This is a genomic window from Clostridium sp. Marseille-P2415, from assembly GCF_900155545.1.
GTDB lineage: Bacteria > Bacillota > Clostridia > Lachnospirales > Lachnospiraceae > Lacrimispora.
In genome coordinates this window covers 1,242,359-1,300,029 of record NZ_LT732526.1, presented here as the reverse complement: position 1 = coordinate 1,300,029, position 57,671 = coordinate 1,242,359, and the positions used below count along the sequence as shown (strand labels likewise).

General features: G+C 43.2%; 48 protein-coding genes and 1 pseudogene (2 of these 49 running past the window's edge). 41 read left to right on the top strand and 8 right to left on the bottom strand.

Features of this window, described 5'->3' with window-relative positions:
- Positions 1-3,217, bottom strand: the 5' portion of a protein-coding gene (locus BQ9856_RS10950; RefSeq protein WP_077611065.1) for a DUF5695 domain-containing protein. It extends 671 nt beyond the left edge of the window; the window shows 3,217 of its 3,888 coding nt (coding positions 1-3,217); the start codon lies at positions 3,215-3,217; its stop codon lies off the left edge, out of view.
- 589 nt (positions 3,218-3,806) lie between these two features.
- On the opposite strand from BQ9856_RS10950, the gene BQ9856_RS10945 reads away from it, so the two are divergent.
- A complete protein-coding gene (locus tag BQ9856_RS10945) occupies positions 3,807-5,291 on the top strand; it encodes an NADP-dependent glyceraldehyde-3-phosphate dehydrogenase (RefSeq protein WP_442855585.1) in 1,485 nt (494 codons plus the stop codon).
- Between the two features lie 12 nt (positions 5,292-5,303).
- On the opposite strand, the gene proB is transcribed toward BQ9856_RS10945, so the two are convergent.
- On the bottom strand, positions 5,304-6,101 hold the full coding sequence (gene proB / locus BQ9856_RS10940) for a glutamate 5-kinase (protein WP_077611063.1): 798 nt from the start codon (positions 6,099-6,101) through the stop codon (positions 5,304-5,306).
- 128 nt (positions 6,102-6,229) lie between these two features.
- Here proB and BQ9856_RS10935 point away from each other — a divergent pair, with 128 nt between their 5' ends.
- Positions 6,230-7,102, top strand: a complete 873-nt coding sequence (locus BQ9856_RS10935) for a LysR family transcriptional regulator (RefSeq protein WP_077611062.1) — start codon at positions 6,230-6,232, stop codon at positions 7,100-7,102.
- 166 nt (positions 7,103-7,268) lie between these two features.
- Here the strand turns inward: BQ9856_RS10935 and BQ9856_RS10930 are convergent, their stop codons facing one another.
- Entirely contained in the window at positions 7,269-7,655 is a 387-nt protein-coding gene (locus BQ9856_RS10930) for a pyridoxamine 5'-phosphate oxidase family protein (protein WP_077611061.1), read from the bottom strand.
- A gap of 324 nt (positions 7,656-7,979) precedes the next feature.
- Between BQ9856_RS10930 and BQ9856_RS10925 the strand changes: the two genes are divergently transcribed.
- The 3 genes and pseudogenes from BQ9856_RS10925 (at position 7,980) to BQ9856_RS10915 (ending at position 9,578) form a co-directional block, all read left to right on the top strand.
- Entirely contained in the window at positions 7,980-8,270 is a 291-nt protein-coding gene (locus BQ9856_RS10925; RefSeq protein WP_077611060.1) for a hypothetical protein, read from the top strand.
- 126 nt (positions 8,271-8,396) lie between these two features.
- Positions 8,397-9,311: an EamA family transporter gene (locus BQ9856_RS10920; protein WP_077611059.1), complete on the top strand. Its 915-nt coding sequence runs from the start codon at positions 8,397-8,399 to the stop codon at positions 9,309-9,311.
- Positions 9,293-9,578 (top strand): annotated as a pseudogene (locus BQ9856_RS10915) (winged helix-turn-helix transcriptional regulator). The gene BQ9856_RS10920 and the pseudogene BQ9856_RS10915 overlap by 19 nt, the downstream one beginning before the upstream one ends.
- 122 nt (positions 9,579-9,700) lie before the next feature.
- Here BQ9856_RS10915 and BQ9856_RS10910 read toward each other — a convergent pair.
- Positions 9,701-10,348: a helix-turn-helix domain-containing protein gene (locus tag BQ9856_RS10910; protein ID WP_235839190.1), complete on the bottom strand. Its 648-nt coding sequence runs from the start codon at positions 10,346-10,348 to the stop codon at positions 9,701-9,703.
- A 291-nt stretch (positions 10,349-10,639) separates the two neighbouring features.
- Between BQ9856_RS10910 and BQ9856_RS10905 the strand changes: the two genes are divergently transcribed.
- The 17 genes from BQ9856_RS10905 (at position 10,640) to BQ9856_RS10825 (ending at position 28,133) form a co-directional block, all read left to right on the top strand.
- A complete protein-coding gene (locus BQ9856_RS10905; protein ID WP_077611057.1) occupies positions 10,640-11,860 on the top strand; it encodes a MalY/PatB family protein in 1,221 nt (406 codons plus the stop codon).
- Between the two features lie 25 nt (positions 11,861-11,885).
- A complete protein-coding gene (locus BQ9856_RS10900) occupies positions 11,886-13,232 on the top strand; it encodes a Na+/H+ antiporter NhaC family protein (RefSeq protein ID WP_077611056.1) in 1,347 nt (448 codons plus the stop codon).
- Between the two features lie 41 nt (positions 13,233-13,273).
- Positions 13,274-13,645 carry a Rid family detoxifying hydrolase gene (locus tag BQ9856_RS10895; RefSeq protein ID WP_077611055.1) on the top strand — a complete coding sequence of 124 codons (372 nt, stop codon included), beginning with the start codon at positions 13,274-13,276 and terminating at the stop codon, positions 13,643-13,645.
- Between the two features lie 23 nt (positions 13,646-13,668).
- Positions 13,669-13,926 carry a glutaredoxin gene (locus BQ9856_RS10890; protein WP_077611054.1) on the top strand — a complete coding sequence of 86 codons (258 nt, stop codon included), beginning with the start codon at positions 13,669-13,671 and terminating at the stop codon, positions 13,924-13,926.
- 21 nt (positions 13,927-13,947) lie between these two features.
- The gene (locus BQ9856_RS10885) at positions 13,948-15,132 is read left to right on the top strand and encodes a MalY/PatB family protein (protein ID WP_077611053.1); all 1,185 of its coding nucleotides are present in this window, start codon (positions 13,948-13,950) and stop codon (positions 15,130-15,132) included.
- 77 nt (positions 15,133-15,209) lie between these two features.
- Complete coding sequence (locus BQ9856_RS10880; RefSeq protein ID WP_077611052.1) at positions 15,210-16,235, top strand: branched-chain amino acid aminotransferase; 1,026 nt, start codon at positions 15,210-15,212, stop codon at positions 16,233-16,235.
- Between the two features lie 160 nt (positions 16,236-16,395).
- On the top strand, positions 16,396-16,758 hold the full coding sequence (locus tag BQ9856_RS10875; protein WP_077611051.1) for a DUF134 domain-containing protein: 363 nt from the start codon (positions 16,396-16,398) through the stop codon (positions 16,756-16,758).
- Positions 16,751-17,581 (top strand): Mrp/NBP35 family ATP-binding protein, encoded by an 831-nt coding sequence (locus BQ9856_RS10870; RefSeq protein ID WP_077611050.1) that lies wholly within the window; start codon positions 16,751-16,753, stop codon positions 17,579-17,581. Before BQ9856_RS10875 ends, BQ9856_RS10870 begins: the two co-directional genes overlap by 8 nt.
- A gap of 6 nt (positions 17,582-17,587) precedes the next feature.
- Positions 17,588-17,977 carry a NifB/NifX family molybdenum-iron cluster-binding protein gene (locus BQ9856_RS10865; protein WP_077611049.1) on the top strand — a complete coding sequence of 130 codons (390 nt, stop codon included), beginning with the start codon at positions 17,588-17,590 and terminating at the stop codon, positions 17,975-17,977.
- A 78-nt stretch (positions 17,978-18,055) separates the two neighbouring features.
- On the top strand, positions 18,056-18,772 hold the full coding sequence (locus BQ9856_RS10860; protein ID WP_077611048.1) for a MurR/RpiR family transcriptional regulator: 717 nt from the start codon (positions 18,056-18,058) through the stop codon (positions 18,770-18,772).
- 166 nt (positions 18,773-18,938) lie between these two features.
- Entirely contained in the window at positions 18,939-20,495 is a 1,557-nt protein-coding gene (locus tag BQ9856_RS10855) for a PTS transporter subunit EIIC (protein WP_077611047.1), read from the top strand.
- A gap of 21 nt (positions 20,496-20,516) precedes the next feature.
- Positions 20,517-21,854 (top strand): 6-phospho-alpha-glucosidase, encoded by a 1,338-nt coding sequence (locus BQ9856_RS10850; RefSeq protein WP_077611046.1) that lies wholly within the window; start codon positions 20,517-20,519, stop codon positions 21,852-21,854.
- Between the two features lie 82 nt (positions 21,855-21,936).
- Positions 21,937-22,944: a LacI family DNA-binding transcriptional regulator gene (locus BQ9856_RS10845; RefSeq protein WP_159441981.1), complete on the top strand. Its 1,008-nt coding sequence runs from the start codon at positions 21,937-21,939 to the stop codon at positions 22,942-22,944.
- Positions 22,945-23,100: 156 nt separating this feature from the next.
- Entirely contained in the window at positions 23,101-24,354 is a 1,254-nt protein-coding gene (locus tag BQ9856_RS10840; protein ID WP_077611044.1) for an ABC transporter substrate-binding protein, read from the top strand.
- Between the two features lie 67 nt (positions 24,355-24,421).
- Positions 24,422-25,246, top strand: a complete 825-nt coding sequence (locus BQ9856_RS10835) for a carbohydrate ABC transporter permease (protein ID WP_442855584.1) — start codon at positions 24,422-24,424, stop codon at positions 25,244-25,246.
- Positions 25,243-26,064 (top strand): carbohydrate ABC transporter permease, encoded by an 822-nt coding sequence (locus BQ9856_RS10830; RefSeq protein ID WP_077611042.1) that lies wholly within the window; start codon positions 25,243-25,245, stop codon positions 26,062-26,064. The genes BQ9856_RS10835 and BQ9856_RS10830 overlap by 4 nt, the downstream gene beginning before the upstream one ends.
- 74 nt (positions 26,065-26,138) lie before the next feature.
- Positions 26,139-28,133 (top strand): glycoside hydrolase family 31 protein, encoded by a 1,995-nt coding sequence (locus tag BQ9856_RS10825; RefSeq protein WP_077611041.1) that lies wholly within the window; start codon positions 26,139-26,141, stop codon positions 28,131-28,133.
- 129 nt (positions 28,134-28,262) lie between these two features.
- Here BQ9856_RS10825 and BQ9856_RS10820 read toward each other — a convergent pair whose 3' ends face one another.
- A complete protein-coding gene (locus tag BQ9856_RS10820) occupies positions 28,263-30,314 on the bottom strand; it encodes an endo-1,4-beta-xylanase (protein WP_077611040.1) in 2,052 nt (683 codons plus the stop codon).
- A 683-nt stretch (positions 30,315-30,997) separates the two neighbouring features.
- On the opposite strand from BQ9856_RS10820, the gene BQ9856_RS10815 reads away from it, so the two are divergent.
- The 14 genes from BQ9856_RS10815 (at position 30,998) to BQ9856_RS10750 (ending at position 49,026) form a co-directional block, all read left to right on the top strand.
- Positions 30,998-32,353 (top strand): ABC transporter substrate-binding protein, encoded by a 1,356-nt coding sequence (locus BQ9856_RS10815; protein WP_077611039.1) that lies wholly within the window; start codon positions 30,998-31,000, stop codon positions 32,351-32,353.
- Positions 32,354-32,426: 73 nt separating this feature from the next.
- Positions 32,427-33,323, top strand: coding sequence for a carbohydrate ABC transporter permease (locus tag BQ9856_RS10810; RefSeq protein ID WP_077611038.1), 897 nt, complete (start codon positions 32,427-32,429; stop codon positions 33,321-33,323).
- A 2-nt stretch (positions 33,324-33,325) separates the two neighbouring features.
- Positions 33,326-34,171, top strand: a complete 846-nt coding sequence (locus BQ9856_RS10805) for a carbohydrate ABC transporter permease (RefSeq protein ID WP_077611037.1) — start codon at positions 33,326-33,328, stop codon at positions 34,169-34,171.
- Positions 34,172-34,480: 309 nt separating this feature from the next.
- Positions 34,481-35,419, top strand: a complete 939-nt coding sequence (locus tag BQ9856_RS10800) for an ArsR/SmtB family transcription factor (RefSeq protein ID WP_077611036.1) — start codon at positions 34,481-34,483, stop codon at positions 35,417-35,419.
- 112 nt (positions 35,420-35,531) lie between these two features.
- Positions 35,532-37,034, top strand: coding sequence for an alpha-N-arabinofuranosidase (locus BQ9856_RS10795; protein WP_077613343.1), 1,503 nt, complete (start codon positions 35,532-35,534; stop codon positions 37,032-37,034).
- A gap of 9 nt (positions 37,035-37,043) precedes the next feature.
- Positions 37,044-37,295 carry a DUF6171 family protein gene (locus tag BQ9856_RS10790; protein WP_077611035.1) on the top strand — a complete coding sequence of 84 codons (252 nt, stop codon included), beginning with the start codon at positions 37,044-37,046 and terminating at the stop codon, positions 37,293-37,295.
- Between the two features lie 99 nt (positions 37,296-37,394).
- A complete protein-coding gene (locus BQ9856_RS25185; protein ID WP_235839189.1) occupies positions 37,395-39,371 on the top strand; it encodes a PQQ-dependent sugar dehydrogenase in 1,977 nt (658 codons plus the stop codon).
- Between the two features lie 9 nt (positions 39,372-39,380).
- Complete coding sequence (locus tag BQ9856_RS10780; RefSeq protein ID WP_077611035.1) at positions 39,381-39,632, top strand: DUF6171 family protein; 252 nt, start codon at positions 39,381-39,383, stop codon at positions 39,630-39,632.
- Between the two features lie 99 nt (positions 39,633-39,731).
- Positions 39,732-40,865 carry a PQQ-dependent sugar dehydrogenase gene (locus BQ9856_RS10775; RefSeq protein WP_235839188.1) on the top strand — a complete coding sequence of 378 codons (1,134 nt, stop codon included), beginning with the start codon at positions 39,732-39,734 and terminating at the stop codon, positions 40,863-40,865.
- A gap of 500 nt (positions 40,866-41,365) precedes the next feature.
- The gene (locus BQ9856_RS10770) at positions 41,366-42,901 is read left to right on the top strand and encodes an ABC-F family ATP-binding cassette domain-containing protein (RefSeq protein ID WP_077611034.1); all 1,536 of its coding nucleotides are present in this window, start codon (positions 41,366-41,368) and stop codon (positions 42,899-42,901) included.
- A gap of 692 nt (positions 42,902-43,593) precedes the next feature.
- Positions 43,594-45,510: a beta-glucoside-specific PTS transporter subunit IIABC gene (locus tag BQ9856_RS10765; protein WP_077611033.1), complete on the top strand. Its 1,917-nt coding sequence runs from the start codon at positions 43,594-43,596 to the stop codon at positions 45,508-45,510.
- 13 nt (positions 45,511-45,523) lie between these two features.
- Positions 45,524-46,948, top strand: a complete 1,425-nt coding sequence (locus tag BQ9856_RS10760) for a glycoside hydrolase family 1 protein (protein ID WP_077611032.1) — start codon at positions 45,524-45,526, stop codon at positions 46,946-46,948.
- 22 nt (positions 46,949-46,970) lie between these two features.
- The gene (locus BQ9856_RS10755) at positions 46,971-47,828 is read left to right on the top strand and encodes a PRD domain-containing protein (RefSeq protein ID WP_077611031.1); all 858 of its coding nucleotides are present in this window, start codon (positions 46,971-46,973) and stop codon (positions 47,826-47,828) included.
- Positions 47,829-47,844: 16 nt separating this feature from the next.
- The gene (locus BQ9856_RS10750) at positions 47,845-49,026 is read left to right on the top strand and encodes an MFS transporter (RefSeq protein ID WP_200801289.1); all 1,182 of its coding nucleotides are present in this window, start codon (positions 47,845-47,847) and stop codon (positions 49,024-49,026) included.
- Between the two features lie 68 nt (positions 49,027-49,094).
- Here BQ9856_RS10750 and BQ9856_RS10745 read toward each other — a convergent pair whose 3' ends face one another.
- Positions 49,095-50,768 carry a S8 family peptidase gene (locus BQ9856_RS10745; RefSeq protein WP_077611029.1) on the bottom strand — a complete coding sequence of 558 codons (1,674 nt, stop codon included), beginning with the start codon at positions 50,766-50,768 and terminating at the stop codon, positions 49,095-49,097.
- Between the two features lie 182 nt (positions 50,769-50,950).
- Here BQ9856_RS10745 and BQ9856_RS10740 point away from each other — a divergent pair, with 182 nt between their 5' ends.
- Genes BQ9856_RS10740 through BQ9856_RS10730 form a run of 3 tightly spaced genes read left to right on the top strand, consistent with a single transcriptional unit; the run spans position 50,951 to position 52,145 of the window.
- The gene (locus BQ9856_RS10740) at positions 50,951-51,532 is read left to right on the top strand and encodes a TetR/AcrR family transcriptional regulator (protein ID WP_077611028.1); all 582 of its coding nucleotides are present in this window, start codon (positions 50,951-50,953) and stop codon (positions 51,530-51,532) included.
- A gap of 12 nt (positions 51,533-51,544) precedes the next feature.
- Complete coding sequence (locus tag BQ9856_RS10735) at positions 51,545-51,805, top strand: zinc ribbon domain-containing protein (protein ID WP_077611027.1); 261 nt, start codon at positions 51,545-51,547, stop codon at positions 51,803-51,805.
- A gap of 25 nt (positions 51,806-51,830) precedes the next feature.
- Positions 51,831-52,145 carry a carboxymuconolactone decarboxylase family protein gene (locus tag BQ9856_RS10730; RefSeq protein ID WP_077611026.1) on the top strand — a complete coding sequence of 105 codons (315 nt, stop codon included), beginning with the start codon at positions 51,831-51,833 and terminating at the stop codon, positions 52,143-52,145.
- Positions 52,146-52,233: 88 nt separating this feature from the next.
- Here the strand turns inward: BQ9856_RS10730 and BQ9856_RS10725 are convergent, their stop codons facing one another.
- Both BQ9856_RS10725 and BQ9856_RS10720 read right to left on the bottom strand, forming a co-directional pair.
- Complete coding sequence (locus BQ9856_RS10725) at positions 52,234-52,785, bottom strand: nitroreductase family protein (protein WP_077611025.1); 552 nt, start codon at positions 52,783-52,785, stop codon at positions 52,234-52,236.
- Between the two features lie 169 nt (positions 52,786-52,954).
- A complete protein-coding gene (locus tag BQ9856_RS10720) occupies positions 52,955-55,390 on the bottom strand; it encodes a GH36-type glycosyl hydrolase domain-containing protein (RefSeq protein WP_077611024.1) in 2,436 nt (811 codons plus the stop codon).
- A gap of 292 nt (positions 55,391-55,682) precedes the next feature.
- Here BQ9856_RS10720 and BQ9856_RS10715 point away from each other — a divergent pair, with 292 nt between their 5' ends.
- On the top strand, positions 55,683-56,702 hold the full coding sequence (locus BQ9856_RS10715; RefSeq protein WP_077611023.1) for a LacI family DNA-binding transcriptional regulator: 1,020 nt from the start codon (positions 55,683-55,685) through the stop codon (positions 56,700-56,702).
- A gap of 29 nt (positions 56,703-56,731) precedes the next feature.
- Positions 56,732-57,671 carry the 5' portion of an ABC transporter substrate-binding protein gene (locus tag BQ9856_RS10710; protein ID WP_077611022.1) on the top strand. The gene runs 467 nt beyond the window's last position, so only the first 940 of its 1,407 coding nucleotides appear in the window; the start codon lies at positions 56,732-56,734; its stop codon lies off the right edge, out of view.

Sequence of the window (57,671 nt, the reverse complement as noted above, 5' to 3'; positions counted from 1 at the left end):
GGATCCAGCTTGGAGGCGCTGCCACCTCCGGTTTGGAATTGTTCCCATAGAGTGAACGAATTTCCGAAGGACTTAATGCTCTGCTGTAGATCCGGAAGTCATCAACCGAACCGTTCAGATAGGGGTCGGACCATTGGGATTTTCCGATATAATTCTGGTTCGTGCTGCCAAGGCTTGATGGTGTTAAAGTCATATTTGCATTGCTTGCTGCCGCGGACCCGTCAATATACAGTGTACCGGTAGTGCCTGAGAGTGTTACAGCTGCATGATGCCATGTTCCTGTCGGAAAGGCAGAGGTTCCGTCTATGGTCAGTTCTAAACCATTTCCGCCTGTAGTGATGGCAAATCTTGGATATGAGCCGGCGTTAAGTGTCAGGAACATATATTTATCCGTTCCGGTACCGAAATCGAAGACTCTTGTCCAGGTGTCTGTTTTACGGGCACTTACCCAGGCGGAAATTGTGAAATCGTTCAAATTGCTTACGATGCCTTCAGGCAGGCTTACATATCCGCCTGAGCCGTCAAGCATCAGTGCCTGACCTGACATTCCTTTCGCATAGGAGGCAGACCCATTTAACATTGCCGTCTTGTTATTTCCGGATGAATCTTCGGCTGTGTTGTCGAAGGTATACTTTGCTACAACCTCCGGAAGGGCACTTCCCTTTGTTATCCTGATATTGTAGGTTTCATGAGTGCCGATGTCCAGATTGATTGCCGTTTTTGAGTTCGCAACGGCTGTGAAACCGGATACCACTGTTTTATCGACAAGTACATCATAGCTTCCCGGCGCAAGACCGTATATAGAAAGAGTTGTTGTGTGTGCAGCTGCTGTATACTGGTTTTTCAGTGTCAGTTCTATATAATTTTTGGCGGCCGCCACAGTTGCTGAAGTATATTGATCTCTGTCCAATTCCATATAAAGCTTTTCCGTGATCAGATTAAGCTTCTTGTTGATGCCGTCTTTCGGGGTGATAACATAGCTTTCGCCATTTTTATCAGCGTTGCAGCCATATCCGTAAAGCCCGAAGATCGGGTCGACGGATACATCCGCGCTGAGGATCCGTATTGCACCCCATAATCCCAGATCAGCTTCTCCGGACATCTGTCTCCAGCCGTTATGGAGTTTTCCGCTTTCCGCAGATCCTTCATAGTAATTGCCCCTGGAAGCCTGGTAGGTCCATGCGACTGTTCCGATATTTGCCGGGTCGGAATCAATTTGCCCGGAGTTGATGCAGTTGAGATTTGCTATCTTTGCGGCATAGGCCATCCGCTCATCCTCTTCCGGAACCGATGAATAGTATCTGGTCCAGTCATCCATACAATAGCCGATCAGAGCAGCGGAATATTGGAACTGCCACCAGCCGGAGCCGCATATGGATGTCGGATCGGCGTAGTAGTACCATAGAGGCTGGCTTCCGCGGCTTGCCCTTGTTTTCTCATTAATTTTACTCATCATGGTTTTGTTATTGTTCATTTTTGCAACCATATATCCGGATTCTTCCCCGGTATTATCGTAAATGTATTCGGAACCATATGGATAGGCCTGACTTCTGTAGTCGTTATACTTATTGGAACAATCATTGACCAGCGTATTGGCTTCGGTATGATAGCCTTCCTTTTTTAGAGCTGAGATGATCTCCGGAACGGAAGATTCGCCCATGAGTCCTGTTCCCGTGCTCATTGCCATACCATTATGCATGACGTGATATGCCCTGAGCAAATATGTAGTTGCCGGATTTTTATAAGATATGAAAGAAGGATAAAAACGTACGATCTTATACATGCCATAATAGGTATTTGCTACATGGGGATAAGCAAAGGCACGGTAAAGGTCATCGGTATAATGAGGGGTATTCAGCCAGTCATGGACCTGATAGGTAGACTGAACCATTACATTGTTCCATACACAGTATTCAAGATAATTATCCAGTGCAGTGATCTCCGCTGCGACGGGAGACTGGGCATTCTTTTCAGCCAGGAACTGGGCATGGGTCAACCCCCAGTCATCTCCCCAGCCCATATAGCCGCTAAAGTTATTTCTTTTGGATTTTGTATCCATCATCCAATCGTCGAATACATATGCACGGATATCTCCGGTCGCACCCCACTGGGTATTGTTTACCATGAAGGTTGCATGTCTTTGAAGCGCGGAATCAATCGGTTCAATGGCATAGAACTGCAGTACCGTTTTTTCACCGGAGCCGTAATTGATTGTAATATTGTTTTGACCGAGATGGTTCATTTTCAGGGAGTAAATCTTGTGATCTGTATTTACCGTTCCCAGTGAGGTTATGGTTGTTTCCCCGGAGTACTGGGCTGTAACGGAGTTTATTTTTTGGGATGTATGAAGGTCAAATTTCGCATTTTGATTTGTTGGCACGATCATGCCAGGTACAACATTGACATCAATGTGCCCTTCGGCATAAAGCTTTTCCTTCATGGCTTTCTGATCAGCGGCTTTAAAGAGCTTAAAGGTGTAGGTTTTTGATTGGCCCGGTGCAAGAATCAGGCTGGTATTCGACAGGTAGCCGCGGTTCGTGCTTTTGATTACATTTGAATGGATATAGTATACCTGCAATCCATCCGGCCAGTTGTCATTTGATGCCCAGGAACTCCCATTATGCTCTGATTTCACCCATCTGTCCCTGTACTCCCAGCCTGCTCCGGTTGATGCATCGGGAATCATCAGGAGAAGAGGGCCTACTCCGCTGGGTCTTGTTACATATACATAAGAATTACTGTCTGCAATATTCGCATGATACAGAACTCTTTCTTCATATACGGTTCCGCCCGGCCATATTTCATTAAACGGCAGAGGCATTCCCAGATCTCCGATTTCAAGTGTTTGAGAGCTTGTATTGGTTAATTGGATCGACCATTGCAGGGAATCATCAACCAGGGAATAGGTTTCAATGACCTTGAAATTTTTTATGCCTTTTGTATCTGATGAGTTCTGATAAGTTACGGTTACTGAGTTTTTATTATTGCTCTGCGTCCTGACGTCGCCCGAAGATTGTGTAAGTGCGGTCTGCCAGGAACCTGATGAAAGCCTGTACTTGAACATGAGCTCTCCGAACCATTGGTGATCGCTGGTGTTAAGGTTTGGAGCATTGGATGAATTCAGAACATAATTCGTTGGATAAGTATCTCCCGTTAATTTCAGGGTTGAGATTTCACCGTTTGAGCCGACCTGTACATTAAAATAATCGTTATACATAAATACGCTCCTTTCTAAACTTTGATTAACATTAACATGACGATTTTAATTTCACCACCTTTCTTCTCTTTTCAAAATCTGCTTAGACGATATCACCCTCCTTTCATTGGGGTTAAGAATTATCAATAAGCCGCTGCCAGGTTCTTTTGTATATGTGGTATTTCATTGCATACAAATAAGACCTGTTTATGATCGTTGATATATAAGCTTGGCAGGACTTACGGCTGAAAACTGCGGTATAATATAATCTGTGGATTTATCTGATGTGTTTTCCTGATGAATTTGCCGATAGGATATTCCGGAACATGGAATTTATTATGCGGTTTTGCTTGCGGTCCGGACTGTATGATACTATATATATCATACATCTATATAAAAGTTTTACCAGTTAATACTTAAAATTCATGAAATATTTTGAATCCATAATTCCCTCTAAACCGATAAATCGATTGTTTAAATGCCATAAATATCTAAAAAATTACAATTTTAAGAGAACTGCAGGAAATCTTCTGAATGGAGCTGACAGATTATATTGCAATAATATTGGTATTTGATTCTTATATCTATGGTATATTATAAGCATATGAAAATTATGAAGGCATTGAAAGGAGAGAATAATATGTCTGGATTATGCAATAAAAAGCTTATTTATAGAAATTTAATCAATGGACAGTGGGTGGAATCAGCATCGGGGAATGTCATTACCATAACATCCCCTGTAGACGGTTCTCTTGTCGGTGAGATACAGGCAATCAGCAAAGAAGAGGTCAATGAAGTTGTCCGTTATTCTAAAGAAAGTCTCTCCTTGTGGACCGGTGTTCCGATATTTGAAAGGGCCAGAATATTATACAAAGCGGCAGAGCTTTTGGAGGAAAGAGCAGAAGAAATATCGGATATCCTGATGATGGAGATTGCAAAAGATAAGAAATCTTCCGTATCAGAAGTGAAGAGAACCGCAGATTTTCTACGGTTTACCGCAGATGTAGGAAAAAGTCTGGAAGGAATAGCAGTGAGCGGGGAGAATTTCCCAGGCGGTTCCCGCAATAAGATATCCTATGTAAAAAGAATTCCCCTTGGTACCGTATTAGCCATATCACCCTTTAATTACCCAATTAATTTATCAGCTTCCAAGATAGCACCGGCGCTGATCGGGGGCAATACGGTAATATTAAAACCGGCGACACAGGGGGCTGTCAGCGCCCTTCATCTTGTAAATGCATTACAGGATGCCGGATTGCCGGGGGGAGTGCTGCAGTCCGTTACCGGGAAAGGCAGTGAGATCGGAGACTATATTGTAACACATGAAAGCATTGACTTTATTAATTTTACAGGAAGTACGGAGGTAGGCAGGCATTTATCCCAGATATCCTGTATGACCCCTCTGTTACTGGAACTTGGCGGTAAGGATGCGGCTCTTGTACTGGAAGATGCCGATCTGGAATATGCGGCAAACAATATTGTTGAAGGTGCATTTTCTTATTCCGGCCAGCGTTGTACGGCGGTGAAGCGTATTATTACCACAGATAAAGTAGCGGACCGGTTAGTGGATATGCTGAAAACTGGAATTGAAAAGTTAGCGGTAGGAGATCCCAGAGATAATGTAGTTATTACTCCTTTGATCGATCGGAAAGCTGCTGATTTTGCCGAGTTTTTAATTCAGGATGCTATTGCTAAAGGTGCAGAACTTATTGTTGGAAATAAGAGAGAAGGAAATTTAGTCTATCCTACTTTGCTGGATAAAGTAACAGTGGATATGGAGATTGCATGGAAAGAACCGTTTTCACCAATTCTTCCAATTATTCGGGTAAAAAATATGGAGGAAGCGGTAGAGATAGCTAACCGCTCAGAATATGGCTTACAATCTTCCGTATTTACCAAAGATATCAATAAAGCTTTTCGCATTGCTGAAAAATTAGAAGTAGGAACCGTACAGATTAATAACAAAACAGAAAGAGGTCCGGACCATTTTCCGTTTTTGGGAGTAAAAGCCTCCGGTATGGGTACCCAGGGTGTAAAGTACTCCATAGAAGCAATGACAAGACCAAAAGCAATCACCATAAATTTAACAGAATAAATGGGAATGAATTTATTTCTTTCCAGAGAAAAGTGTACCGATACTGTGTCCCTTTATGATGTCATAGAGTGCATCCGGATTTTTTCCGTTTGTAATAATGGCATCAATACCCTGAGCAGTTACCAGTTCTGCTGCGTTCAGTTTGGTTTTCATTCCGCCGGTTCCGCGCCGGGACCCGGCGCCGCCGGCGAGCTTATGGACACTATGGTCAATACAGTCGATTTTGCTTATTAACATGGCATCCGGATAGAGCCGTGGGTCGTGATCATAGAATCCGTCAATATCTGAGAAAATCACCAGTTTGCTCGCCCGGCAAAGAATGGCAACAACAGCAGAAAGCATGTCATTATCGCTGAATAGCCGGTCTTCTGATTCTATTTCTGTATAGCTGACAGAGTCATTTTCATTTACGATGGGAATGACGCCAAGATCCAGCAGAGTATCAAAAGTATTTGTTAAATTTTCTTTCTTTTCTTCGTTTTCTATATCATCTGTGTTCAGAAGAATTTGAGCGATCGTTTTATCATAATCGCTGAAGAATTTATCATACAGGAACATTATGCTGCATTGTCCCACGGCTGCGGCTGCCTGCTTAAGGCGCATGCTGGAAGGGCGGTTTTTCATCTGCAGCTTGTTTGTGCCCACAGCAATTGCACCTGACGATACAAGTATAATTTCATAACCCATATTATGTATGTCGGAAAGGACACATGCCAGGCGGTCAAAAGAGTGCAAATTGTTCTTTCCTATTTCATTTGTTAATGTAGATGTCCCCACTTTTATTATCATTCGGTTTTGATAAAGGCTCATAATAACTCCAATCTGTATATATATTATTTCTTGTGTTAATTTCTGATTTAGTGTATCATAATTACAATTATCACAAAAGCAAATGTTTATCATGGTTTGCATGAGGAAATCAGATGGAAGGGTGAAAAATGGATACGAATTTACAGAAGTATTTAGCATTTATTAAGACAGTAGAATATGGGAGTTTTACGAAGACAGCGGAAATCCTTAATTATTCGCAATCAGGTATTAGTAGGATGATCCATGATCTTGAGAAAGAGTGGAAAGTAATATTGCTGGAACGGGGGAAAGCCGGAGTCCGGCTGACTTCCGACGGGTTAAAGCTTTTTCCCTTTGCACAAAGTGTTTGTTGTGAATATGAAAAACTTCTCACAAAAGTTGATGAGATAAATGGGCTGGAATCAGGCCTGATTCGAATTGGTACCATCACCAGTGTTGCAACTCACTGGCTCCCCAATATTATACGGGAATTTAAAAATAACTATCCGAATATTGATTATGAACTGTTGATGGGAAATTATTCAGAGGTTGAACAGTGGATTTTGGAAGGCAGGGTGGATTTTGGTTTCCTCCGCATGCCAGCCAATCATGAACTGGATACCGTTTTTCTGGAGCAGGATCCCCTGCTTGTGGTTATTCCTGATGATCACCCCTTGGCCGGGTGCGATCGTTTTCCGGTTAGCGCCTTATGCGATTTCCCTTTTCTTCTTTTGGGCGAAGGGATCAATGCAGATATTGCAGAAATCCTTCAGCAATGGGATATAAAACCGGATGTCAGACTGACGACTTGGGATGACTATGCAATCCTGGCGATGGTGGAAAGCGGATTGGGAATTAGTATTTTGCCAAAGCTTATCCTGCAGCGTAATTCATATCGGGTTACGGCTAAGCAGTTGGATGTACCGGCTTACAGGAAGATTTGCTTGGCTATGAGAGGAAAAAAGACAGCCTCTCTTGCTGTTAAGCGTTTTCTGGAATTTCTGCCATATAGAAACAGATAGCAGACCACGGAAAAGAAATTTACCTTCCAATTTGGAATGAAAAAATGTAACCAGTGTTGAAATGTCTTTTATAAGAAAGAAATGGCGGCTCTGGTTTTTCAAAGCCGCCGCTCGCATGGAGGGATAATCTTGTTAGAACGCAGCGATTTTACCCTGAAGAGATGATTTAAAGTTCCTTTTTATTATCTGAACCGGGAGTTGTAACAATGACCTTTTCCGGTGTGATAATTAATGCGCCCTTTGCAGTGACAGCCCCATTGAACATATCAGAAACCAGCTTCTTGAATGTGTCAACAATCGGTCCTTCCGTAATGTACTGTGCGGTACCCTTGATTTGGTAACCCTCCATTGTGGATGCATCGCTGGCAGAGACGGCAATTTTTCCATTTACCTTGATGTTGTTCAGGGTTGTTTCCAAGAATACATCACCCACCACCAACTTACCGTCATCAGTAACGTCTTTGAACGCTACAGGAACAGCATTTGGTTCTGTAGAATAAGTTGCCAGATACCACATTTGCTCTTTAAAAATCTTTTTTACATTTTCATTCATTTTGTTATCCTCCTATTGATATTTTTGATTGTTTTGTTGAGTTACGTTCTTGATTATAATGAAGAAACCTAATGATATAAATATATTTGCAAAATTATTAGTCACTAATAAATTTCATAGTTGTTTGTTTCATAATTTGTGTACAGCCGTCAAACGTTTCATGAACCGATTGGCGGTGAAACGCAGCTCAGTTGAAACATATACTTACATAATTATGAGTGACTCATAAATTTATAAGTATATGTTATTTTTAAAGATCTTTTCTTATAATTGATACAAGCTCAAAAAAATGAGCAATATATGAATGTTTAGGAGGAACAAACAGTGAAAGTAAAAGCATATCTTGAAATTACAATGAAAATTGAAAATGCCAATCGTCCGGCAGCAGCAAAGATTTATACAGATTATCGTGATCCTTTCCTTAACACAATTGAAGGCGCCCTGACAAAAGACCTGCTGATCCGCGATGAGGATGTTCAGGTTTTGCACGGATTCGACAGCATAGAGCACGCACAGGCATATCTGACAAGCGATTTATTCAAAAACGATGTATTTGTCGGCTTAAAGCCGCTATGGAGCGCGGATCCTGAGGTTAAGATTTACGGTTTAGCCTGAATCTGTTGCCTAAATTATGAAAAATTCTGTGCGGTTGGCAGCTGAGCAGAATTTTTTTGTATCTGCAATAGGATGGTTATGAAGCAAATGATGTGGATTGTTCATGGAGGAATAAAGATATAATTTATGAAAATATGGGATAGAATACTTGCTGTATTTGTTATAGTGCTGTGGGGCATCAATTTTACAGTAATTAAATTTGGAGTAAATGAAATGTCACCAATGTTATTGGTGGCATTCAGGTACGTATTTGCTGCACTGCCTGCGATCTTTTTTGTAAAACGGCCGGATACCAGTTGGAAATATATTGTCGCTTATGGAATGACCGTCGGAGTAGGACAATTTTCATGCCTTTTTTATGCAGAAAATATCGGGATGCCTGCCGGGATTGCATCGGTGGTATTGCAGTCACAGGCATTTTTTACGATTCTACTTGCAGGTGCGCTGTTTCAGGAAAAAATCAGAGCGGGTCAAATAGCAGGTCTTATCGTGGCTGGAGCAGGTCTTTTTTTCATAAGCGGCAATATTGGAACCCATGGCAGCGCGGCTATACCGGGAGTGGCATTTTTCCTGACGGTAATCGCCGCTCTTTTCTGGGGAATTTCCAATATTATCGTAAGGTATGCATCAAGAGAGGCAGAAGCACAGGGAAAGAATTTAAATATGTTCAGTATGGTTATATGGTCCAGCCTGGTTCCGCCGTTTCCGATGCTGGCAGCGGCTGTAATCATTGGTAAGCCTGTACTGGTTTGGCAACAGCTAAGTCATATCAACGCATCAGCCGCCTTTTCCATTTTATATCTGGCACTGCTTGCAACGCTGATTGGGTATGGTCTATGGAGTACATTGCTTGCAAAATACCCTGCGGGAAAAGTTGCTCCGCTGTCACTTCTTGTTCCGGTGGTTGGTCTTATTACAGCTCAGATAGTACTGAAAGAAAAACTTACTACAATACAATGGGTTGGAGGGCTTATCATTATTTTGGGTCTGTTGATATCGAATTTTTCGCACCGGTTACGAAAATGTATCAACCAAAGTTAGAAAAAGATATTCGTTGCCCTCTGGAATATGGATTGATAATATTCGGAGGGAAATGGAAATCACGAATTAATTGCCGATCAAATTGTTCAGAAGCAATCTTACGATGAAATTCCTCCAAAAGTGGAATATAGTCTTACGAATAAAGGAAAGTCTGTTGTCCCCATCTTACAAAGTATTTGTAAATGGGCTGGTGCATATCACAAAGAAGATGGTGAACATATTATTTCACAATGTCAAAGATGTGATTATAATTTTACAATCAGATGATCATTCGGAAATAGCTGAAAATAAAAATTATTAACAAAAAGGCCAGGATAAAACAAGAGCTTTCCTGTTTAAATAACGGTAAGCATTTCTTTCATATCCTGGCCTTCCGCCTCCTTGTTATTTTAGGTAGCAGATAACATATTATAAAGCTTTAGAAGACGTATATCTTCTCTTGAAATTTTCAACTGTTTTATAAGAGCTTCATCTTCTTTTAACGGTCTCTTTGAAAATAGCATTTTAACAGATATTGGCATCATTGGACGGGACGATATACCAAAGAAGAGCCCCCACTTTGTATCCGAATCGAGAAAGGAAGCCAGGATACTTGCTGTGACATGTTCCATTGGGGTGTCCTGATTTCTCATAAGTATGTTTGTAAGTGCATCATAGTGTTCAATGTAGCCCCAGTAAGTATTTTCGCAATTTTGGTAATTTTTATAATCTTTAAAATTCATATACATCATAATTTTATATTTGGAATCTTCTGATTCTGATAATACATCAAAAACACAGCGTATGATTTGATTCAGCCGGCCATCAAACAGGTAGGAGTAGAATTGAGAAACTCCATTAAAAAATGCCGGCTTTTTTCCATTGGTGGAAATAATAGTCCGTTCCGTGCCACTAGGCAACAATTGTTCCACATGAATTTTCAGTGCTTCTGCGATATCATATAAAGTCACGATGTCCAGTATGATATCACCTCTTTCATATTTCGATACACTTGCTTTGCTTTTGCATATAATCCCAGCCAGTTCTTCTATGGACATGTTTCTCATCCGGCGAAAAGTCCGTATTCGTTTTCCCATTTCGGTTGCTATTTCTGACATATTCCCTCCAAAAGTTTCTTTAAAATAGATTATTAGTCGAAAACTAAAGGTTTTGAGCTTTCTTGCATAAATTGTATCATATTAAGAACAAAAAATCTATTTAAAATAGAATTTAAGAACAAAAAATCTATTTATATGAAACTATAGATGCTTTGACTTAACAGAAAATTATTAGTAGAATTTACTTGCAACGTATAGTATGTACAAAAAAAGAGAGGAAGTAAAGAAAAAATGTACGATTTTGACGAAGTGATTGATAGAGTGAACACAAATGCCATGAACACAGATGGCTTTCGTGATTATATCTTTCATGCTGATGAAACGATGACTTTTCCCTATAAAGATGAAGAGTTTATCCGAATGTGGGTTGCTGATATGGAGTTTGCAACACCAGATGTTGTAATTGATGGAATCAGAGAGCGTCTGGACAAACGTATTTTTGGCTACACAAGAGTATTCTCAAGCGATTATTATCAGGCATTTTCTGCTTGGTGTAAGAAACGGTATGAATGGACTTTTGATAAGAAAGACCTGGTTATGTCAAATGGTATTATCCCTGCTTTATATGAGTTGGTTGAATATATATGTAAACCAGACGAAAAAGTCCTGTTTTTAACGCCATCCTATGCTTATTTTAAGTATGCAGCTGATTTTAATCATCGGGAAAGTGTTTGTTCCAATCTGACAAATCAGGATGGGTATTATACAATTGATTTCGAGGATTTTGAGAAGAAAGCGTCTGACGAAAAGACAACGTTATTTATCCTCTGCAATCCTCACAATCCTACCGGCCGTGTCTGGAAAGAGGCAGAATTAAAGAAAATGGCAGACATCATTGATAAATATAAACTTTGGGTTATTTCTGATGAAATCCATTGTGACTTGATTCGAATCGGGCAGAAGCATATTCCGCTTGGTAAAATTATGCCAGAGTATAAAAGATTGATTACCTGTATGGCGCCAAGTAAGACCTTCAACCTTGCCGGTCTCATGATATCCAATATCATCATACGCAATGATAAACTAAAGGATATTTGGTATAGCAGACATTATAATTTTGATAATCCATTAAGCATTGCTGCGGCTCAGGCGGCCTATGAAAGGGGAGAACACTGGCTTAATGAATTGCAAGTATACCTTGACAGGAATTTTAAAATAACAAAGGAATATTTTGCAGAACATTTGCCAAAGGCAAAATTTAGAATTTCTGAAGCAACTTATCTTGCATGGGTTGATTTAAGCGCCTATTTTGAAAAAGATGAAAATCTGCCTCTGTTTTTCGCATATAAAGCAGGAGTATTGTTGGAAGGAGGTAATATGTTTGTTCAAAACTCGGATTGTTTTATTCGACTGAATCTGGCTTGTCCTAAGGCAACATTAGAAAAAGGCTTGAACAGAATTAACGAAGCTGTTAACAAGAAGCATAATGAGAAATATATAACTGCTTCTTAAAATAAGAGAAACGGAGAGGTTTTATATGGATGAGACGAGGAGTAAGAGAAACTATAAGGGGTTAGCGTTTTTACCTATGCTTATTTTTCTGATTCTATATGTTGGGTGCGGTGTGTTTTTTACCATAAATGGAACAGAAGATCCCTTTGGGCAAATGCCAAGGTATGTAGCGGTTGTTATAGCAATTTGTGTTGCTTTTGTTTTTTTTGATAGTAAAACTTCATTTGATACAAAGGTCGGTGTTTATACAAAAGGTGCCGGCAGACACGGAGTGATGTTGTTAGGGCTGGTTGTTTTGCTGGCGGGTGGGTTTCAATCCGCAGCATCAGCAATTGGAGCAGAAAGTTCAGTTGTTAATATGGGAATTGATTTAATTCCGATAAATTTTCTTGTACCCGGAGTATTTATTATCTCCTGTATCATATCAACAAGTACAGGAACTTCAATGGGAACTCAAGTAGCCATTATTCCAGTTGCTGTTGCATTAGCGCGGGGAGCAGAGATAAATATTGCCATGGCTGGAGCCGCAGCAATTGCAGGAGCATATTTTGGTGATGCGATTTCCTTTATCTCAAGTACATTAATTTGTGCTGCGAATGGTGTTGATGCAAAAATAAAGGATATAGCCAAACTCAATATCTTAATTGCGCTTCCCGCTGTGATAATCACTATAGTACTTTATGCAGTGTTGAGTCGAGGTGCTGGTGATTCTGAAAAAATAATGACTGACAGTTACAATATTATCAATATTTTACCTTATGCAGTGGTTATCGCTGCTTCAATAAAAGGAATAAAAGTAATAATCACATTAATGCTTGGAATTTTGACCACGGGTATAATCGGAATATCCATGGGGACAGTATCTTTCTTTGAATGGACAAAAGCCATTGGTGCCGGAATGGAAAAAATGTTCTTTTTAGTGGTATTTTCCAGCTTAGTTTCTGGTTTAATACAACTAATTGAATATTATGGAGGAATTGACTGGCTGTTAGAAGCTCTGACGAATAAGATCAAAGGAGCGAAAGGCTGCGAATATTTAATTTCATTGGTCACAGGAGCTATATCTGGTGTAACATTAAACAATACGGTTGCAGTCATAATTACATCACCTATTGCAAAAGAGCTGGGCAAAAAATATAATATTTCAACGAAAAAAATTGCCAGCCTCATGACCGTTTTTTCCAGCGCAATACTGTCTTTAATTCCCTATGATAGCAGTATTTTACTAGCTCAGCAATATGGTAATGTGAGTTATTTGGAATTGATGAGGTATTCATATTATCCGATTATTGTCATGATAGTTGCTGTGCTGGTAATTCAACTAGGTCTTTTTAAGACGAAAGCGGTTGAAGTGAATCAGTTAGAATCCTAAATTTAGTTACAATATTATAACAAGGTACAGGAGGACTTATAATGAAAAGAATAAATACAACAAATGCTCCGGCTGCAATCGGTCCCTATTCCCAGGCTTATGTTCATGCCGGAGTGGTATATATATCGGGACAATTACCGGTAGATGTGAGAGACGGAAGCGTAAAAAGCACGCTGAAAGAACAGGCAAAGCAAAGCTGTGAAAATGTAGGGGCAATTCTTGAAGCAGCAGGGTCAAGCTATGAAAAAGTATTTAAGACTACTTGCTTCCTTGCAGATATGGGAGATTTTACTGCTTTTAATGAGGTATATGCAAGTTACTTTATTTCAAATCCGGCCAGGAGTTGTGTAGCAGTAAAAGCTCTTCCCAAGGGTGTTCTTTGCGAGATAGAAGCTGTTGCAGTTGTAGAATAAAGAGAGCTTATAGGAGACTGGAAATGAAAGTTAATGTAATTGGAAGCCATTTGTGTCCGGATACCATATATGCAATTTGCAAATTAAAAGAAAAAAAGGCTGAGATTGTTTTTTCAGATCTTTCTGCCAGTTTTCCTGCATTGCGGGATTATTTAGAGATTAGGGAGCATGATTCACTTTTTGAAAATGTGAAAAGAAATGGTGGTTTCGGAATTCCATTTTTTATACTTGAAGATGGTATGAGAACATTAAATTTAGATGAAGTGTTAAATAAACTATAAAGGTGAAGGAGAGGGGTTATCATGAATAAGCAGGAGTTTTTAAAAAATTACATCATTGATAGGCGCAATACAAATAGTTTGAAATGGGATGAACTGGATTCTCGTTTTGGTGATCCGGATTTAATATCCATGTGGATCGCAGACATGGAATTTAAAACTTGTGATGAAGTAATTGATGCCATGATTACCAGAATAAAGCATGGTGTATTTGGATATTCTTCTGTACCCGATGAATATTATAAAACATTTTCAAATTGGATGGAGCAGAGATATCATTTCCCGGTAAAGAAGGAGTGGGTCCGTTTTTCCACTGGTTGTGTAACGGCGATCGCATGGATGATACATGCATTTACAAAGCCATCGGATTCCTGCTTGATTCTAACGCCTGTTTATTATCCATTTCATAACGTAGTTACATATAACGGAAGAAATTTGGTAACGGTAGACTTGGATTATAATGATGGATACTTTACTATGAATTACGACGCAATTGAAAGGGCAATCGTAGACAATCAGGTAAAAATGTTTATACAATGTTCTCCGCATAATCCGGTCGGGAGAGTCTGGACGGAGCAGGAATTGGAGCGAATTTTGGCAATCTGCAGGAAGCATCATGTGTTAGTAGTAAGTGATGAAATTCATCAGGATATCACGTTGGGAGATAAAAAGTTTATACCATCTGCAGTAGTTGCCAATGGTGAATACCGGGATATGGTGATTACATTGTCATCACCATCAAAGACATTTAATCTGGCATCTTTGCTGCATTCTCATATTGTTATTACAGATGATAAATTGATGGAGACTTATGACGAGTTTGCTAAGGGCGTAAATCGCACAGAAATGAATGTTATGGGCCTTACAGCAACACAGGCGGCTTATTCTTGCAGAAGTGAATGGGTGGACAATGTTCTGGAAGTAATTCGGGATAATTACACCTATTTGAAGAAAGAACTCAACGAAAAGGTGCCAGAGATTACCGTTTGTTCTCTTGAAGGGACTTACCTTCTTTTCCTGGATATGCGAGGGTGTGTAAAGCCGGAAATGCTAAAAGAATTCATTCAGGAGAAATGTCACCTGGCAGCCGATTATGGAGACTGCTTTGGTAAAAATTTTGATGGCTTTGTCCGGTTGAATCTGGCAACAGATCCGAAATATGTTAGAGAAGCTGTGCAGAATATAATTGCTCAGGTTGAAAAACTATAGAATGACTCAGTGAAAACACAAAAGCATTGCAGCTGGATGTTGCAATGCTTTTGTAAACAATCGGAGGTTTCATGCGTATGGAAAAGAAGAATATTGATTGGAAGGATATCGGGTTTTCTTATATACAGACCGATAAGCGATATGTTTCAAATTATATAAATGGGGAATGGGATCAGGGAGAGCTTATATCAGACCCCAATGTGGTCATCAATGAGTGCGCCGGAATCCTGCAATATTGTCAGGAGGTCTTTGAAGGGTTAAAGGCATATACAACGGTAAATGGAGATATTGTTACATTTCGCCCGGATATGAATGCGGAACGTATGATGAATTCGGCAAAAGGGTTGGAAATGCCCCCATTTCCCCAAGAACGGTTTCTGGACGCGCTTGACCTGGTAGTGAAAGCAAACTCATCGTGGGTTCCTCCCTATGGAACGGGTGCAACACTTTATTTAAGGCCATATATGTTTGCATCCGGACCGGTAATAGGCGTAAAGCCATCCGATCAATACCAATTCCGGGTGCTTTGTACTCCGGTTGGTCCCTATTTTAAAGGCGGAGCAAAGCCGCTTACGCTATGCGTCAGTGAGTTTGACCGTGCGGCGCCCCACGGAACCGGACACTTGAAAGCGGGCTTAAACTATGCCATGAGCATTCATGCGTATGTAACCGCTCATCAGGCCGGATTTGATGAAAACATGTTTTTAGATTCCAAAACAAGAACATATGTGGAGGAAACCGGAGGTGCAAACTTTCTGTTTGTTACAAAGGATAATGAAATTGTAACACCTGAATCAGATTCCATACTGCCGTCCATTACCAGGCGTTCCATGTTACATGTTGCGGAACATTATCTTGGTTTGAAGGTGATTGAGAGGCCGGTGGCGATATCTGAACTGTCGGAATTTGCAGAATGCGGATTATGCGGAACAGCAGCAGTGATTTCTCCGGTAGGTAAAGTAGTCAATCAGGGGAAAGAGATTTGTTTTCCCTCTGGTATGGAGAAAATGGGTCCGGTCACTCAAAAGCTTTTCGACACACTGACCGGAATTCAACTCGGAACTGTTCAAGCTCCGGAAGGCTGGATTCGTAAAATGTGTTAAGTTAAGAATTCAGTAATGCAGAACTGTTTCATAAAAAGATAAACGCTGTCGTTTCCTGATTAAAAAGAATAAAAAGATTATTGACATATGCCAATAACCGTGCTATTCTTACTGAGTAAATGGCATATGCCAGTTACTTAACAAGAAAGGACGGTGAAAAATGCCCAGACCGAAAAAGTGGAGACGTGTCTGCTGCATGCCGGATAATCAGAGCTTTGGACCGTTGGACAATGAATCAAATGAGCGCAAAATTATCGTAATGACGGTAGATGAGTTTGAAGCAATAAGGCTGATTGATTTAGAAGGTCTTACGCAAGAGGAATGTGCAATTCGTATGGAAGTTGCCAGAACGACCGCTCAGGCAATTTATAACAGTGCCCGCGTTAAACTAGCCGAATGTCTCGTGAAAGGCATGGAGCTATCCATCAGCGGCGGCGATTATGTTCTCTGTAACGAAGGTCCATGCGGCTGCAGGCACTGTCATAAAAGAAGATATTATTCAGGAGATGAGAAAAATGAGTGAAAATTGTGATAACAATTGTTCCTCGTGTTCGAGTGATTGTTCTGAAAGAACACAGAAACAGACCAGCTTCATCGAGAAACCTAATGAACTTAGCCAGATAAAAAAAGTTATCGGTGTAGTAAGCGGAAAGGGTGGTGTAGGAAAATCACTGGTCACTTCCCTGCTGGCTGTTTTAGCCCAAAGGGATGGTTATAAAACAGCGATACTTGACGCCGATATTACCGGACCGTCTATTCCAAAACTATTCGGCCTTCATGAACGGGCTTCCGGCAACGAACTGGGATTATATCCAGTCAAAACCAAAACGGGAATATCGGTTATGTCGCTTAATCTGCTTATGGAAAATGAGACTGATCCGGTCGTGTGGCGTGGACCGGTTATTTCCGGAACAGTAAAACAGTTCTGGAAAGATGTCATCTGGGGGGATGTTGATTTTATGTTTATTGACATGCCGCCTGGGACAGGGGATGTACCATTAACTGTATTCCAGTCTATCCCGTTAGACGGAATTATGATCGTAACCTCACCACAGGAGCTTGTTGGCATGATTGTTGAGAAGGCCGTCAATATGGCTCGAAGAATGAACATTCCGGTACTTGGCTTAGTTGAAAATATGAGTTACATAGTTTGCCCGAACTGCGGAGAAAAACACCAAGTTTTTGGCGAAGGACATGCGGATACAATCGCTGAGAAATATCACATCAACACAGTATCGAAACTGCCAATCGATCCAAAGCTTGCAGCGGCATGTGACTCCGGGATGATTGAAATGTTTGAAGGAGATTGGCTTGATCATATGATACATATAATTGAAGGGAGGTAAAATGATATGAGAGTTGCAGTAACATACAATAATGGACTGGTGTTCCAGCATTATGGGAAGACAGAACGTTTCAAGGTTTATGACATTGAAGACAATAAGATTGTGACGGCCGCTGTGGTCAATACCGATGGAAGCGGCCACGGAGCGCTTGCCGGCATATTAAAGAAGATTAGCGTTGACACACTAATCTGCGGTGGAATTGGAGCTGGTGCGAAAGAATCATTGAACGAAGCCGATATCAAGTTATATGGTGGAGTTTCCGGAGATGCGGATGAAGCTGTAAAGGCATTGCTTTCCGGAACACTTCAGTACGATCAGAATGTCACATGTACCCATGAACATCATAACGACCATAATGGTCATCATGATTGCGGAGAGCAGAATCATCATTGTTAGGGTCAATTATGCGGGTTTCGTTGAAACTGTTTAAGGTAATATTAAAATCTGTTATAATAGACTTCTGGAGGAATGCATATGGAGGGAAGTATCTATTTAACAGATTTGGAAAAAAACGTAGTAAACAGAATCCACGCCCATATTCTGGAAGGAGAAAAAGTAAGCATTGACGTGATCGCGAAAGAATGCTTTGTGTCCAAAGCATTAGTTGTAAAACTGGCTAAAAAGTTAGGATACAGCGGTTACAGTGAGATGTATTATGTTCTGATGTCTTCAAACAGAAATCAGAAGTCGGCCGATTTCTCGCATATGGTTCACCAGAATGAAACGAATACTGCCAGAGAAGGAATTACGCTGCTGACTGACTTGCTGAATGAATATCGTGGGGCGAAAATTCACCTTGACTCAATCGGCTTATGCGATGCGGCCAGGGATTATTATCTGCAGAAGCTTCTGATGTTTGGGTTTGATGCGGTAAGCAGTTATCATTTTGCTGCATTTCATAAGGATTCTGCGGGGCTCTTTATTTTTATGTCTTTTTCAGGAAGCAGGTTTGAGATTTTTGACAGGGTCCATGCCGCTGCGGATAATGGATTTAAAGTTTTGGCTTTAACTGCGAGAAAGGATTCTCCCCTTGGGACCATGGCGGATTATACAATTGAAATATCCGGAGAACGGACAGAAGAGAATTATTACAGACCTGATTTTTTTACAGCCAATCTTATCATTCTTCTGGAGATGGCGTTGTGCGAATACTCTCAAAAATATATAAATCAAGAAAACAGAACAAAATAACAGAAAACAGTGCGCAGGGTTAAAAACCTTGTTTGCACTGTTTTTTATTTATAAAAAGGTAAACTTTTTTACTTTCTTGCGATAAGTTCACAAATCTTCCGAATCTATTGAAATTAGTAACCCGTCAGATATAATAAAAACATCATAAATATCGGAGGGGATAAGCATGAAGAAAAAGTTAATGGAGATGAGCCAGAACTTCTCCAGGGCTGCGATACAGCCTGTCATGTTTCTGGCGATTATGGGGTTGGTGCTTGCAGCGGCTGTAATTATGCAGTTGGATTTCATGCCGTCTGTTGTGGTGTTTGCAGGAACACTTCTTAAGACGATGATGGATACAATGCTTAATAATTTATCCGTTATATTCTGCGTAGGGCTTGCAACGGCGTTTGCAAAGAAAAAGAAAGTTGACGCGGCGGTTATCAGTCTCATTGCCTATTTGATTTTCCTTGGAGCCAATAACGCGTGGCTGTCTTCCCGGGGAATGCTGGCGGAAGCCGGACCGATGGGATTGTTCGGAACGGGACAGAACATGGTCCTGGGATTTCAGGTCATCGATATGAATGTATTTTTGGGGCTGGTTCTGGGCTGTATCACCGGATATATACACAACAAATTTTGTGAAAAGAAATTTCCGGAGATGTTCAGTATCTATGGCGGATCGAGATTTGTATTCTTAATCATGATTCCGATTACCCTGGTGCTTGCGATTGTACTTTCCTATATATGGCCTGTCGTGAATACGGGAATCTCCCTTATGGCCCGGTTTATGAAAAATGCGGGAGCAGCCGGTGTGTTTCTCTATTCCTTTGGAAACAGATTCTTAATCCCGACAGGGCTTCATCATCTGCTGTGGATGCCGTTCTGTTTTACAGGGCTTGGGGGTACTTTGAATATCGACGGCTCGGTGGTACAGGGGGCTGCCAATATCTTCTATGCAGAGATGGGGAATACGGCCTCCCTTACTGCGATTGACAGTTCCATACGTTTTGCCACTTTTGGATTTGCCAAGATATTCGGAAGCATTGGAATCGGACTGGCATTCATTCGCTGTGCGAAGCCGGAATATAAAAAAGCCGTAAAAGGCATGATTTTTCCGTCGGTATTCGTAGCGGCGGTAGCCGGAATTACGGAGCCGCTTGACTTTGCATTCCTCTTTATTTCACCGCTTTTGTGGCTGGTACATGGCTTAATTACGGGTATATCGGAAACCCTTCTCTGGATTCTGGGCTCCAGGACGTATGCTCTTTACGGCCTGTTAGATACCATCGTATGCAACTCTGTCATCAGTCCGAAGCTCACAAAGATTTATATATTTTTTATCGTGGGTATTCTTATGACGGTGGTATGGTACCTGGTATTTACCTTTCTGATTAAGAAATTAGATATAAAAACACCGGGACGCGATCATGCTTTTGCGGAAGAAGCAAATGAGAATAGGAAAACAGAGGGTGCATCCGCCCCGAAGGGTTACAGTTCCGAAGATGCCAAACGGATTATCGAAGGACTTGGAGGAGCCGCCAATATCGAAGCCGTCAATAACTGCTTTACAAGATTACGCTGTGATGTGAGAGATGTATCTAAGGTAGACGAAAACATGATAAAAAAAGCAGAACAGAAAGGCGTTATCGTCAATGGTAACAATGTACAGATTATTATCGGCCTGACCGTTGAGAATGCAAAGGACGCGGTAAAGGACCAGTTAAAAACAGAAAATGAATAATTGAAAAAGGAGATATTTTATATGACGAAGTATTCCATTTGTATCATAGGCGGAGCAAGCCGTTATACCCCGGACATGTTAGCCATGCTGTGCAACCAGAAGGAAAGATTTCCGCTTAAGAGAATTGTCCTGTATGACATTGAGGAAGAAAGACAGGTGATCGTTGGGAAGTATGCAGAAATCTTATTCCGTGAGTATTATCCGGAATTGGAAGAAATTGTGTACACCACGGATAAGGAAACCGCGTTTCAGGATATCGATTTTGCATTGATGCAGATCCGTGCAGGACGCCTTAAAATGCGGGAACAGGATGAGAAGATTTCTATCCGACATGGTTGTTTAGGCCAGGAGACATGCGGCGCAGGTGGATTTGCCTATGGTCTCAGAAGCATTCCTGCCATCATCGAACTGGTCAATGATATCCGCAAATATTCACCGGAATGCTGGATTCTCAACTATTCCAATCCGGCGGCTATCGTTGCCGAGGCGACAAAACGCGTATTCCCGGACGACTACCGCATTATCAATATCTGTGATATGCCGATTGCCATCATGGATATGTATGCGGCCGTTCTTGGTAAGAAGAGAAAAGACTTAGATCCAAAATATTTTGGACTTAATCATTTCGGCTGGTTTACCCATATTTATGACAAGGAGACCGGAGAAGATTATCTGCCGAAACTGAAGGAGATTTTGAAGACACCGGTCGATGTGCAGACGGAACCGCTGTTCCAGGAGCCATCGTGGAAAGCTACGTTCCATTTCATGAGCCAGATGATTAGCGACTTTGACGAGTACCTTCCGAATACTTATCTGCAGTATTATCTATACCCTCATAAAATGTATGCCAAAGAAAACCCGGAATATACGAGAGCCAATGAGGTGATGGATGGGAACGAGAAAGAAACTTATGAATGCCTGAAAAAAATCATTGCTCTCGGAAAAATCCGTGGCACGGAATATGAACTGACAGCGGATGTAGGATGCCATGCGGAATATATCGTGGACCTTGCTGCAGCACTCGCCAATAACACAAAGGAAATATTCCTGATCATCACGGAAAACAGGGGAATCATCGAAAACGTGGATGACGGCATGATGGTGGAAGTTCCCTGCCGCGTCGGCAGGAATGGGGTGGAGCCTCTGGCAGCCGGCCCGATTCCAACCTTTTATAAGGGAATGATGGAGAACCAGCATGCATACGAAAAACTGGCGGTAGATGCCTGCCTGGAGGGAAATAAGAAGAAGGCGCTTCAGGCACTGGTCTTAAACCGTACCGTTGTAAACGCGGATACCGCCATTGCGCTGCTCGACGATTTAATAGAAGCGAATAAGGGATACTGGAATGAAATGAAATAAGAATCCATGGAATCATTCTGCATGGAATTGACAATCACAAGCAATCTGGACTATAATGAGCCTGAGAAATGGAGAAATCATTATGGTAAGAATAAAGGATATTGCTGAATATGTGGGAGTCAGTACTACTACCGTATCCAATGTGATTCATGGAAAAGAGCAGCGGGTTTCCGGCGAGACCAGAAAGAGAATCGAAGAGGCCGTTCGGGAGATGGGCTATGTGCCGAGTATGAGTGCGCTGATGCTGGCACAGGAACGATCCGGCATTTTTGGTGTGATCCTGCAGAACAAAGAGGAGGATAACAAGCCTGCGCTGGCAGATCCTTATTATAGTGCTCTGGTAGGATACCTGGATCAATACATTAAACAGAATCATCATTATATGCTGATGATAACCGTTCCGGATGAACAGGAGATCATCCGGCAGACCATTGCATGGAATCTGGATGGCCTGATTGCCTGCAACCTTAATGAGGATTTTCTGCTGAGTCTTCATGAACACTGTAATAAGCCGATTGTTTCCGTAGATACCTATATCAATAAAAAATATAATTACACCACTGTCATGACCGATGACTTTAGCGGAGGTTATCAAATGGGAAAATATCTTACCTCCATGGGACATCGGAAGATTCTGTTGCTGGCGGATAATGACCGGGGAGTTGACCATTACCGGTGGCTGGGATTTAAAAAAGCATTGCAGGAAAGCGGGATTGAGGTCACCAAAGAGCAGCATGTAATCATATCCCCTGTCTATCAGGAGCGGATGGAACAGATCGAGAAGATGCAAGCTATGCTTCATCAGCAGACCGCACTGTTTTTTGCCTCTGATTTTTATGCTCTGGAGGCCTGCTCGGTTCTTCGGGATATGGGGTTTCGGATTCCGGAAGACATTTCGGTCACCGGTTTTGATGATCTGCTGTATGCCCGGTTATCGAAGCCCAGGCTTACCACTATGCGTCAGAGTATAGAGAAAAAAGGGGAGATGGCAGTGAAGGCGCTGCTGAACCTGATTAATCATGAACAAAAACAGGATTGGCTGCTTCCTGTTCAGCTGATTGAGCGTGAATCTGTAAAACGCATAGAATAGATCATTGTGCAATATTGCTAAAATATAATAAATATAGTACTGCAAATTACTGGTTATGCGCAAAACCATTTGACACAGGCGGCAGCCTGTGTTATTTTTTTATTGTTAGTTATGCGCATAACCTAAGTGATTAACAATGATAGGAGGGAATTAGATATGAAACGGAAAATGGTTGCTATGTGGGCTTTGGCAGCTCTGGCTTTGACAACTATGACACTTGCAGGCTGCGGGAAGAAAGAAAAAGAGATCGAATTTTTTTCTTCCAAGTCAGAAAATGCAGCAATCCTGCAATCCTTAGTGGATGCGTTCAATCAGGCTCATACAGAAAGCGGAGTGACTATCGTGTTAAATACACCTGCAGATCCAGGAACAGTATTAAAGACCAGGCTGGCGAAAAATGATGTTCCGGATATCATGGCTTTGGGCGGTGATAATAATTATAAGGAAGTGCAGGAGACGGGCGTGCTGGCAGATTTAAGTAAAGAAAGCTACATGGATTCCATTCAGGAGTCCTACTTACAGATGGTATATGATGTGCAGAAGGGAAAAGAAGCAATCCCGTATGCAGTTCCTTATGCTGCCAATGCATCCGGTGTTTTATATAACGTAGATAAGTTTAACGAGCTGAACCTTAAGATACCAAAAACCTGGGATGAATTTATAGAAGTGATCCACAAGATTGAACAGGCAGGAGAGGAACCGTTCGTCTTTACGTTTAAAGATGCCTGGACCGGACTCTGCCCATGGAACAGCATGGCCCCTGACCTGCAGCCGGAAGGATTTGCCGAAGACCGCCGTACAGGAACAACTACCTTTGCGGCTACCCATCAGGAGATTGCTGAAAAATATCTGGAACTGTTAAAGCATGCACAGAATGATTTTATGGGGACGACCTATGATGATGGCAACAAGGCGTTTGCAAATGGAAAAGGCGTTATGATGATCAATGGAAATTGGGCAATCAATCAGTTTACCAATGCAAACCCGGATTTTCACGTAGATATGTTTGCGCTTCCTTCCTCAAACGATGAATCAAAAAATTATGTGACTTCAGGAGTGGATATGCTGCTATGCGCCAATAAGGATTCGAAAAACCTTGCTATCGCAAAAGAATTTCTGGCCTTTTTATTGGAACAGAAAAATGCAAAGGCCTATATCGATGATCAGTTCGCATTTTCAGCAGTAAAAGGAGTTGAGCAGAAGGATGCCAGGGTAGCCGGTGTGAAAGAGGATATCGGAAAAGGAAAGGTTGCGAACTTTCCGGATCATGATTACCCCTCTGCGTTTAATCTGTCCGCTCTTTTATCAGAATACTCTTTGAACCACGTAAACGGAATGGGTGATGCGGAAAATATAGCAGCATTTCTTGCTGATTGTGATAAAAAATATGACGCAGCCAATGTAGAATAGCAGATGAGGAATCACGATGAAAAAGAAAAACAAATCGGTAGATCCAATATATTTTTTAAGCGTCGGCATGATGGCAGGATTATTTTTTCTGTTCCATACCGTATCATTTCTGAAGGGCGTTTTTTACAGCTTTACTGACTGGAAAGGATACGGAACCTGGAATTTTGTCGGACTGAGGAATTATATGCAGATCTTCAGGGACGGGGATACGATCCATGCTTATATATTCACCTTTCGTTTTGCCATTATCTGTACGGTGCTGGTAAATCTCATCAGTCTGATCCTGGCCTGTGCCTTAAATGCAGATATCCGGTATAAGAACTTCTTAAAGGGAGTTTACTTTCTTCCCTATATGCTTGGGAGTGTGATTGTAGGGTTTATCTTTAACTTCATTTTTGCCAATCTGATTCCGGTGTTTGGTCAGCTGCTTGGCATCAAAGGGCTGAGTGTCAACATTCTCGGAACGACCCGTGCCATCTGGGGAATTATAGTTGTGACCATATGGAGCGGGTGTGCATTTCATACGCTGATTTACATATCCGGCCTGCAGTCTGTGGATACGAACGTGTATGAAGCTGCAGCTTTAGACGGAGCTACAGGTCTACGGAGATTTTTTCATATCACATTCCCGTTGCTGGCACCATCCTTTACCATCAATATGGTGCTTGCGGCCAGAGGTTATCTCATGATATACGATCAAATCATGGCAATGACGGATGGAGGACCTGGAATTACGACTACCTCTATTGCAGTATTAATATATAAAAAGGGATTTGGTGCCGGTCAGTTTTCCTACCAGATGGCAAATGCTGTTGTATTATTTATTGTTGTGGTGACGGTATCAATATTACAGCTTAAAATTCTGGAGAAGCGGGAGGAAAAAATCGGATGAAACATAAATCAAATATCCTTGTGACCGCAATGCTGTTTGCTGGTGCCGGGTTCGTCATTTTACTCCCCCTTTATATGACAGTTATGATAGCCATTAAGGATCCGTCTGATATGAATCAGGTGTTAGCATTGCCGAAGAAAATCAGGCTGCTGAATTTTGTGGATGCATGGAAACTGACAGAATTCCCCCGCAAATTTTTAAACACCACATGTATCACATTGGTGAACCTCGCTGCCACACTGATCACCAATTCTTTTGTGGCATATGCCATTACCCGCAACAGAAAGAAGCATGTGTTTTTCCGCATGATGTATTACTATTTTGTCAGCGCCATGTTCATTCCATTCTGTGTAATCATGCTTCCGCTGGTGGTGCAGGCAAACTTCTTTCATCTGGCAAATATCTTTGGCATTACATTTTTATATATCGTATTTGGTTTGCCAATGAATACGTTTATTTATTGCGGGGCGGTAAAAAGCATCCCTTCTGCGCTGGATGAAGCAGCTGAAATGGATGGGGCAAATCCGTTTCAGATATTTTACCATGTGATTTTTCCTGTACTGAAGCCTGCTACGGCAACGGTTGCCATTCTTTCCTTTATGTGGACCTGGAATGATTTTACCATGCCGTTAGTATTGTTAAGTGATCAGGATCAGCAGACCTTACAACTGGCTCAGTACGTATTTAAGAGTCAGTTTTCTGTAAATTATAATCTGGCATTTGCTTCTTACCTTATGGTAATCCTGCCCATTCTGATCGTGTATCTGTTCTGCCAGAAATGGATCATGAACGGCGTTGTGGCGGGGGCAGTAAAATAAGCACAATTTCTGTCAGGCAGAGTATTTCATAACTTGAATGCGCCTTGAGGGAAGGGAAAGGAACGATAAAAAACATGATAAAAAAATATACTTACGGGACACCTGTCCAGACAGATGCCGTTGTAAAAAATATAGTACCGGAAACAGATAAATGCCCTTATGAACAGAATCATGATCCGCTTATTTTCCGGCTTCTTATGGAAGAAGATGATATCGTCTACGGGCTTGGAGAGCAGGTACGCGGTATTAATAAACGGGGCTGGAGATATGTCAGTTATTGCAGCGATGAGCCGCACCATCAGGAGGATAAACAAAGTCTTTATGGTGCGCATAACTTTTTCGTATTAAAAGGAAGATTAAACGCAGGTATCTTTGTGGATTTTCCTGGAAAGATAACCTTTGACATAGGTTTTAAAAAGCTGGAGGAAATACAGATCATACCGGAAGGAACCGATCTTGATATCTATATAATAGAAGGGGGAACCGTTCCCGCCATCATTAAGGAATTTCGGGAGCTGATCGGTCCGAGTTATATTCCTCCGCTGTGGGCATTCGGATATGGCCAGAGCCGTTGGGGATATAAATCGGCGGATGATATAAGAACGGTTGCCAAACGGTACAGGGAAAGCCAGATTCCCATCGACAGTATCTATCTGGATATTGACTACATGGATCGGTATAAAGACTTTACGATTGACAAGGAGGCATTTCCGGATTTTCCAGACTTTGTAAAGGAAATGAAGGAACAGAAGATTCATCTGGTTCCCATCATTGATGCCGGTGTAAAAATCGAGCCTGGCTATGATGTCTACGAGGAGGGATCTGCGGGCAATTATTTCTGCAAGGATGAAGAAGGCAATGATTTTGTGACCGCAGTATGGCCGGGCAGGACTCATTTTCCGGATGTGCTCAATGATAAAGCGAGAGAATGGTTTGGCAGCAAGTACAGGCTTCTGCTGGAACAGGGGATCGACGGCTTCTGGAATGATATGAATGAACCTGCTATTTTCTATACCGATGTACACTTGAAAGAGGCATTTGAAGAAATAGAACAATATAAGCAGAAAGATAATCTGGTTTTAAAGGACTGGTTTGCATTCCAGGAGCTGATCCGGGGAATCCCCAACAGTGAGAAAGATTATAAACGGTTCTATCATAATATTCAGGGGAAAAAGGTGCGTCATGATCAGGTTCATAATCTTTACGGCTATTATATGACAAGAGCGGCAGGAGAAGCCTTTGAAAAGTATGAGCCTGAGAAGCGCATTCTAATGTTTTCCAGATCCTCTTATATCGGAATGCATCGATACGGAGGGGTCTGGACAGGTGATAATAAGTCATGGTGGTCCCATTTGCTTTTAAATATTCAGATGATGCCATCCTTAAATATGTGCGGTTTTCTCTATACGGGTGCAGATATTGGAGGATTTGGAGCAGATACGACAGAAGACCTTATAAAACGCTGGCTGGCATTTGGTGTTTTTACGCCGCTGATGAGAAATCATTCTGCAATGGGAACCCGGGAGCAGGAGCTGTATCAGTTCCGTGAGACAGAAGGTATGAGAAAGCTGATTGAAGCCAGATATCAGCTGCTCCCTTATCTTTATAGTGAATTTATGAAGGCGGCTCTAGAAAATGAACTTTTTTTCCGGCCTCTGTCCTTTGATTATCCGGAAGATGAGATGGCTTTACAAACAGAGGATCAGCTGCTGGTGGGAGAAAGTCTGATGATCGCACCTGTTTATATACAGAATGCGAAAGGACGGAATGTCTACCTGCCTGAGGATATGAAGATGGTCACGCTGGGAGAAGGAGAAAATCTTAATGGCACCGTTTTAGAGAAAGGCTGGCATTATATCGGCGTACCAATGGATTCTATTGTGTTTTTCCTTCGCCCGGATCACATCTTACCCTTGTCAAAGGGGGGAAGGAATGTGGAGGAAGTTGACTTTGTGAATTTAAAGCTGGTTTCCTATGTGAAGACTGAGGCATTTTACCGATACTATCATGATGATGGTTATGGGAAGGATTATAGGAACCCGAACAATTACCGGGATATCAGATTATAGATGATAAAATATTGACAAATGGATTCCGGAATTTTACCTCCTCCAATGATTGTTTTTTGTTTGAGTCATCGGAGGAGGCCACTTTAACTTTGCAGATTTAAGTAAAAATTGTCATACTATGCATCATTATTATTCTATGAGTGTCCCATCATAATACACATGCAATACCGGATCGCTTAATTTATCGTATGAGGACCAGTCCGCCTTTGCAAAGCGGATGTCCATAACCAGCTTTCCATCCTCCGGCAATTCGGTCTTTTCCTTTATGGTTAACGTTAATGTCTGATCGCTTATGCTTCCGGTAACATAGTTGTTAATGGAACTATACCAGGGTGCCGAACTAAGCTGCAGGGCAGCATTGTCGCACCAGACATTCTGGATTGCACTGCTCATGCCATCTGCCGTAAATGTCAGGGTTAACTTTGACAAATCAATGGCCCCGCCATTTGCGGTTACCGTATACTTCTGGCTGATGCTGTTTCCATTATTTGTTGTGGTTACGGTTGCCGTTGCTTTCCCTGCAGGAGGGTCATCCGGATCTTCATTCAGTCCTTGAATGATAGAATAATATGCAGGCTTCGCTTTATACTCCCCATTAAATAAAAGCGGATATCCTCCCAGCCAGCTTGTTCGGTCCGTAACTCCCCATAAGATAACTGCCGTAATATTAATCCCTTCTTTTTTTAAATTCACTGCTTTATTCATCAGCAGTTTGTAGCGGTCAGCCTGAGCTGCAAGAGCGCTTTCCGTGTTGCTCGGCTGCTTTATATCCAGTTCCGTCAGCTGCAATTCCAAACCAAGGGAAGCGTATTTCCTTGCTGCGGTTTCGAACATGCTTATGCTTGGATAATCCATGGTCCAATGTGACTGCATTCCCATACCGTCAACCAGGCCCTTTTCTTTTAAATCTTTTAAGATATTATAGATAAAGCTGCTCTTTTTATCCTCGTATTCGTTATAGTCATTATAAAATAACTTACAGCCTTCCGGAGCATATTTTCTGGCATATTCAAATGCCTTTTCAATGTATTCCGGGCCAATGGTCTGCATCCACGGGGAATTGCCGGCTGTGGTATTGTTGGAGCCCGGATTTCTCATACCTGTTGAAGTATTGGGATCTACGGCTTCGTTTACCACATCCCAGGCATAGAATTCTACCGTAGGATAAGTTTCTTTTAACAATCCCATAAGGTTTTTTATGTAGTTTTCCAATCTTTTTAACATTACTTCCTTAGATACCCAGGGAGCGGAGGGATCCGTGGAGTAATTTTCCTTAAAAAACCAATCCGGTGTCTGGCTGTGCCACACCAGCGTATGTCCCCTTACGGGAATATGATTGTCTCTGGCAAATTCAAGTAAAGTTCTGGCTGCCCTTAAATTTACCTGGGGATTGGTCTGGTCATCGGGATTTTTCTTAAGGTAAGCGATGGTAGCATCATGATCCAGAACGGACTCCGGTTTTAATTCATTGCCGGGAGTCAGCAGGTTATAATGCTTTAAAATCAGGTCTTTTGCCGGTGACGGTGCCAGCTCGCTGGCCGTTGAAGCGGCTCCCATATGAAAATAGGGGGAAAATACATCTTTTAAACTGGCAATATCTTCTTCAATTTCTGGTAAGTCCGCCGGAGCTGCCTTAAAATCATCAATATAGAAGTCCATAAAATCCTGTGTACCAGGGGATGACTTATATTCCGATTCCACGTAAATGTATACATTTGCCGCGTCGGTGGGAATGGTGTACTGTCCTTCCAGATAAGTCCACGAACCCTTTGTTACTGCTGCAGTTTTTATGGTTTTATACTGGTCATTTACCCCGTCATTGTATTGCAGCTGCAGACTGAAATTATTAGTACCGGAATAGGTATCTCCGGTATAATAAAGCCATATTCCGAATACGTAAGTTTCTCCCAAAGTCAGTTCATCCGTTTCGTTACTGGCTGCTCCGTGCCAGGTTTGGGTACGGTTGCTTACCTTTAAGCTGTACTCTCCGCTATGAGCCTGTTCTGTACTTAAACTCACCGTTTCGCTGCCTCTAGGCCCCCAACCATTTAAGCCTGTCTCAAAATCATTTACGATTGATTCTCCGTTTGTAGCTGCTGATACTGTTTTTGGTATATAACAGCATGTACCCATAAAAAGGGTAAAAACCATTAGAAAAGAAATTATTTTCTTTCTCTTCATAATTACCACCTCCTGAAAAATAATAAATATCCCGCTTTTCTAAAATATATAAAACGTTACTGGTTGGGGGGATAGATATTTTTATAATAGCAAAAAGAAGTTAAGATTCAACCCAAGTGCCAAAATTATACACTTTATGTGCCAAAATTTGCGCTTGGTTCGTTTAAATAGCACAGTCGAATCTTGTTTGGAGCATAGATTGCGTATTTTCGATTCATCATTTGGCTGAAGCCGCCATAGAGATGTTACAGTAAGAATAAAATGTTTAAACTATAGGAAAATAAGAAATAATTTATAAATAGCTAAAATAATGCTTGAACTAAAGCGAATGTAGTTGTATAATATAGACAAAATTATAAGAAATAAGTCAGGGGAAATATATGAAACGACCAAGCATGTCTGCCATAGAATGATGATTTACGGATCCGCGTGCATGGAAAAAGAGCCGGAAACCAGAGCTTTGTCTATGGATGAAACCAAGCACATATTTGGCCCGGGACATAACAGTTTTGTGAAAGGAGAAGATGGGGTATTTATTTGACCCGAACAGCCATACGATGGTTATAAAAGCGAGGTGGAATGCAGAAGGAGAACCAGTGTTTTCTTTTAAGAAATAGTTATTTTTTTGTCAAAGTGTTTAGAAAAGACTATAATATTATAATAAAAACTAAAGGAGTGATATTATGAAAAGAAAATTAGCCGGCATCCTGGCCGGTGCTGCAGTGGCAGCAACTATTTTATCCGGATGCAGTTCATCAGCAGATTCTGCGCAGACAACTGCCGGTGAAACAGAAGAAGCAGTGGTAACAACGGTAGGACCGGATACCGGTACGCATATGGAAATGTGGTCATTTGTGGAATTACATAATACATTTTATGCGAGTATGGTTGAAAAATGGAATGAGGATAACCCGGACCGGCAGATTCAGGTGACCTTTACTACTTATCCATTTCCCGACATGCATAATAAATTAATCATGGCATTGCAGACCGGACAGGGTGCGCCGGATCTGTGCGATGTTGAAATCGGTCAGTTCCCGAATTTCCTTCAGGGAGAAATACAGCTTTATCCTTTGAATAAAGCTTTGGAGCCATATAAAAAAGATATGGTTCAGTCCAGATTGGATGTGTATTCGAAAGATGGAAATTATTATGGAGTGCCAACACATGTAGGGGCGGCCGTTATGTATTATAATACGGAGATTTTGGAAAAGTATGGCATTGATTATACGAAAATCAAAACATGGGATGATTATACGGAAGCGGGTAAGAAATTAAAAGAGGCGTCCAATGGGGAAGTGAAGCTGACAAGCGTGGATACTGCCGGCATCGATTGGCTGACAATTGCAATGGCCCAGTATGGGGAAGATTGGGCAGCTGCCAATGATGGTTCTGTGAATGTGCAGCTGGAATCTGTGAAGAAAATGCTTACGATGCAGCAGAATTGGCTGTCAGAAGGCATTGCGATGATTTCACCCGCAGGACATGTGGATTTGGAAGAAGGCTTTCAGAATATACTGGATGGAAATATCGCATCCTTCCCGAAAGCATTATGGTATATGAGCCGTTTCTTAAATTATATGCCTGAAATGAAAGGAAAAGTAGCCATGGCACCATTGCCGGTATTTAAAGAGGGACAGAACCGTTCTGTCGGAATCGGAGGAACGGGTACTGCGGTAACGGCACAGTCCTCTGATCCGGAACTGGCTGCGGATTTTATTGCATTCGCAAAATGCTCCCAGGAAGGAAGCCGCCAGATTTGGGAGCAGCTGGGCTTCGATGTATGCAATACGAAGCTGTGGACTGATGAAACGGTGACGAAAGATACCGCCAATAAATATATCAGCTTTTTCAAGACCAATCCTTTTGATGTTTTAAATGAAGTGAAAGCAGAAATCATGACGTTGAGCGTTACGAGTATGACTCCCGGAATCAATGATTATTTTTGCACTACTACACTTAACGAGGTCCTGGAAGACGGGAAAGCTGTGGATGAGGCATTACAGGAAGCGCAGGATTATCTGGAGTTGGAAGAGTAATATAGAAGCAAGGGCCGGAGCGCTCGGCTGGAAGGGAATAACACCGGCCTGTTAAATGATTGGAGGGGATGGAATGAAAATAAAACGAATCCTGTATTCACAAAAAGCAGCTCCTTTTCTTTTTGTGCTGCCATTTATATTAAGTTTTACGGTATTTTGGATCTATCCGCTGTTCAGTACGGTTAAAATGAGCTTTCAGAGTATTCTTCCGGGGCGGATTGAGTGGATCGGGGTGGATAATTATACGAAACTATTGAAAGATACTACGTTTCATACGGCGATTAGGAACAGCTTTACATATATGGTTCTTTCCATAGCATTATTACTGCCTTTTCCCATGTTTTTTGCTGTTTTGATGGATAGTAATCTGGTAAAGGCGAAAGGATTCTGGAAAGGGGTATTATATTTACCGGCATTGACATCGGTAGTGATTTCAGGTACCTTATTCCGCCTGATGTTTTCTGAATTGCCCACGGGACAGATGAATGTCTTTTTAAGCTTTTTTGGAAAGGCACCGGTTGCATGGCTTAAGAGTAAGAATCTTGCCATGACCGCACTTCTTGTACTCTGCTGCTGGAGGTGGACGGGAGTCAATATGCTGTACTTCTTATCGGGACTGAAAAGCATTGATACAACTCTGTATGAATCAGCCGCTATTGACGGGGCCTCTGCATGGAATAAATTTCGCTATATCACCATTCCTTTATTAAAGCCAACTACGGTGTATGTGCTCACCATCAGTGTCTATGCAGGATTGGCTATGTTTTTGGAAAGCTTTATGCTGTGGGCAGGAAACAGCTCGCCGAAAAATATCGGTTTGACGATCGTCGGATATCTTTACAAAAGAGGAATCGAAAAGAATCAAATGGGATATGCTTCGGCTGTCGGCCTGATTCTTCTTGCAATAGCACTCCTGATTAATGTGGTTCAGCTTATTTTTAATGGTACCTTTAAGAAGGAGGAAAAATAGTTATGAATAAAAAGGATAAACTCCTTACGGTTTTGGCAATTGTGTTTTTTGCCTGCCTGTGCTGTCTGGTTCTGTTTCCGGTATTGGCAGGATTCCTCGCTTCTTTCAGGCCCGGCAGGGAATTGATCCGGCACGGGCTGAGCATTAACCTGGATTTTTCCACAATGACATTGGATAATTATAAGTACCTGTTTTCCTGGAATGCGGACTCAAAAAAATATTTTTTATGGTTTAAGAACAGCGCGGTATTAACTCTGCTTACGGTAGGACTAACTTTGATGATCTGTTATTTTGTGGCCTATGGATTGACCATGTATGAATATAAGCTCAAGAACATATTATTCTTCCTGGTAATCGCAACTATGATGGTTCCTTTTGAGATCCTGATGCTGCCGCTTTATCAGGAAATGATAGACTTAAGCCTGATTAATACGGTTGCCGGTGTGATTCTTCCGGGGGTATGCAGTGCATCCACCATATTTTTCTTCCGGCAGTATATGGTTTCGCTGCCGAAAGAACTTCTGGATGCAGGCAGGGTCGATGGAGCTACGGAATTTGGCATTTGCGTGAAGATTATGCTTCCAATTACCAAGCCGGCATTTGCAGCGATGGCAATTCTATGTGCAATGGGATCATGGAACAACATGCTGTGGCCAATGCTGGTATACCGTGATGCCAGAAGATTTACGCTTCCAATAGGCCTTAATACATTGCTGACCCCTTATGGGAACAACTATGATTTGCTGATTGCGGGTTCCATGTTTGCAATTCTTCCCGTATTGATTGTATTTTTATGTTTCCAGAGATATTTTATTGAGGGCATGACGGTTGGTGCTGTTAAGGGGTGAAATAATATGAACAGAGAAAAAAGCATATACTTCCGATATGGTACAAATGAAACAATCATCCTACTGCAAAACGGAAAGACAGGAGGTGACAGAGAGGGGATATGGGGAAGCAAAGCAGAATGAGGAATCTTTGTATGTGATAAAGAGTTTTTTGAGCCGAAACTCCAAAAGCATATAGAGAAGTGGAAGATGCAGCTTTTTCGAAATCAGGTATTGTATCTTCATGAAAATTCATGTATGATGATATTCAGGTTTGTCTAAAATTTTTAAGTAAGTATCCGCGTATCTTCATATGTGAAAGGAACTGCCATGCTGCATATTAAAAATATAGAAGAAGGGCTGAAGGTTTTTAATGCTCTGGGATCTGAACTGAGAATTGAGATCATAAAGCTTTTGATAGAGCATACCGAAATGAATATGAATGAACTTGCTTCCAGTCTTGGAGTGACAAATGGAGCGTTAACCAGTCATATCAGGAAGCTGGAAGACAGTGGTATTATTCGGGTGATAACAGAACATAACGGTCATGGGAACCAGAAGCTGTGCCGTGTGAATGTTGATAAGCTGCTGGTGGATATTGCGCCGAAACAAAGTGATAATGGGAAAAATACATACACGACCGATATTAATGTAGGGTATTTTTCAGATTATCAGATTCTGCCGACTTGTGGCCTGGCCAGCAGCCGGGCAATTATAGGGGAAGTGGATGATCCGCGCTATTTTGCCCATCCGGATCGGTTTAAAGCTGAGATCGTCTGGTTTACAAAAGGATATATTGAATACATGATCCCCAATTTGCTTCCTCCGCTTCAGCAGGTCGATCAGATCACTTTTTCTCTTGAAATAGGAAGTGAAGCACCTGGAGTCAATAATGACTGGCCTTCCGATATTACGATTTGCATCAATAATGTGGAATTGGGAACGTGGACCAGCCCGGGGGATTTTGGTGATGTTCAGGGAATTTTTACGCCGGACTGGTGGTTTCCCAACTGGAATCAATATGGCCTTTTAAAAATGATCGTAGTGAATCAGTATGGTACCTTTATTGATGGGTTAAAAATATCTTCTGTAAGGATTGATGATTTGAATCTTGACAGACGCAGTCCGATCAAATTGAAATTCCAGGTAAAGGATGATGCGGTAAACCCAGGCGGCCTGACTATATTTGGAAGCAGTTTCGGAAATTACAATCAGGATATCAAGGTGCGTATTCACTATGGTCCTGTAAAAAATGAAAATAATATTTAGTACAGGAGGATGGCTCAAACCCCGGTATGGGGGAAAGCCATCCTTTTTATTTACCCGGGCAAACTCGCAAAGCGTGTTTCTTCCGGTTGAAATTAAGAAAGGGGTATCTGTTATGGCAAAATTAGTAATAAATCCTTTGAAAAGGATCAGCAAGGTGAATCGGGAGATTTATGGACATTTTTCAGAACATCTGGGAAGAGGAATTTACGAAGGAATCTATGTCGGCGAAAATTCCGCGATACCAAATGAAAATGGAATGCGCAAGGACGTGGTGCAGGCGCTAAGAAAAATAAGGGTTCCGGTATTGCGTTGGCCGGGAGGCTGTTTTGCGGATGAATATCATTGGAAAGACGGGATAGGAAAGAAGGAATCCCGTAAAAAGATGATTAATACACACTGGGGTGGAAGTGTTGAGGATAATAGTTTTGGGACTCATGAATATTTTGAATTATGCCGTCAGCTGGGATGTAGAACATATATTAATGGCAACGTGGGGAGCGGAACGGTACAGGAAATGTCGGAATGGATTGAGTATATGACCTTCGATGGACTATCTCCCATGGCTATGCTGCGGGAAGCCAATGGAAGAAAAGAATCCTGGGACGTAGATTTCTTTGGTGTTGGCAATGAGAACTGGGGGTGCGGCGGAAACATGACTCCCGAATATTATGCAAATGAATACCGCCGTTATCAGACTTATGTAAGAGATTATAAGAAGGATAAAAAAATACAGAAAATTGCCTGTGGGGCAAATGTGGATGATTATGAATGGACCCGGAATGTATTGAGCGCTTGTTTTGCCCATTCGTCAGAGTCCATGCATGGATTTATGGATGGTTTGTCCCTGCATTACTATGTCCACCCGGAGGGCTGGAAGGTGAAAGGAAGCGCCACGGAGTTTGATGAAAAAACATGGTATAAGACGTTAAGCAAAGCGTTATATATGGATGAGCTGATCCGCCGTCATGGTGCGATTATGGATATGTTTGATCCGTCTGGAAAGATCGGTATGATTGTGGATGAATGGGGGACCTGGTATACGGAGGAACCGGGAACCAGACCGGGCTTCTTATACCAGCAAAGCACAATGCGGGATGCGCTGGCTGCCGGTATTACGCTGAATATATTTAATAAGCATAGCCGCAGAGTCACCATGGCAAATCTGGCCCAGATGGTCAATGTGCTTCAGGCCGTGATTCTGACAGAAGGAGAGGACATGATTCTGACGCCTACCTACCATGTGTTTCATATGTACCAGCATCATCAGGATTCGTTTCTGGTTGAAAGCAGCCTTGAGACTGAGCAGATCGGTATGGAAGATAAGTATATGGTTCCCAACTTGACAGAATCAGTGACCATGGATGAGGAAGGAATCCTGCATCTTACAATGACGAATCTGTCCTTGACAGAAGCGTATGATATTGAGACATTCGTGTTGAATCTGCCGGTGACAGAGGCTGTGGGAGAGATTGTGACAGAGGAATACCGTGCCGGAAATACGTTTGAGAATCCACGGAGAGTGGGGCGGGAAATATATGATGAAATACATACTGGAAAGAATGGGCTGAATTTTACAATACCCGCCTGCAGTGTTCTGCATATTGCAATAAAGTAGGAAAAGGCTATGGAAAAGAGAATTTGCAGGAAATGCCTGAACTCCATTCCGGAAGAGGAATTTTTTCAACATTTGCAGCGCTATGTTGATCATCTGGATGAAAGTGTAAGAGCAGATGACAGCTTATACAAAGAACGGTTATCCTGCTGTGAAAGATGCAGCTGCCTGATGAACGGGGTTTGCCGTTTATGCGGCTGTTTTGTAGAAATGAGGGCAGCGATTGCTGTTCGAAGATGTCCGGCAGCGGAGCGTTATTGGTAAGAAAGGTCGTTCCAAAACGATAATTCGAGAGAATTAAAAATGAAGCTTTGCACATGATTTTATTTCCTGACATATAATGCTAGGAAGATATGGCAGGCAATGCCGGTTAAGGGTATTAAGGAAGAAGCCATGATTTACGGAAGTTTTAACACATTAAGCTATATGACTGCCTGGTACCGTAATGAGGAATATATCCGGTTTGGTATTCTTAACTCTCAGAATTCTTCATTTCAGATTCAGATTATTGCAGAAAACCTCAATATACCCTGGGCAGTGGACATCAGTGAAGACGGCAGGCTGTTCTTTACAGAGCGCAGCGGAAACCTGCGTGTCATAGAAAACGGGATATTAAATCCGGTGCCTGTGTATACATTCGGCCCTCCATTTGTCAGTACCGGAGAAGGCGGGCTTCTGGGGCTTGCTTTGGACAGGGATTTTCTTTCAAACGGATATATTTATCTTATGTATACCTATATGGAAAACGGAGGACTTTACAACCGTGTGGTACGTATGCGCATCGAGGGAAATACCGCTTCCGGGGAGGAAATTCTTTTGGACCGGATTCCGGCAGGCCAGTTCCATAACGGCGGAAGGTTAAAAATTGGCCCCGATGGTTACCTGTATATAACTGCCGGTGATGCCGGTGAGCGTTATCTTGCACAGGAAATAAGCAGTCCGGCCGGTAAAATTCTGCGGATTGGAACAGACGGAAGTATTCCGCCTGATAATCCCTTTCCGGGTTCACCGGTTTACGCCCTGGGACTTAGAAATCCTCAGGGCCTGGCCTGGAATGACAGGAATGTGTTATATGCCTCAGATCATGGAGAAACGGCCCATGATGAAATTAATATCATACAGCCGGGTGGTAACTATGGCTGGCCTTTGGTTACAGGTGATGAGGAAATGCAGGGATATAATTTTTTGGAACCCGTCATACAAAGCGGGAACGATACCTGGGCCCCTGCGGGCCTGGCCTTCGTAACCAGCGGTCCCCGGATGGGGCAGTTGCTTGTATCAACGCTCCGGGGAAGTGTACTCCTGGCAATCACTTTTGACGAATCCGGGACACAAGCGGTTCAAGTGGAACGGTTACTGCAGGGCCTTTACGGACGGTTAAGGGAAGCCTATCAGGCAAGGNAATACCGCCGTTATCAGACTTATGTAAGAGATTATAAGAAGGATAAAAAAATACAGAAAATTGCCTGTGGGGCAAATGTGGATGATTATGAATGGACCCGGAATGTATTGAGCGCTTGTTTTGCCCATTCGTCAGAGTCCATGCATGGATTTATGGATGGTTTGTCCCTGCATTACTATGTCCACCCGGAGGGCTGGAAGGTGAAAGGAAGCGCCACGGAGTTTGATGAAAAAACATGGTATAAGACGTTAAGCAAAGCGTTATATATGGATGAGCTGATCCGCCGTCATGGTGCGATTATGGATATGTTTGATCCGTCTGGAAAGATCGGTATGATTGTGGATGAATGGGGGACCTGGTATACGGAGGAACCGGGAACCAGACCGGGCTTCTTATACCAGCAAAGCACAATGCGGGATGCGCTGGCTGCCGGTATTACGCTGAATATATTTAATAAGCATAGCCGCAGAGTCACCATGGCAAATCTGGCCCAGATGGTCAATGTGCTTCAGGCCGTGATTCTGACAGAAGGAGAGGACATGATTCTGACGCCTACCTACCATGTGTTTCATATGTACCAGCATCATCAGGATTCGTTTCTGGTTGAAAGCAGCCTTGAGACTGAGCAGATCGGTATGGAAGATAAGTATATGGTTCCCAACTTGACAGAATCAGTGACCATGGATGAGGAAGGAATCCTGCATCTTACAATGACGAATCTGTCCTTGACAGAAGCGTATGATATTGAGACATTCGTGTTGAATCTGCCGGTGACAGAGGCTGTGGGAGAGATTGTGACAGAGGAATACCGTGCCGGAAATACGTTTGAGAATCCACGGAGAGTGGGGCGGGAAATATATGATGAAATACATACTGGAAAGAATGGGCTGAATTTTACAATACCCGCCTGCAGTGTTCTGCATATTGCAATAAAGTAGGAAAAGGCTATGGAAAAGAGAATTTGCAGGAAATGCCTGAACTCCATTCCGGAAGAGGAATTTTTTCAACATTTGCAGCGCTATGTTGATCATCTGGATGAAAGTGTAAGAGCAGATGACAGCTTATACAAAGAACGGTTATCCTGCTGTGAAAGATGCAGCTGCCTGATGAACGGGGTTTGCCGTTTATGCGGCTGTTTTGTAGAAATGAGGGCAGCGATTGCTGTTCGAAGATGTCCGGCAGCGGAGCGTTATTGGTAAGAAAGGTCGTTCCAAAACGATAATTCGAGAGAATTAAAAATGAAGCTTTGCACATGATTTTATTTCCTGACATATAATGCTAGGAAGATATGGCAGGCAATGCCGGTTAAGGGTATTAAGGAAGAAGCCATGATTTACGGAAGTTTTAACACATTAAGCTATATGACTGCCTGGTACCGTAATGAGGAATATATCCGGTTTGGTATTCTTAACTCTCAGAATTCTTCATTTCAGATTCAGATTATTGCAGAAAACCTCAATATACCCTGGGCAGTGGACATCAGTGAAGACGGCAGGCTGTTCTTTACAGAGCGCAGCGGAAACCTGCGTGTCATAGAAAACGGGATATTAAATCCGGTGCCTGTGTATACATTCGGCCCTCCATTTGTCAGTACCGGAGAAGGCGGGCTTCTGGGGCTTGCTTTGGACAGGGATTTTCTTTCAAACGGATATATTTATCTTATGTATACCTATATGGAAAACGGAGGACTTTACAACCGTGTGGTACGTATGCGCATCGAGGGAAATACCGCTTCCGGGGAGGAAATTCTTTTGGACCGGATTCCGGCAGGCCAGTTCCATAACGGCGGAAGGTTAAAAATTGGCCCCGATGGTTACCTGTATATAACTGCCGGTGATGCCGGTGAGCGTTATCTTGCACAGGAAATAAGCAGTCCGGCCGGTAAAATTCTGCGGATTGGAACAGACGGAAGTATTCCGCCTGATAATCCCTTTCCGGGTTCACCGGTTTACGCCCTGGGACTTAGAAATCCTCAGGGCCTGGCCTGGAATGACAGGAATGTGTTATATGCCTCAGATCATGGAGAAACGGCCCATGATGAAATTAATATCATACAGCCGGGTGGTAACTATGGCTGGCCTTTGGTTACAGGTGATGAGGAAATGCAGGGATATAATTTTTTGGAACCCGTCATACAAAGCGGGAACGATACCTGGGCCCCTGCGGGCCTGGCCTTCGTAACCAGCGGTCCCCGGATGGGGCAGTTGCTTGTATCAACGCTCCGGGGAAGTGTACTCCTGGCAATCACTTTTGACGAATCCGGGACACAAGCGGTTCAAGTGGAACGGTTACTGCAGGGCCTTTACGGACGGTTAAGGGAAGCCTATCAGGCAAGGGACGGTTCCATATATCTTACTACCAGCAACATGGACGGCAGGGGGCTTCCGGCTCCCGGGGATGATAGAATTCTCCGGCTGGTACCCAGCGTGTGATAACAGAATAAAAGCTGACAATAAAACAAATCAGCACTTAAATAAGTGCTCCAATAGATGCACAGACATAGCGACGCCTCTGTTTTGGCTTCTTTTCATTGACAAAGTCAGACAGGTATGCTACCATAACCGTGAATTATAGTTAAGAGGAGAATCGATATGGGCATTTATTTGTCAGATCAATTGAAAAGAAAACTTAACTCTGTACAATCCGGACCGATGAAACATTGTGCAGAGTATAGCGGATCATATACGCGTTAGGATTTCATCGGAAAAGAGAGCAATCAGACCGGAACGGCCCATAGGGGCTCGCCTGTTCTGATGCTTCTTTTTCGTATGATTTTTTATGTGCGGAAGGCTATGGGCAATGTTTTGTCCGTAGCCTTTTGTGGATGTACAGGGATCCCGGGATCTCTCATCTCAGCAGAAGGCAGATACGTTTAAGTATCGTTGCTTTCTGCTTTTTTATTTGGAATTAACAGAGAAAGGATTTTACAATCATGAGTTTATTGGATATTACGGGATTATCCCATTCCTTTGGGGAGCATTCCCTTTACAGAAACGGAGAACTCTCTCTTAACAAAGGAGAGCATATGGGGATTGTGGGGCAGAACGGAACAGGAAAAAGCACTCTTATCCGGATCTGCACGGAACAGGTCATTCCTGATGAGGGACGGGTCCTGTGGCAGCCGGGAATTTCGGTGGGATATCTGGATCAGTATGCAAGTACCGGCCCGGAAATGACGGTGAAGGAGTTTTTAAAAAACGCGTTTAGCCGTTTATATGAGACAGAGGAAAAAATGAATGAGCTTTACCGGCGGGCAGGCAATGGGAATATGGAGGTTTTAAAGCTTGCAGCACAGTATCAGGAACAGCTGGAGCTTGGCGGTTTTTATTTGATTGAGACGAGGATCGGACAGGTGGCGGAAGGGCTGGGGCTGGTATCTGCCGGACTGGACCGGCCTATTGGGCAGATGAGCGGCGGGCAGCGGGCAAAGGCGATCCTGGCAAAGCTTCTCCTTGAGAAGCCGGATGTACTGCTTCTTGATGAACCCGGAAATTTCCTGGATAAGGAGCATGTTTCCTGGCTTGGAAAATATTTATCAGGCCTTGAAAACGCTTTTATGGTGGTCTCTCACGACTCTGACTTTTTAGAAAGCGCGGTAAATTGCATTTGTGATATAGACCATGAGAAAATAACCAAGTACTTTGGAACCTATCAAGAATTCTTAAAGAAGAAGGCGCTTTTGCTGGAAGATTATACACGCCGGTATTCCGTGCAGCAAAAGGAAATTAAAAAAACGGAAGAATTTATCCGAAGGAATATTGCCGGAAGAAAGTCAAGAATGGCCAGGGGAAGGCAAAAGCAGCTGGACCGGATGGAGCGTCTGGAGGAATTGGAGCAAAAAGAGATCCGGCCGTTTTTTCATTTTCCGGAACTGCCGCTGACGGAAACCGTTCATTTGTCCGTAAAGCATTTATCCGTGGGATATGGGGAGCCGGTTTTGTCAGATATCAGTTTTACCATAAAAGGAGGGGAAAAAGCGGTGATCACCGGCTTTAACGGAATCGGAAAGTCAACGCTTTTAAAAACGCTGGTAAAGCAGATTCCTGCGCTGGGCGGGGATTTTATTTTCTCGGAGCAGGCGGACATCGGGTATTTTGAGCAGGAGCCTGTGTGGAAAGATAAAAAGCTGACGCCGGTCCGGATCGTTTCCGATGAGTATCCTACCCTTACAATAAAGGAAATACGAAAAGCTCTGGCCCGCTGCGGCATTTATTCAAAGCATGCCGATCAGTCAATCGGTACGCTGAGCGGAGGCGAGCAGGCAAAGGTGAAGCTGTGTCTCCTCACCTTAAGGCCCTGCAATTTCCTCCTCATGGATGAGCCGACCAATCATCTCGATATACAGGCCAAGGAATCTTTGAAAACCGCTTTGTCCCGGTTCCCGGGCACGGTTTTATTTGTATCCCATGAGGAGTCCTTTTACCGGGACTGGGTGGGCCGGGTGATCCGCATGGAACAGGGATTATAAAACCTCTCTGGAAAATGTGATTGAAAATTATGGACAATCTATTGGATCAGATATGAAACGAAGGCAGGAAAGCATCATTTATCAGCTGGCTGTCAGTAACAGGCCTCTTACCGCCGATAAGTTAGCCCTCAGTCCGGTCTGACCAATAACTTTGGTTCGAACGATAATGCCAGATTTCTTTACATTGCAAGGAATCTGGTTTCATCCTCAAGCTATGTCAGATTAGAGGACATAGCTGACGAACTGTATCTTTCAAGAAGCGCTTCACCTTGAAATGCGGGATACGACAATAATTACAGGGCGCATGAAAGAGACCGTTCTTTGTGACACATCCTATTTTGGAAGAGTATTCTTTGCCTGCCATGATTGAATTGCCAAACTTTGTTTGATGGATACACTGACTTTGTTAAAAACATACAATTTTCTTACGTTAAAATTGGCATAAATGCAGAAAATTTTGAAAGCAGTTGCATTTTCATACAAACAGTGCTATATTGTGTCTAGTTGAGAACAACTGAATAAATAAGTATGAAGACGTGTTACTGGTAATGCAGGCAAGATCGGATTAATCTATGGTTATAAGACTTATGGTTTTCTATAGTCTTATGATTCGGATAGTTTAATCGGGTCTTTTTATTTTGTCATTCAGGCCAAATGATAAGATAAGAAAACACTTGAAAGGGGTTAAGATAATGAATTATAATCAAATAGCCAAAGACATCATAACAAACGTCGGCGGTTCGGAAAACGTAATGGGACTGACCCATTGTTTTACCAGATTAAGATTTCAATTAAAAGATTCGAAAAAGGCAAATAGAGAAACCATTGAACACCTGGAAGGTGTTATTTCCGTAGTAGAAAGCGGAGGGCAGTTCCAGGTTGTGCTGGGAACAAAGGTCACGAAAGTTTATGATGTAATTATGCCTATGCTGTCGCTGGAGGAAAGTGCAGACAGCAGCGAAGAGAAGGTTTCTGTCTGGAACCGGATCTTAATTGCTGTTTCCGCCATCTTTACTCCCATGGTTCCGGCAATTGCTGCCTCCGGACTTTTAAAAGGATTTTTAACCATAGCCAGGATCACGGCCTCCAACCATGGAATGGATATCACGGTCAACCAGACTTACATTCTTATCATGGCTGCCACGGATGCTCTGTTTTATTTCATGCCCGTCATTCTTGCCTATACAAGTGCCAAGGTATTTAAGGCAAATGAATTTATTGCCATGGCTCTTGGCGGAACCATGTGTTATCCTGCTGTTGTTACCCTGATGACAGGGAAAGAGGCTGTGAGCATGTTCGGTATTTCCATTACCAAAGCAAGCTATACGTCTTCTGTTATCCCCATCATTATCGGGGTATTTATTCTCGCATATGTACAGAAATTTTTAGAAAAAATAATACCTGAGGTGCTGAAGATTATTCTGGTTCCCGGCATCTCCCTGCTGGTCATGATACCAGCAACCTTTATGGTATTTGGTCCCATCGGCATCTACATTGGTGATGCCATTAACTTTATTTACACCGGACTGATGAATTTAAGTCCTGCAGTCTGCGGTGCCTTTATAGGCGGTATGTGGTGTGTGTTTGTAATCTTCGGAGCACATAGGGCCCTGCTTCCCATCGGGATCAATGACGTAGCGCAGTTCGGCCATCAAAACCTGCTGGCATTTGCAGGTGCGGCAAATTTCTCCCAGGGCGGTGCAGCCCTTGGTGTTATGCTGAAAACGAAAAGTAAGGATTTAAAGACAGTTGCAGCTTCTGCGGCGATTTCCGCTTCTGTCTGCGGTATCACGGAGCCGGCCATTTACGGCTGTAACCTTCGGTTAAAAAAGCCTATGATCTATGCGATCATCTGTGGAGCGGTCGGTGGTGCGATCATGGGAATTGGCGGCGTGTATGGTGATTCCTTTGCCAATAACGGTATCCTTACCTTTGCAACCTATGCGGCCTTTGGAATGAAACCATTTGTTTATTACCTGATCGGCGTTGCCGTATCTTTCTTTGGCGCAATGGTATTGACCTACCTTTTTGGCTTTGATGATATTGCTGCGAAGAATGCAAGATCTTCTGCATCTGCCGAAACATCTGTGCAGACTATGGCTGATGCATCTGCCCAAGCACCGGATGATCCGGATATAATTTCTGAAGCAAATGTATTAATAGGCTCACCGGTCCAAGGTTCCGCAGTTCCCATGACATCGGTAAATGATGAGGTTTTTTCTTCCATGGCGCTGGGAAATGGAGTCGCAATTATACCGGAAAAGGGTGAAGTTATTGCCCCGGAGGACTGTACGGTTACCCTGATTTACCCGACTCTCCATGCATTGGGACTGATGCTGGATAACGGAGTTGAGATGATTATTCATGTGGGCATTGATACGGTTCAGCTGGAAGGAAAGCATTTTAAAAAGTATGTAGAAGAAGGAGCACATATCAAGAAGGGAACCAAAATCCTTTCCTTCGATTTAGCTGCCCTGAAAAAGGAAGGTTACGATACCATCATTCCGATTATCATCAGCAATACCGCTGCCTTCAAGCAGGTTACCGGTATAACAGGAACCGGAGCTTCTCTTGAAAAACCGGTGATAGCGATTAAAAAAAATCAGTAAAGGATAAATAGATATGGAAAGAATAAAAGCAGATTTTCCAAAGAATTTTCTTTGGGGAGCGTCTTCCTCAGCGTTTCAGATCGAAGGCGGCTGGGCTGAAGGCGGAAAGGGCATGACCGTTGCCGATGTAAATTCCTTTAAGCGCTCCGACAAGCAGGCTGACAGTAAGGTCGCCAGTGACTTCTATCATCATTGGGAAGAAGATATCCGGTTGATGAAAGAGCTGGGACTGCAGATCTATCGGTTTTCCATCTCCTGGGCCAGAATCATACCTGACGGGGACGGAACAGTCAATCAGGCTGGCATTGATTTCTATGACCGAATCATTGACTGTCTGCTTAAGCAGGGGATCCAGCCGTTTATCACACTGTATCACTTTGACCTTCCCTATGCCCTTGTGGAAAAATATAATGGCTGGGAATCCAGGGAATGCGTAAAAGCATTTGAACGCTATGCCAGAATCTGTTTCGAGACCTTTGGAGACAGAGTCACCTACTGGCAGGTTCACAATGAGCAGAATCTTATGGTACGGGTAAATGAGAGGGTGAACATCACCGCGGACGATGCATGGGAAGCTGACCGGCAGAGGGCCCAGATGGACTACCACATGTTCCTCGCACATGCCCTGGCGGTAAAAGCCTGCCATTCCATCATACCGGACGGTAAGATAGGCCCGGCCGTATCCTCCACCTGCACCTATCCGGAAAGCAACAGGCCGGAAGACGTATGGGCAGCCCGGATGAACGACTGGTTCAAGACGGATTATTGCCTGGATATGCATTTTTACGGCCGATACCCCGGTTATTACATGGGTTATTTAAAGGAGAGAAATATTGTACCGGCTATGGAACCGGGAGATGAGGAAATTTTAAAGGATGCCAGGATGGATTTTATCGCACTGAATTATTACCGGACCCTTTGTGTCAGGTATCTTCCGGCAGATAAGGAGCATCCCGCAGGGGAGAGGGCTTTCCCGATCAATGAGGTGGATTTTGACCAATACGGCTATTTCCACCATATAAAGAACGGGCATCTGGCTTCCAGTGAATATGGAGCCCAGATCGATCCCCTGGGCCTTCGGACCGTATTAAACAGTTATTATCAGAAATACCATCTTCCCCTGATCGTAACGGAAAATGGACTGGGCACTGCCGATACCCTGACAGAAGACGGGAAGGTCCACGATGATTACCGGATTGACTACTTAAGAGCGCACATTCTGGCCTGCAGCCAGGCCATCGGAGACGGAGTCCGGATGCTGGGATATTCTCCTTGGTCTTTTATGGATCTGCTCAGTTCCCATGAAGGTTTCCGGAAACGTTACGGGTTTGTTTATATCAATCGGGATGATCATGATTTAAAGGATTTGCGGCGTATTAAAAAAGACAGTTTCCTGTGGTATCAGCATGTGATCGAAACCAATGGAAATGAACTCTAAATAACAGAAATGGGGTTGGGTTATGAGGGTTATAAAGGTAATGAATAATTCTCTGCTGCTGGCACTGGATGACAATGGCAGGGAAGTGATCCTGATGGGCAAGGGAATCGGATTTAATAAGTCCATTGGGCATCATCTGAAAAGCGAAGATATTGAAAAGGTATTTGTCTTAAAAGACCGGTCTGTTTCCAAAAATATCATTCGGCTTGCTTCTGAAATAGACAGCACATATTTTGAACTGGCCAAGCAGGTGATTGATTATGCCATTGAAACCTATGGAATGGTACTGATGGAGCACATTTACCTGGGACTTACAGACCATCTGTCTTTTGCGGTAAAAAGACACAATGAGGGGATTTTGATACAGAATTTTTACACACAGACCTTGAAACGTTTTAACCCGAATGAATACCAGGTCGGCTTATATGCCCTGCAGCTTGTGAGGGAGCAGCTGCAGGTAGAGCTGCCCCGGGATGAAGCTGGAAATATCGCTTTTCATTTTATCAATGCTCAAACGAATAACTCTTATAGTACCGACAACCAGAAAATATTTGAAACAGTCAAGGGGATTCTGGATATCGTAAAATACAATTTTTCTATCGTTTATGATGAGGACGGGATCGGTTACACCCGGTTTGTAACTCATCTGCGGCTCTTTGCCCAGAGGCTGGTAAACGGCAGTCAGGATTTATATGATTATGAAGATTCTTTTTATACCCATGTACTTGAGAGCTGTCCCAGGGAATATGATTGTGTGAAAAAGATCGGTATCTTTATTAAGGAAAAATTTGATTCCAGGCTGGCCCGGCAGGAGGAGATGTACCTGGCTGTTCACATTCACAGGATTTTAGAAGAGTACGCTCAGCGGAAAGAAAAATGAAATGAAAGGAAAGACTTTGAACGAACTTACATTTACACGTAAACAGGAAATTCATTTTCTTGCTATGGTATCATTGTTCTGGTTTGCACAATATGTATATATTCCCTACCAGACTACTTATCTGACACTTAGGGGAGTTGGCAGTGCATTTACAGGAATGGTCGTGGGGGCTTATGGAATTTCCCAATTGCTGTTTCGGTTTCCCATAGGACTATGTGCTGATTCTGCGGGCAGGCACAAGATCTTTATTATGGCCGGAACCCTGGCTTCCGGATTAGCATCTGTTTTCCGCATATTCTGGTGCAATGGCCCGGGTTTCCTGGTTGCCAACCTTTTCTCCGGGCTGGCCTCCGCCATGTGGATTTCTTTTATGGTTTTCTACACAAATCATTTTTCTGCCGGGGATCAGCAGACAGCGACAAGCCGGATCGTGCTGTTTAACAATTTTGGAATGCTTCTTGGCTTCCTGTGCAGTACAGTCGGCTATAAACAGGTAGGCATGACAGGAATCTGCTTTTTAAGCATCTGTGCGGGTCTGCTGGCATTTTTCCTTTCGGCACAGATAAGGGAACCGGCTTCCCATACCGGAATAAAACCTGTCAGGGAGCTGCTTTCCGTATGTAAGATCAAACGCTTATGGCTGTTTGCTTTCATAGCCTTGATCCAGCAGGGGATCCAGCTGACGACGGCCATGTCATTTACGAACCAGATCTTAAAGGAGCTTGGTGCATCGGATGGACTTGTTGGGATATCGTCCATCATCTATATGATATCAGCAGTAGGCTTTGCCGCTTTTGCCGCTTCCGCCACCTGCAGGCGCAAAGGTCCGGGGTTCTGGATTCCGGCGGTATTAGCCATTGTGGCATTGTATTGTGTACTGGTTCCATCCGCTAAAAGTATACATATGCTTTTAATACTGCAGATTTTACCGGGGCTGTCCACTGGTATCCTGTTTTCTTTTGCTGCCTCGGAGGCAATGCAGGGAATTCCGGCCGGCAGTAAATCAACAGCCATGGGATTATTCCAGGCAGTATATGCCGCCGGTATGACAACATTCCCTGTTTTTACAGGAGCGTTGGCCACTGCAGCCGGTATTCGGCTGGGCTATCTGTTATTGGCGGGAATTGCCTGCCTGGGCGGCATTGTTGCAATGATATTTTATAAAAGAAAGGCTGTCAGTCATCCACTGAGCAGCTGAATGGGGGGCTGTGCACTGATTATTTAGTGCGGCAGCCCCTTTTTTGTACTGTTATTTTATTGAATAAATCAAATTACGGATATCCGTTTAAACAGTTTATATACGTCTATCTGGCCATATCCCCAGATATTATTGGGATAAGTATATGTGTTGAACCGCTGTGCCCCCCGGATGATCATGCGGTTAATCTGGTTTCCGGTGACAGCAGTATTATTTCCCTTGCAGAACCCCCATTCCATGACCATGGCCACCGCGCCTGCTGCATGGGCAGCCGCTGCTCCGGTACCTGTAATGACCCCATACTCATTTCCCGGAATTGCGCAGGGGATCCGATAGCCTGGAGCGGCGATATCCGGATTCGTCTGGCCGAATCTTGTATAGCCTCTTCCGGATTCCTCCAGGATTTTGTTATTGAACTGATTGTAGGCAGCTACGGTAAGTGGATTCCTGGCATTTCCCGGAGCTGTAATGGTTGTATCCGGGGTTGAACCAAAGAAATAGGTTTCATTTGAAATAAGGTTCCCCGAAGGCAGCCAGGAATGAAAAGAAAATGGCTCATATTCAATGCTTCTGATACGGAAATGCCAGATTCCGGGAATCGGTTTGTCAAAACGCACTAATATCAGCTGGTCGCCGCTGATCCCTTCCAGAAGGATATTATTAATCCAAATGGTGGTTTGACCAAATGTAAGACTGAACTTCTGGCAGTCACTTATGGATGGATAGATACTTTGAACGTATTCCCGGTTCGGTGATGAAATTTCAATGGTGATCTTTCCGGGCGGAAATGGCCAGATTTCCATTGTAAATTTTCTATCGTATTCCCCTATATTTAAATTAAAATCATTGCTGTAAGGCACTGAAGTGGAATTGTGAAAATAGTGCCTGCACCGGTTCCCCTCATTGCCGGCTGCGACCGCAATGCCGGTTCTGGGCAGGTGTACCAGGTGATCTAAGTAGGTACTGATCGGGCCGTTTCCATCATGGCCGCCCTGGCTGCTACCCATGGCAATGCATATAACAATCGGGCGGTTTAATTTTTCGGAAAGAGACATAAGATACCGGATACCGAGTATGATATCCGATTCCTGATAGCATAAGGCCTTTTCCGGAACAAAAAAAATATCTTTCAAATTTTGTTTTGCTTCTTTTAATTTTACGACTGCAAGTTTGGTCTGGGGAACAATGCCGGTGAAAGATCGTTTTTCATTCGGAGAGCCGGAGATTATGCTGGCGATCGCAGTTCCATGCCCGTGTGTATCTGTGATGGGAACCATGGATAAGGGGGTTTTGGATTTCAATGCGGTATTGATATGATTTCTGCCGTATTCCGAACCAAAAGTAAAGCCCTCAGGGGGCCGGCCATCCTGGTCTGTCTGGTCCCATATGGAGAGAATTCGGGTGGTTCCATCCTGATTCCGAAATGCCGGATGCTGGTAATCAATACCAGTATCAATTACACCGATTATTACGCCCAGCCCAAACAGATTTAATTGGGGAAGCCTCTGGATATTACCGATACCGGATTTTTCCACGCTGACTTTGGAATTAAGCGTGAAAAGAGACGGAAAATTTTCATAAGGATGCTGACCCAAGTCACAAGACTCCATGTTATTTTTGTGTATATGCAGCAAAGAATGATGATCGTTCAGCATTGTAATGTTATCTCCGGTATCCAATTCCGGTATCATAGCGTTGCTGATAATGAGGTCATAATACTGATTATCCAGTATCTTTTCCATGACAACTCCCCCCTGTCCGTTTCGAACGCAGTGAATTTTAATTTATGTTGTATGTATATGAGGGTTGATGCTAAAGATTGCCCATTGCTGCCTGGAACGCAGCAAATTACCTGGATCAGGCTTGACTTTTCATAAAAAATAATATATAGTGAGTATATACTCAATGAGTTGGTGGTCATTAAATGAAATCAAAAAGACAATTACAAAAAGAAAACACGCGGCAGAAGATTATGGAAACAGCATACCGTGTATATTCAGAACAGGGATTCGCTGCTGCGACAGCTGTGATTGCCAGGGAAGCCGGATTATCCCACGGAACGATCTTTGCTCATTTCCAATCATTAAACGAATTGTTAGAGTGTCTGGTCGGAAATTTTGGGACAGCTTTCGCGTTGGAAATCCATGATCTGGCGGAATCCAGCAGCAATGTCGAAGAATTGTTGAAAACCCATTTGGATATTTTGATCCGGCATGAGGAATTTTATATCCGGCTGGTCACTGAGAGAAGTCTGCTGCCTGAAGAGGTGCAGTATACATTTGCAGAGACCCAGTCAGCCGTTGCCCATCATTTTAACCGTGTATTGGAACAGGAGATTGAGAAGAAGATTGTAAAAGACGTTCCGGTACACATGCTGTTTCATACATGGCTGGGCCTGATCCATTATTACCTGTGGAATAAGGACTTCTTCTCGCCGGAAGAACCGGTTTTAAAACGATATGCGCAGGATATTATGAACACTTATTTAACATTAATCAAAAAATAGGAGGCCGGCAATATGAAAATATGTATAGCCTGTGGAATGCCTATGGACAAGGCATCTGATTTTCCCGGAGGCGATGTGCAGAAGGATTATTGTATTTATTGCGCAAATCCGGATGGCACCATGCAGTCCTTTGAAGAAAAGAAAGCCGGAATGATTCGTTTCGTAATGAAGACACAGGGATTTGACGAAAAAGCTGCTGCTAAAATTGCGGAAAACAGCATGAGAAAACTTCCGGCGTGGAAGGAGTATTTTGAGCGGCAGGATTTAATCTGATTATTTTTAGAAGGAGTGTATCAACATGCAGGTAAGCAAAGCGTTTTTAGTATTTGAAGAACAGGCACCCGAGGCACAAAAGGCGTGGATGGAAGCCGTGCAGAAGCTGGATGCTGCCAGTAAGCTGGATAAGAAAACAGAGGAGCTAGCCTATATAGCGGTTATGGCTGCGGTGAGACTGGAAAGCGGATTGCCTTTTCATGTAAAAATGGCAAAATCCCATGGGGCGTCAAGAGAAGAAATCATAAGCAGCATTTTAGTGGGATTACCTGCCGTTGGGAATGCAGTTATCCAGTCATTGCCCATAGCGCTCAATGCTTTTGATGAGGAACAGGCATAAAACCGGACATGTAAAATCCCTCTTTTCTTTCGGATCCCGGCTCTGGTCAAAGAGCGGTCAGAAAAAAAGAGGGATTTTAAAGGAGTAATTATTTTTCGTTTTGTTTCCCTTCCGTAATGCCGTTAAAAGAGTTAAAGAAAACGGTATGGTCCATATCAAACCGTTTTCCGTGAAGGGGGTGCGGAGCCGAATCTTCTCTTGGGTAGCCAATGGGGAGCAGAGCGACAGGTACCAGATATTCAGGAAGCTCAAAAGCGGTCCGTATCTGCTTCGGGTCAAAATGGCCTACCCAGGTACTGCCCAATCCCAATTCTGCGGTTTGAAGCATCATTTGGGTGGTAACAATGCTGGCGTCAACCGCTCCCATGTCTTCATTATCATAAGATCTTTTCCAACTGGCGGTGGAGTCATAGCACACCAATAATGCCAGCGGAGCATGAAAATGATAGGTTGTACATGATTTTAATTTGTCCAGGTTTTCTTTGCTGTCGATAACAAGAATGCGCTGCGGCTGATAATTCACTGCAGTCGGGGCAACTCTCCCTGCCTCCAGAATCAAATCTAACTTTTCACGTTCTACTTTCCGGTCGCTGAACCTCCTGACGGAATGCCGTTCTTTCACCAACTGTAAAAATTCCATGGTAACATCTCCTTATCCATTATTTTTATATGATTACTATATCACAAAAATTCAAATGAGTCTGCAATTATTCCACAATAAATGCCCGTGATTCAGGAATATGCAGATAAGAGCGGGCAGAAGCCGGAATTTAAGGGCAGAAGCCACGTAAATGGTTCTGCCCTCAGCTTTACCCCAAAATTAAGGAGATATGATATTCTGTTTTCCCTTCCACATAGGGGATTTCATTTCCCTCTATCGGCTTTCCATCCACCAGAAAGGAGATAATCCCGCTGCCGTTCCGGTTGGTATGGTCTACATGGATATGGTAATCCGCTCCCCGGAATTTCCGGACTGCGGAAAATTCCCTGATGGAATCCGGCAGGCAGGGATCTACGATCAGACCGTTAAAACCAGGCCGGATTCCCAAAATATACTGGGAAATGCATACAAATGACCATGCAGCGGTTCCGGTCAGCCAGCTGTTCTTGGCCTCTCCGAAATGAGCCGCATCTTTTCCGGCAATCATCTGAGCATAAACATAAGGTTCTGCTTTGTGGATATCACTGATGTCCTCCGTGTAGGCCGGAGAAGTACGCCGGTAAACTTCAAAAGCCCGGTTGCCTCTTCTAATCATGGCTTCCGCAATGGAGATCCAGGGATTATTGTGGCAGAAGATTCCTGCGTTTTCTTTATAACCGGGCGGGTAGGAAGAAATCTCTCCCAGGTTTTCCTGATAGCTGCTGTATGGTGGCTGTAATAAAACGATCCCATATGGAGTATCCAGCTTTTCCTTTACGCTGTCCAGAGCCTTTTCTGCAAGACCTTCTTCAATTCCGATGCCGCCCATGATACAGAATCCCTGCGGTTCTATGAATATCTGTCCTTCCCTGCATTCCCCGGACCCGACCTTCTGGCCAAATGCATCATAGGCCCGCAAAAACCAGCTGCCATCCCAGCCGGATTGAATCACGGCATCGTACACTTCCTTTACAGAAGCTTCTGCTTCGTTTGCTTCGGCTTCCAATCCCATCATGCGGCAAATTTCAGCATACTCTTTTCCGTATTTTACATACATTCCTGCAATCATTAAGGATTCCGCTACAGGCCCTTCCGAGGGTCCGGTGGTCTGGAAGGATTCCCCGGGCTCTGTGGAAAAACAGTTTAGGTTCAGACAGTCATTCCAGTCAGCACGCCCGATAAGGGGCAGACCGTGTGGTCCCAGATGGGTTTGGGTGAAGCGGAAGGACCGCCTCAAATGCTCCATAAGCGGCTGGCTTTTCTCTGCGTCGTTATCAAAAGGAACGGATTCCTCCAGCAGCTTTAAGTCTCCGGTTTCCCGGATATAAGCCGATACGCCGGCAATGAGCCACAAAGGATCGTCGTTAAAGCCGCTTCCAATGTCCATATTTCCCTTTTTCGTAAGAGGCTGGTACTGGTGATAGGCGCTTCCATCCTCAAACTGGGTGGAGGCAATGTCAATGATTCTTTCCCTGGCTCTTTCCGGAATCATATGTACGAACCCAAGCAGATCCTGGCAGGAGTCCCGAAAACCCATGCCGCGTCCGGTGCCTGACTCATAGTAGGAGGCGGAACGGGACATATTGAAGGTCACCATACACTGGTACTGGTTCCAGATGTTTACCATGCGCGCTGTTTTTTCATCGGCCATTGTGACGGAATAATTGGAGAGCAGCTGTTCCCAGTAACGCTTTAATGCGGCAAGGGCCTCGTCAACCTGCCGGACTGTCTCATATTTTGACAGAACAGCCATGGCCGGCTCTTTGTTGATGACATTGGGAGCGCTCCATTTTTGTTCCTTTGGATTCTCCGCATAGCCCAATACAAAAATCAGGCAGGTCTCTTCCCCTGGATCTAAGTGTAACGTTAAGCGGTGAGAGCCGATGGGAGACCAGCCGCTGGCAATGGAATTACCGGAGGCATTGATCTGCACCATGAGCGGCTTCTGGTTTGAACCGTATGAACCGATAAATGTGTCCCTGTCAGTATCAAAGCCCTGGATATCTGTACCTGCGGAGTAGAAAGCATAATGATTGCGCCGCTCCCGGTACTCAGTCTTATGATAAATGACAGAGCCTTCCACCTCTACCTCTCCGGTGCTTAAATTCCGCTGGAAGTTGGTCATATCGTCCATTGCATTCCATAAGCAGAACTCCACATAGGAATACAAGGTGAAATCCTTTGGCTCCTCACTTTCATTTTTGAGCGTTACCTTATGTATCTCACAAGGATCGTTTAAAGGAACAAAGGCAGTAACTGCTGCGGACAGGCCGTTCTTTTTACCGCTGTAGCGGGTATACCCAAGACCATGCCTGCATTCATAAGAATCCAGAGGAGTCTGGGCCGGCTGCCATCCCGGATTCCAGATGGTGCCGTTTTCGTTAATATAATAGTAGTGTCCGTTGCTGTCCAGCGGGACGTTGTTATAGCGGTACCGCGTCAGCCTTAACAGCTTTGCATCTTTATAGAAGCTGTAGCCGCCTCCGGTATTGGATACCAGGGAAAAGAAATTTTCACTGCCCAGATAATTGATCCACGGAAGCGGAGTATCCGGGACTGTAATGACATATTCCTTTTCCTGGTCATCGAAATAACCATATCTCATAATAGAATAACTCCTTTCTGTTCGGATGACCCATTTACTAAAAACGACATTTTTCGAAAACGATTAAGAAAAAAATAAGGGAGTTATACGGCCATAATAGCGCATTCATTTTAAAATTACAAGAGGTATTTCGAAAAATAAATTTGAATCCATGGGGGGATTGGTATAAATGCACAAAATTGAACAGTATAATCTATATATATTAGATGAAAAAATTAAAATATATTGATTTCTTAGCCAGGAAGGGGTATATTGGAAATGCGAAAACGATTAAGTAAAAAGGATGAGACATATGATTTCTATGAAAGAACTGGCGCAGCACTGCGGAGTATCCGTTGCCACAGTAAGCAAAGCACTCAATGACCAGAGCGACATCGGGGAGGGTACAAAAACCAAGATCAAAAAGGCAGCAGAAAAGCTGGGATATTATCCGAACGCAGCAGCAAGGTCCTTGAAGACAAACAGAAGCTACAACATTGGCGTTCTGTTTGTAGACGAGGCCAACAGCGGCCTGACCCATGAGTATTTTGCAGCGGTACTGGAAGGCTTTAAGGTCGAAGCGGAGAAACAGGGGTATGATATAACGTTTATCAACGGTCAGATAGGAAAGAAAAAAGTCTCTTATTATGATCACTGCAAATACAGAAATGTGGATGGAGTGGTAATCGCCTGTGTAAATTTTGATAATCCGGAGGTAATTGACCTTTTGGGAGGCGGAATTCCCGTGGTTACTGTTGACCACATCCATGAAAACTGCTCCTCGGTTTTATCCGATAACATTAAGGGAATCCAGAGTCTGATGGAATACATCTATGAGAATGGGCACAGGAAAATTGCGTATATCCATGGACAGATGAGTACGACCGTTACAAAGGCGAGACTCACCAGCTTTTACCGGTTTATTGAAAGTCATGAACTGCAAATACCGGACAATTATGTATTGGAAGCAGATTATCTGGATGTCAGCCAGGCTATGGTATGCACTGGAGAACTGCTGGACAGAAAGGATCCGCCTACTTGTATTTTATACCCGGATGATACAGCTTTAATCGGTGGATTAAATGAAATACGGGCAAGGAACCTAAAGGTCCCGGAGGATATTTCCATTGCCGGATATGATGGCAGCAGGATATCACAGCTTTTGAATCCCAAGCTGACCACCATACGCCAGGATACGGCCGCCATTGGTATGCAGGCCGCTAAAAAATTAATAAGCACCATCGAAAAACCCAAAACGACTTTTACGGAACAGATCATTGTGGAAGGAGAGCTGTTAAAAGGGGAATCGGTTGGATATGCAAATATTTTATGATAGTTCATATCAGAAAAGGAGAGGGTAATATGAAGAAGAAAGTAGTTAGTGGATTGTTGTGTGCGGCTATGGCAGTTTCATTGGTTGCAGGCTGCGGTTCCCAGAGCACCCAGAGTGAAAGCGGGAGCGGAAGCGGAAATCCTGAGAGCACAAGTAAGGAAGCTGCTTCGGAAAAGGATACCGGAAGCGCGGAAGGGAAAGTTGTTAATATTTACGTCTGGAACGATGAATTCAAGGATAGATATGAAGATTATTACGCTTCAAAGCTGCCGGCCGGTTATACGGTAAACTTTGTAACTACGCCTAGTGAAAACAATGCATATCAGAACGCCCTTGATGAGGCTCTGTTAAATCAGGCTGATGCAGCGGCTGATGAAAAGGTAGATATGTTCTTAGTTGAGGCGGATTACATTCTGAAATATGTGAATTCCGACAGTACCCTGGATTTAAAGGAGGTCGGCATTACGGACCAGGATATGTCCAAACAATATGACTATACCAAGGTAATCGCACAGGATACCAACGGTGTACAGAAGGGTATTTCCTGGCAGGGCTGCCCAGGGCTTTATATTTACCGGCGCTCCATTGCCAAGGATGTGCTTGGAACCGACGATCCGGCAGAAGTTCAAAAGGCAATCAATGACTGGGATACCTTTGATAAGACCGCAGAGAAGATGAAGGAAAAAGGATATTATATGGTATCCGGTTTTGATGATACCTATCGTACATTCTCTAATAATGTTTCCGCTCCATGGGTGGATGGAAACAAGGTAGTCATTGATCCCAACATGGAAAAATGGGTGGAGCAGACAAAAAATTATACGGATAAGGGCTACAACCAGAAGACGATCCTCTGGTCAGCGGAATGGGCGGCAGGCCAGGGACCGGAAGGGAAAGTATTCGGCTACTTCATGCCTGCATGGGGAGTGGATTTCACCATCGCTAAGAACTCCCTCGCAAAAGCAGAAG

What these genes read in the sequence shown, in the direction of transcription:
- proB (WP_077611063.1), bottom strand. Translation starts at nt 6,101, where the DNA reads ATGAGCCTTTATCAAAACCGAATGATAATAAAAGTGGGGACATCTACA.
- BQ9856_RS10935 (WP_077611062.1), top strand. Translation starts at nt 6,230, where the DNA reads ATGGATACGAATTTACAGAAGTATTTAGCATTTATTAAGACAGTAGAA.
- BQ9856_RS10930 (WP_077611061.1), bottom strand. Translation starts at nt 7,655, where the DNA reads ATGAATGAAAATGTAAAAAAGATTTTTAAAGAGCAAATGTGGTATCTG.
- BQ9856_RS10920 (WP_077611059.1), top strand. Translation starts at nt 8,397, where the DNA reads ATGAAAATATGGGATAGAATACTTGCTGTATTTGTTATAGTGCTGTGG.
- BQ9856_RS10910 (WP_235839190.1), bottom strand. Translation starts at nt 10,348, where the DNA reads ATGTCCATAGAAGAACTGGCTGGGATTATATGCAAAAGCAAAGCAAGT.
- BQ9856_RS10905 (WP_077611057.1), top strand. Translation starts at nt 10,640, where the DNA reads ATGTACGATTTTGACGAAGTGATTGATAGAGTGAACACAAATGCCATG.
- BQ9856_RS10900 (WP_077611056.1), top strand. Translation starts at nt 11,886, where the DNA reads ATGGATGAGACGAGGAGTAAGAGAAACTATAAGGGGTTAGCGTTTTTA.
- BQ9856_RS10895 (WP_077611055.1), top strand. Translation starts at nt 13,274, where the DNA reads ATGAAAAGAATAAATACAACAAATGCTCCGGCTGCAATCGGTCCCTAT.
- BQ9856_RS10890 (WP_077611054.1), top strand. Translation starts at nt 13,669, where the DNA reads ATGAAAGTTAATGTAATTGGAAGCCATTTGTGTCCGGATACCATATAT.
- BQ9856_RS10885 (WP_077611053.1), top strand. Translation starts at nt 13,948, where the DNA reads ATGAATAAGCAGGAGTTTTTAAAAAATTACATCATTGATAGGCGCAAT.
- BQ9856_RS10880 (WP_077611052.1), top strand. Translation starts at nt 15,210, where the DNA reads ATGGAAAAGAAGAATATTGATTGGAAGGATATCGGGTTTTCTTATATA.
- BQ9856_RS10875 (WP_077611051.1), top strand. Translation starts at nt 16,396, where the DNA reads ATGCCCAGACCGAAAAAGTGGAGACGTGTCTGCTGCATGCCGGATAAT.
- BQ9856_RS10870 (WP_077611050.1), top strand. Translation starts at nt 16,751, where the DNA reads ATGAGTGAAAATTGTGATAACAATTGTTCCTCGTGTTCGAGTGATTGT.
- BQ9856_RS10865 (WP_077611049.1), top strand. Translation starts at nt 17,588, where the DNA reads ATGAGAGTTGCAGTAACATACAATAATGGACTGGTGTTCCAGCATTAT.
- BQ9856_RS10860 (WP_077611048.1), top strand. Translation starts at nt 18,056, where the DNA reads ATGGAGGGAAGTATCTATTTAACAGATTTGGAAAAAAACGTAGTAAAC.
- BQ9856_RS10855 (WP_077611047.1), top strand. Translation starts at nt 18,939, where the DNA reads ATGAAGAAAAAGTTAATGGAGATGAGCCAGAACTTCTCCAGGGCTGCG.
- BQ9856_RS10850 (WP_077611046.1), top strand. Translation starts at nt 20,517, where the DNA reads ATGACGAAGTATTCCATTTGTATCATAGGCGGAGCAAGCCGTTATACC.
- BQ9856_RS10845 (WP_159441981.1), top strand. Translation starts at nt 21,937, where the DNA reads ATGGTAAGAATAAAGGATATTGCTGAATATGTGGGAGTCAGTACTACT.
- BQ9856_RS10840 (WP_077611044.1), top strand. Translation starts at nt 23,101, where the DNA reads ATGAAACGGAAAATGGTTGCTATGTGGGCTTTGGCAGCTCTGGCTTTG.
- BQ9856_RS10835 (WP_442855584.1), top strand. Translation starts at nt 24,422, where the DNA reads ATGATGGCAGGATTATTTTTTCTGTTCCATACCGTATCATTTCTGAAG.
- BQ9856_RS10830 (WP_077611042.1), top strand. Translation starts at nt 25,243, where the DNA reads ATGAAACATAAATCAAATATCCTTGTGACCGCAATGCTGTTTGCTGGT.
- BQ9856_RS10825 (WP_077611041.1), top strand. Translation starts at nt 26,139, where the DNA reads ATGATAAAAAAATATACTTACGGGACACCTGTCCAGACAGATGCCGTT.
- BQ9856_RS10820 (WP_077611040.1), bottom strand. Translation starts at nt 30,314, where the DNA reads ATGAAGAGAAAGAAAATAATTTCTTTTCTAATGGTTTTTACCCTTTTT.
- BQ9856_RS10815 (WP_077611039.1), top strand. Translation starts at nt 30,998, where the DNA reads ATGAAAAGAAAATTAGCCGGCATCCTGGCCGGTGCTGCAGTGGCAGCA.
- BQ9856_RS10810 (WP_077611038.1), top strand. Translation starts at nt 32,427, where the DNA reads ATGAAAATAAAACGAATCCTGTATTCACAAAAAGCAGCTCCTTTTCTT.
- BQ9856_RS10805 (WP_077611037.1), top strand. Translation starts at nt 33,326, where the DNA reads ATGAATAAAAAGGATAAACTCCTTACGGTTTTGGCAATTGTGTTTTTT.
- BQ9856_RS10800 (WP_077611036.1), top strand. Translation starts at nt 34,481, where the DNA reads ATGCTGCATATTAAAAATATAGAAGAAGGGCTGAAGGTTTTTAATGCT.
- BQ9856_RS10795 (WP_077613343.1), top strand. Translation starts at nt 35,532, where the DNA reads ATGGCAAAATTAGTAATAAATCCTTTGAAAAGGATCAGCAAGGTGAAT.
- BQ9856_RS10790 (WP_077611035.1), top strand. Translation starts at nt 37,044, where the DNA reads ATGGAAAAGAGAATTTGCAGGAAATGCCTGAACTCCATTCCGGAAGAG.
- BQ9856_RS10780 (WP_077611035.1), top strand. Translation starts at nt 39,381, where the DNA reads ATGGAAAAGAGAATTTGCAGGAAATGCCTGAACTCCATTCCGGAAGAG.
- BQ9856_RS10775 (WP_235839188.1), top strand. Translation starts at nt 39,732, where the DNA reads ATGCCGGTTAAGGGTATTAAGGAAGAAGCCATGATTTACGGAAGTTTT.
- BQ9856_RS10770 (WP_077611034.1), top strand. Translation starts at nt 41,366, where the DNA reads ATGAGTTTATTGGATATTACGGGATTATCCCATTCCTTTGGGGAGCAT.
- BQ9856_RS10765 (WP_077611033.1), top strand. Translation starts at nt 43,594, where the DNA reads ATGAATTATAATCAAATAGCCAAAGACATCATAACAAACGTCGGCGGT.
- BQ9856_RS10760 (WP_077611032.1), top strand. Translation starts at nt 45,524, where the DNA reads ATGGAAAGAATAAAAGCAGATTTTCCAAAGAATTTTCTTTGGGGAGCG.
- BQ9856_RS10755 (WP_077611031.1), top strand. Translation starts at nt 46,971, where the DNA reads ATGAGGGTTATAAAGGTAATGAATAATTCTCTGCTGCTGGCACTGGAT.
- BQ9856_RS10745 (WP_077611029.1), bottom strand. Translation starts at nt 50,768, where the DNA reads ATGGAAAAGATACTGGATAATCAGTATTATGACCTCATTATCAGCAAC.
- BQ9856_RS10740 (WP_077611028.1), top strand. Translation starts at nt 50,951, where the DNA reads ATGAAATCAAAAAGACAATTACAAAAAGAAAACACGCGGCAGAAGATT.
- BQ9856_RS10735 (WP_077611027.1), top strand. Translation starts at nt 51,545, where the DNA reads ATGAAAATATGTATAGCCTGTGGAATGCCTATGGACAAGGCATCTGAT.
- BQ9856_RS10730 (WP_077611026.1), top strand. Translation starts at nt 51,831, where the DNA reads ATGCAGGTAAGCAAAGCGTTTTTAGTATTTGAAGAACAGGCACCCGAG.
- BQ9856_RS10725 (WP_077611025.1), bottom strand. Translation starts at nt 52,785, where the DNA reads ATGGAATTTTTACAGTTGGTGAAAGAACGGCATTCCGTCAGGAGGTTC.
- BQ9856_RS10720 (WP_077611024.1), bottom strand. Translation starts at nt 55,390, where the DNA reads ATGAGATATGGTTATTTCGATGACCAGGAAAAGGAATATGTCATTACA.
- BQ9856_RS10715 (WP_077611023.1), top strand. Translation starts at nt 55,683, where the DNA reads ATGATTTCTATGAAAGAACTGGCGCAGCACTGCGGAGTATCCGTTGCC.